The 57671-nt window shown below is 52.4% G+C and carries 47 protein-coding genes and 1 tRNA gene (1 of these 48 running past the window's edge); 24 read left to right on the forward strand and 24 right to left on the reverse strand.

The window, feature by feature from the left end; all coding sequences use genetic code 11:
* Window positions 1–343: 343 nt before the first annotated feature.
* The 3 genes from ACN0YN_RS03165 to ACN0YN_RS03175 form a co-directional block, all read right to left on the reverse strand.
* Window positions 344–1486, reverse strand: coding sequence for a sialidase family protein (locus ACN0YN_RS03165; RefSeq protein WP_417383536.1), 1143 nt, complete (start codon window positions 1484–1486; stop codon window positions 344–346).
* An 85-nt stretch (window positions 1487–1571) separates the two neighbouring features.
* Window positions 1572–1997, reverse strand: a complete 426-nt coding sequence (locus tag ACN0YN_RS03170) for a hypothetical protein (RefSeq protein ID WP_417383537.1) — start codon at window positions 1995–1997, stop codon at window positions 1572–1574.
* A 167-nt stretch (window positions 1998–2164) separates the two neighbouring features.
* Window positions 2165–3070 carry a DUF1559 domain-containing protein gene (locus tag ACN0YN_RS03175; RefSeq protein WP_417383538.1) on the reverse strand — a complete coding sequence of 302 codons (906 nt, stop codon included), beginning with the start codon at window positions 3068–3070 and terminating at the stop codon, window positions 2165–2167.
* Window positions 3071–3276: 206 nt separating this feature from the next.
* On the opposite strand from ACN0YN_RS03175, the gene ACN0YN_RS03180 reads away from it, so the two are divergent.
* A complete protein-coding gene (locus ACN0YN_RS03180; protein WP_417383539.1) occupies window positions 3277–3981 on the forward strand; it encodes a GntR family transcriptional regulator in 705 nt (234 codons plus the stop codon).
* Window positions 3982–4061: 80 nt separating this feature from the next.
* Here the strand turns inward: ACN0YN_RS03180 and ACN0YN_RS03185 are convergent, their stop codons facing one another.
* Both ACN0YN_RS03185 and ACN0YN_RS03190 read right to left on the reverse strand, forming a co-directional pair.
* On the reverse strand, window positions 4062–4475 hold the full coding sequence (locus ACN0YN_RS03185) for a hypothetical protein (protein WP_417383540.1): 414 nt from the start codon (window positions 4473–4475) through the stop codon (window positions 4062–4064).
* 257 nt (window positions 4476–4732) lie between these two features.
* Window positions 4733–5686 (reverse strand): DUF1559 domain-containing protein, encoded by a 954-nt coding sequence (locus ACN0YN_RS03190; RefSeq protein WP_417383541.1) that lies wholly within the window; start codon window positions 5684–5686, stop codon window positions 4733–4735.
* Window positions 5687–6127: 441 nt separating this feature from the next.
* Here ACN0YN_RS03190 and ACN0YN_RS03195 point away from each other — a divergent pair, with 441 nt between their 5' ends.
* The gene (locus tag ACN0YN_RS03195; protein ID WP_417383542.1) at window positions 6128–6436 is read left to right on the forward strand and encodes a cyclic-phosphate processing receiver domain-containing protein; all 309 of its coding nucleotides are present in this window, start codon (window positions 6128–6130) and stop codon (window positions 6434–6436) included.
* A 121-nt stretch (window positions 6437–6557) separates the two neighbouring features.
* Here the strand turns inward: ACN0YN_RS03195 and ACN0YN_RS03200 are convergent, their stop codons facing one another.
* From ACN0YN_RS03200 to ACN0YN_RS03225, 6 genes are all read right to left on the reverse strand, one after another.
* Window positions 6558–7037: a VOC family protein gene (locus ACN0YN_RS03200; RefSeq protein ID WP_417383543.1), complete on the reverse strand. Its 480-nt coding sequence runs from the start codon at window positions 7035–7037 to the stop codon at window positions 6558–6560.
* Window positions 7038–7128: 91 nt separating this feature from the next.
* Window positions 7129–7461, reverse strand: coding sequence for a helix-turn-helix domain-containing protein (locus tag ACN0YN_RS03205; RefSeq protein ID WP_417383544.1), 333 nt, complete (start codon window positions 7459–7461; stop codon window positions 7129–7131).
* Window positions 7462–7575: 114 nt separating this feature from the next.
* Entirely contained in the window at window positions 7576–7992 is a 417-nt protein-coding gene (locus ACN0YN_RS03210) for a DUF6597 domain-containing transcriptional factor (protein WP_417383545.1), read from the reverse strand.
* 750 nt (window positions 7993–8742) lie between these two features.
* Window positions 8743–9690, reverse strand: a complete 948-nt coding sequence (locus tag ACN0YN_RS03215; RefSeq protein ID WP_417383546.1) for a DUF1559 domain-containing protein — start codon at window positions 9688–9690, stop codon at window positions 8743–8745.
* A gap of 608 nt (window positions 9691–10298) precedes the next feature.
* Complete coding sequence (locus ACN0YN_RS03220) at window positions 10299–12884, reverse strand: DUF4132 domain-containing protein (protein ID WP_417383547.1); 2586 nt, start codon at window positions 12882–12884, stop codon at window positions 10299–10301.
* A gap of 63 nt (window positions 12885–12947) precedes the next feature.
* Window positions 12948–13346 (reverse strand): hypothetical protein, encoded by a 399-nt coding sequence (locus ACN0YN_RS03225; RefSeq protein WP_417383548.1) that lies wholly within the window; start codon window positions 13344–13346, stop codon window positions 12948–12950.
* A 316-nt stretch (window positions 13347–13662) separates the two neighbouring features.
* Between ACN0YN_RS03225 and ACN0YN_RS03230 the strand changes: the two genes are divergently transcribed.
* The 10 genes from ACN0YN_RS03230 (at window position 13663) to ACN0YN_RS03275 (ending at window position 26400) form a co-directional block, all read left to right on the forward strand.
* Complete coding sequence (locus ACN0YN_RS03230; RefSeq protein WP_417383549.1) at window positions 13663–14229, forward strand: ECF-type sigma factor; 567 nt, start codon at window positions 13663–13665, stop codon at window positions 14227–14229.
* A gap of 117 nt (window positions 14230–14346) precedes the next feature.
* On the forward strand, window positions 14347–15219 hold the full coding sequence (locus tag ACN0YN_RS03235; RefSeq protein WP_417383550.1) for a hypothetical protein: 873 nt from the start codon (window positions 14347–14349) through the stop codon (window positions 15217–15219).
* A gap of 196 nt (window positions 15220–15415) precedes the next feature.
* Entirely contained in the window at window positions 15416–18547 is a 3132-nt protein-coding gene (locus ACN0YN_RS03240; RefSeq protein WP_417383551.1) for a protein kinase domain-containing protein, read from the forward strand.
* A gap of 292 nt (window positions 18548–18839) precedes the next feature.
* Window positions 18840–19229 carry a phage holin family protein gene (locus ACN0YN_RS03245; protein ID WP_417383552.1) on the forward strand — a complete coding sequence of 130 codons (390 nt, stop codon included), beginning with the start codon at window positions 18840–18842 and terminating at the stop codon, window positions 19227–19229.
* Between the two features lie 247 nt (window positions 19230–19476).
* Entirely contained in the window at window positions 19477–20097 is a 621-nt protein-coding gene (locus ACN0YN_RS03250) for a hypothetical protein (protein WP_417383553.1), read from the forward strand.
* Window positions 20098–20231: 134 nt separating this feature from the next.
* Entirely contained in the window at window positions 20232–21155 is a 924-nt protein-coding gene (locus ACN0YN_RS03255) for a hypothetical protein (RefSeq protein ID WP_417383554.1), read from the forward strand.
* A 75-nt stretch (window positions 21156–21230) separates the two neighbouring features.
* Window positions 21231–22154, forward strand: coding sequence for a hypothetical protein (locus ACN0YN_RS03260; protein ID WP_417383555.1), 924 nt, complete (start codon window positions 21231–21233; stop codon window positions 22152–22154).
* Window positions 22155–22225: 71 nt separating this feature from the next.
* Window positions 22226–22843 (forward strand): hypothetical protein, encoded by a 618-nt coding sequence (locus tag ACN0YN_RS03265; RefSeq protein ID WP_417383556.1) that lies wholly within the window; start codon window positions 22226–22228, stop codon window positions 22841–22843.
* 1101 nt (window positions 22844–23944) lie between these two features.
* Window positions 23945–24244 (forward strand): hypothetical protein, encoded by a 300-nt coding sequence (locus ACN0YN_RS03270; protein ID WP_417383557.1) that lies wholly within the window; start codon window positions 23945–23947, stop codon window positions 24242–24244.
* 761 nt (window positions 24245–25005) lie between these two features.
* On the forward strand, window positions 25006–26400 hold the full coding sequence (locus tag ACN0YN_RS03275) for an ATP-binding protein (protein WP_417383558.1): 1395 nt from the start codon (window positions 25006–25008) through the stop codon (window positions 26398–26400).
* A 157-nt stretch (window positions 26401–26557) separates the two neighbouring features.
* Here ACN0YN_RS03275 and ACN0YN_RS03280 read toward each other — a convergent pair whose 3' ends face one another.
* The 7 genes from ACN0YN_RS03280 to glyA form a co-directional block, all read right to left on the reverse strand.
* The gene (locus ACN0YN_RS03280; protein ID WP_417383559.1) at window positions 26558–26734 is read right to left on the reverse strand and encodes a type II toxin-antitoxin system PemK/MazF family toxin; all 177 of its coding nucleotides are present in this window, start codon (window positions 26732–26734) and stop codon (window positions 26558–26560) included.
* Between the two features lie 62 nt (window positions 26735–26796).
* Complete coding sequence (locus ACN0YN_RS03285) at window positions 26797–27306, reverse strand: hypothetical protein (protein ID WP_417383560.1); 510 nt, start codon at window positions 27304–27306, stop codon at window positions 26797–26799.
* The gene (locus ACN0YN_RS03290) at window positions 27303–27653 is read right to left on the reverse strand and encodes a hypothetical protein (RefSeq protein ID WP_417383561.1); all 351 of its coding nucleotides are present in this window, start codon (window positions 27651–27653) and stop codon (window positions 27303–27305) included. The genes ACN0YN_RS03285 and ACN0YN_RS03290 overlap by 4 nt, the downstream gene beginning before the upstream one ends.
* A complete protein-coding gene (locus ACN0YN_RS03295; protein WP_417383562.1) occupies window positions 27643–27915 on the reverse strand; it encodes a hypothetical protein in 273 nt (90 codons plus the stop codon). The genes ACN0YN_RS03290 and ACN0YN_RS03295 overlap by 11 nt, the downstream gene beginning before the upstream one ends.
* A gap of 142 nt (window positions 27916–28057) precedes the next feature.
* Complete coding sequence (locus tag ACN0YN_RS03300; protein ID WP_417383563.1) at window positions 28058–28441, reverse strand: hypothetical protein; 384 nt, start codon at window positions 28439–28441, stop codon at window positions 28058–28060.
* Between the two features lie 421 nt (window positions 28442–28862).
* The gene (hisD, locus tag ACN0YN_RS03305; protein ID WP_417383564.1) at window positions 28863–30239 is read right to left on the reverse strand and encodes a histidinol dehydrogenase; all 1377 of its coding nucleotides are present in this window, start codon (window positions 30237–30239) and stop codon (window positions 28863–28865) included.
* A gap of 18 nt (window positions 30240–30257) precedes the next feature.
* A complete protein-coding gene (gene glyA, locus ACN0YN_RS03310) occupies window positions 30258–31499 on the reverse strand; it encodes a serine hydroxymethyltransferase (RefSeq protein ID WP_417383565.1) in 1242 nt (413 codons plus the stop codon).
* Between the two features lie 273 nt (window positions 31500–31772).
* Between glyA and ACN0YN_RS03315 the strand changes: the two genes are divergently transcribed.
* The 5 genes from ACN0YN_RS03315 (at window position 31773) to ACN0YN_RS03335 (ending at window position 38258) form a co-directional block, all read left to right on the forward strand.
* Complete coding sequence (locus ACN0YN_RS03315; protein WP_417383566.1) at window positions 31773–33038, forward strand: tetratricopeptide repeat protein; 1266 nt, start codon at window positions 31773–31775, stop codon at window positions 33036–33038.
* Between the two features lie 227 nt (window positions 33039–33265).
* Complete coding sequence (gene dgoD / locus ACN0YN_RS03320) at window positions 33266–34444, forward strand: galactonate dehydratase (protein ID WP_417383567.1); 1179 nt, start codon at window positions 33266–33268, stop codon at window positions 34442–34444.
* Window positions 34445–34505: 61 nt separating this feature from the next.
* Complete coding sequence (locus ACN0YN_RS03325; protein ID WP_417383568.1) at window positions 34506–35906, forward strand: alkaline ceramidase; 1401 nt, start codon at window positions 34506–34508, stop codon at window positions 35904–35906.
* 42 nt (window positions 35907–35948) lie between these two features.
* Window positions 35949–36863 carry a dihydrodipicolinate synthase family protein gene (locus ACN0YN_RS03330; RefSeq protein ID WP_417383569.1) on the forward strand — a complete coding sequence of 305 codons (915 nt, stop codon included), beginning with the start codon at window positions 35949–35951 and terminating at the stop codon, window positions 36861–36863.
* Window positions 36864–36890: 27 nt separating this feature from the next.
* Window positions 36891–38258 carry an MFS transporter gene (locus ACN0YN_RS03335; protein WP_417383570.1) on the forward strand — a complete coding sequence of 456 codons (1368 nt, stop codon included), beginning with the start codon at window positions 36891–36893 and terminating at the stop codon, window positions 38256–38258.
* Between the two features lie 64 nt (window positions 38259–38322).
* On the opposite strand, the gene ACN0YN_RS03340 is transcribed toward ACN0YN_RS03335, so the two are convergent.
* Complete coding sequence (locus ACN0YN_RS03340; protein WP_417383571.1) at window positions 38323–38490, reverse strand: hypothetical protein; 168 nt, start codon at window positions 38488–38490, stop codon at window positions 38323–38325.
* A 38-nt stretch (window positions 38491–38528) separates the two neighbouring features.
* On the reverse strand, window positions 38529–39293 hold the full coding sequence (locus ACN0YN_RS03345; RefSeq protein WP_417383572.1) for a PIG-L deacetylase family protein: 765 nt from the start codon (window positions 39291–39293) through the stop codon (window positions 38529–38531).
* 224 nt (window positions 39294–39517) lie between these two features.
* Between ACN0YN_RS03345 and nagB the strand changes: the two genes are divergently transcribed.
* Together nagB and ACN0YN_RS03355 are read left to right on the forward strand one after the other, a co-directional pair.
* Window positions 39518–41416 carry a glucosamine-6-phosphate deaminase gene (nagB, locus tag ACN0YN_RS03350; RefSeq protein ID WP_417383573.1) on the forward strand — a complete coding sequence of 633 codons (1899 nt, stop codon included), beginning with the start codon at window positions 39518–39520 and terminating at the stop codon, window positions 41414–41416.
* A gap of 337 nt (window positions 41417–41753) precedes the next feature.
* A complete protein-coding gene (locus ACN0YN_RS03355; protein ID WP_417383574.1) occupies window positions 41754–43121 on the forward strand; it encodes a TlpA disulfide reductase family protein in 1368 nt (455 codons plus the stop codon).
* A 74-nt stretch (window positions 43122–43195) separates the two neighbouring features.
* Here ACN0YN_RS03355 and ACN0YN_RS03360 read toward each other — a convergent pair whose 3' ends face one another.
* The 3 genes from ACN0YN_RS03360 to ACN0YN_RS03370 form a co-directional block, all read right to left on the reverse strand.
* On the reverse strand, window positions 43196–45439 hold the full coding sequence (locus ACN0YN_RS03360; RefSeq protein ID WP_417383575.1) for a HEAT repeat domain-containing protein: 2244 nt from the start codon (window positions 45437–45439) through the stop codon (window positions 43196–43198).
* A 419-nt stretch (window positions 45440–45858) separates the two neighbouring features.
* Entirely contained in the window at window positions 45859–47130 is a 1272-nt protein-coding gene (gene lysA / locus ACN0YN_RS03365; RefSeq protein WP_417383576.1) for a diaminopimelate decarboxylase, read from the reverse strand.
* Between the two features lie 103 nt (window positions 47131–47233).
* Window positions 47234–48247, reverse strand: a complete 1014-nt coding sequence (locus tag ACN0YN_RS03370) for an aspartate-semialdehyde dehydrogenase (protein ID WP_417383577.1) — start codon at window positions 48245–48247, stop codon at window positions 47234–47236.
* A gap of 480 nt (window positions 48248–48727) precedes the next feature.
* Between ACN0YN_RS03370 and purD the strand changes: the two genes are divergently transcribed.
* The 5 genes from purD to ACN0YN_RS03395 all read left to right on the forward strand — a co-directional run bounded on the left by purD (window position 48728) and on the right by ACN0YN_RS03395 (window position 54306).
* Window positions 48728–49999 carry a phosphoribosylamine--glycine ligase gene (purD, locus tag ACN0YN_RS03375; protein ID WP_417383578.1) on the forward strand — a complete coding sequence of 424 codons (1272 nt, stop codon included), beginning with the start codon at window positions 48728–48730 and terminating at the stop codon, window positions 49997–49999.
* Window positions 50000–50044: 45 nt separating this feature from the next.
* Window positions 50045–50806 (forward strand): 2-phosphosulfolactate phosphatase, encoded by a 762-nt coding sequence (locus ACN0YN_RS03380; RefSeq protein WP_417383579.1) that lies wholly within the window; start codon window positions 50045–50047, stop codon window positions 50804–50806.
* 81 nt (window positions 50807–50887) lie between these two features.
* Entirely contained in the window at window positions 50888–52555 is a 1668-nt protein-coding gene (locus ACN0YN_RS03385; protein WP_417383580.1) for a glycine--tRNA ligase, read from the forward strand.
* A 63-nt stretch (window positions 52556–52618) separates the two neighbouring features.
* Window positions 52619–54157, forward strand: a complete 1539-nt coding sequence (locus ACN0YN_RS03390) for an FAD-dependent oxidoreductase (RefSeq protein WP_417383581.1) — start codon at window positions 52619–52621, stop codon at window positions 54155–54157.
* Window positions 54158–54235: 78 nt separating this feature from the next.
* Window positions 54236–54306 (forward strand) — tRNA-Gly (locus tag ACN0YN_RS03395).
* A 58-nt stretch (window positions 54307–54364) separates the two neighbouring features.
* On the opposite strand, the gene ACN0YN_RS03400 is transcribed toward ACN0YN_RS03395, so the two are convergent.
* On the reverse strand, window positions 54365–57671 hold the 3' portion of the coding sequence (locus ACN0YN_RS03400) for a PQQ-binding-like beta-propeller repeat protein (protein WP_417383582.1). 1370 nt of this gene lie beyond the right edge of the window; the window shows 3307 of its 4677 coding nt (coding positions 1371–4677); its start codon lies beyond the right edge, outside the window — the gene reads right to left on this strand; its stop codon occupies window positions 54365–54367.

Here is a 57671-nt window from a genome sequence, read left to right on the forward strand (position 1 = left end):
ACAAGGTTCAATAAACTATGTTTACCACGCGTTAAAGAATACCACCACCGGCTCGACCTTCTTTCATAGTTTCACCCTTAACGCTTTTTCGTGAAGTTTCGTGGTAGTTAATAAAACGTTTCTATCAGTCCCGTACACGGTGTAAAGCTGGATTGAAACTCTCCTGGCGGGGGGATATGTGAATCTGCACCCTACTTTGCTTGAGTTAGTTCCGTTACCCTGAATTGAAAACTTCCCTGTCAGTTTCCTGTTGTCTGCGACAACCCCGAATTGCATTCGGGGCTACCCAGGATGTTTTTTGATGCCTTAACTTTCTTTTGTGTGTAGCAGGACTGAAGACGCGCTATTTGTCTCCGGGTTTCGGTAGCTCATCGAGTTTAAACCGCACGGCGACGACCGAGTTTTTGTCTTTGTTGTCGCGGTATTTGACGTAGGTTGTCGCGACGATGGTACCATCCGGGAGCAGTTCTACGCCGGGATAACCACAGTCTCCCGTACGTCCGTGATGATGCAGCAGCTTGACCCGGTACTTGCCGTCACGACCGTTGACGATGTCGTCGTATGTGCCGACCCAGGCGACGAAGTGACCGCGACTGGAACTGCCGGGTGCCTGATCGCGGAAGCAGACCACCAGTTGTCCGTCCTTGGTGAAAACCTGTTTGTGACGGTCGCCGGTCAAGCCCCAGGGAGTATCGACCGGTTTGGTCCAGGTGGCGCCTTCGTCGTTGCTGAACATCATCAGGCTGCGGCCTTTGTGAGTATTTTCACGCAGCAGACAGCAGAGCTGATTGCCGTCCGGGCTGCGGAAGACACAGGGTTCACAGGGATTTTTGCCTGCGACTTCGGCGACTACTTTGGGTTCCGACCAGTGGAAGCCGCCATCATTGGAAATGGTCTGCAGCACGACCAGCGGGGCGCGGTCTTTACCGTCAGGACCTTTATGATAGAGACCCAGGTAACGCCCGTCTTTGAGGCGGACCATACTGCTGAAGGTCATCACACAGGGGAACCCGAGCGGAGGCATTTCTTTCCAGGTGGCGCCGTTGTCTTCACTCATGATGCTGGGCATCCCGGGGCCGCCACGCTTACCAAGTGCCGCGGAGAAGACCCACAAACGGGCTTTTCCTTGCGGATCGATCATGCGATAGATGCTGGGGCAGTTCTGATGCGTCGCGTAACCGGCGGGTAACCGTTCATCAATGCGGGACCAGGTTTTGCCACCATCAACACTTTTGGCCATGGGGCCGGCTGAACCGCCGTGATTGATGCACCAGACCGCCAGGATCGTTTTCTGATCGGGCAGCAGTAACGTCGTGGGATGTCCCTGATAGACTTGAGGCGTACCCGCGGCGATCACGGTCTGCTGGTTCGTCTGTCCGGAGATATCAACCAGGGGGAGTTTGTCATCGGCATAAACGGGGGCCTGAACGGTGAGTGAAATCGTCGTCAGCAGTAAGACGACCAGGCAGGAAGAGAGCGCTTTCATGAATCTTCTTTCTCAGTATTTTCAGGTAGGAAAAATCTGTGTGATGGAAATAGTATTCGTTTGCTTGTGGAACATCTTTAATATATCAGGACTTCAGATCAAAGTCCTTTGTGACCGGTTCAGAACTGGATTCTATCTCGACCGTCAGTTCCGTTTTATCATTAAAACGCGCGGGTAAATATTGAGTTGTCGGAATTTCTTCGGGACCGCCATCCGCTACGATTTTGACATCTTCTTTGGGGCGGTCTGCGGTGATTTTTACCTGGCAGGCACCGATGGGCACGCCTCCCTTGTTTTCAACCCGATATTGTCCCTCTTTAATAATTGCTCCGGCCTGGGGCGCTTCTCTGCCGGCTGCGGGGATGAACCAGATTTCACCCTGTGAAACCGGTTTTCCATCGAAGGTCACATTCCCGGTGACGATGACGCGTTCGGGGCCCGGCTCGCTTGAACTGCAACCGGAGAAAGTCAGTCCGAGAACTACGCTGGAGAGGAGTAAGAGCGATTTCATAAGTCGTCACTTTCGTGTGAAACTGAGTTTGCAGGGAAGCCTGATGCACCGTGTGCGGAATAGCTGCAGGTGATGAATTGAGTCAACCTGTGCCTGGGGAGCGTCCCCCCGATCACAGCAATCGAAGGGAGCACTCAGCAGGCAAGCAGATCGAACAAATATTTCTGTCAGGGGAAGTTGGTGACTTCACGTCCTGCACGCGTGGTTAATGATTTCAGGACACCCGCGTCGATGTTCTCCGAAAGGAAGTGGACGCTGCCATCACCCATCAGAAAGTGACAACCTCCTGTGTGCCAGCTGGAGGCTTCCTGGGAAGCGAGGGTCCAGGATCCTTTACCGGGAGTGGTGTGTGGTCCGTTGATGCCGCCTGCAGTATCAATGTGGTTAACAACGCTCCAGTAATTGCAGTCAAATGAAGCTGGTAATCCACCGGCGACTTCCGCGACGAAGAGTGTATTGCTGGAGCCGTCGATGACATCGCGCATCCGGGTGTTGGAATTGTTATACAGCATGCCGTCTCCGTCTGTGCGCCCCCAGTTCGTAGCGCATTCCCAGGTTCTGGAGTCGGCAACCCCGGCCATGTTGGAACGTCCCAGATCGTCTTTATTTCCAGGGCCGCCATTGTTGATTCCGCCGGTACGGTTGCAGCGAGGTTCCGACTGGGGATCGGAAGGACAGAGGAAGACATTGATGGTGGCACCGACGGCCTGAATATGATTGGAAGGGGCGACATTATAGTTGGTGCTGAAATCAATTTTCTGATAGACCGCGTTGGATTCCAGGAAAGGCAGAATCATCGCGCCCCAGCTGTAACGGTAGACGGCGTTCTGTGACCAGACCGCGCCGGAGCAGCCCCGCCCTGAATCACGGTGATCCGATAGCGGGAAGATGGAGTGAGTTTCATGATAGTTATGCAGTGCCAGGCCAACCTGCTTGAAATTATTTTTGCAGGTGGAGCGGCGGGCCGCTTCTCGAGCCTGCTGGACGGCGGGCAGGAGGATCGCGATCAGAATGGCAATGATGGCGATTACGACCAGAAGTTCAATCAGTGTAAATCCGCGCTTGATTTTCATGATTCTCTCCAGATGAGTCAGGGAAATGAAGTAAATGGAAAAATCGTATGTCTCTCCCAGGGTTCAGAACTGTTACGAATGGAAGTCGGTTCTGAGAAAAAAGGAGCCCTGCTTTGAAAGCAGTTGACATGGTGTAATAACGTGTTATAACATGATGTTACATATTCTCAGCGAAGGAGAATGGTTTGTCAACCGGAAAATGAAAAATGTATGAAGTCACGCAGAATCTGGCCGATCGGGCTTATCGTTATATCAAGCAGGAAATGCAGCAGGGATCACTGGTTCCCGGCTCTCAGCTGGTGAATCGCAAGCTGGCTGCAGAGATTGGAGTGAGCGTCATTCCGGTCCGGGAAGCGATTCACCGCCTGGTTTCAGAAGGACTGGTCGAGCATGTCCCGGGGGCAGGCGCATTTGTGCGGAACCCGAATCGTGAGGATCTGGAAGAACTGTATATGCTGCGGGATGCTCTGGAGAGTTGTGCGGCTGCCGAAGCCTCGCGGTATATTACCCCGCATCAGCTGGATGATCTCCATGCGATGCTGGACGAGTTCGATGAAATTCGGGATCTGATCCGCGAGCGAAGTGATGGCCACGCCACTCCGGCCCAGTTCAATCGCTGGCTGGATCTGGAAGAAGCTTTTCATGAGACAGTGATTGACGCTTCGCGAAATCGTCTGATAGCGAAAGTGATCCGCGAACATCGCGCCGTCACGACGGTATTTGAATCACAGCGAAACAGTTCGAAAATTCTGACGGTTGACTTGGCAGAGAAAACCTGTAACAGCAAAAAAGAGCTGTTGCAGGCGCTGCATGATGGGAACGGTCCCCTGGCCCGCGAAGTGATGAGTGCCCAGATTCAGCGCGGCTGCCGCGACGTACTGGCATTTCTGAGGCAGGAACGCCGTTCCTGAACAGGAGCCCTGCTCTCACCTGCGGGAGGACACACAGGTCCACCCCGCAGTGAAGTGAGAACGGAACCGCTGGTCCGCGATTATTTCTTCTTCAAATCGAAGTTGAACGTGTTTTCGCCTGGTTGCACGTCGGCTTCCAGTGTCGTCTTGTTATTGTACTGATCTGGGATTTCTTTTTCGTCAGTCGTCGCTGTAACGACTGCGTCATCCCCTTCCTGTTCCATTTCATCTTCTTCGTTGGAATTGCTGATCATCACAGTGTTGTGCCCCAGCTTGCAGCCGGGGGTATTGCGAATGTAGATCAATTCGTAGTTACCAGCGACATCAGTTTTCCCGGTGGCAGGACGACCGCTGTCTGGAGAAAATGTGACGGAAACTCCGGCCAGGGGGCTGCCGTCCATCGTCACGGTCCCTTTGACCAGACCCAGTTCCGGCTGATCGCTCACCCCACCTCCACAACCGGTCAGGCTGATGCTGAGTGACAGCAGAGTCATTATTACTAGCGATTCTGTTTTCAATTTCATTGTTCTACTCACTCTCTGTTTGAAGTATCAGATTGACGCCGCTCTCGGTTCAAATGATATTCTGCAGTCGGGGACTGTAGACGGGACGAACAGTTTTCTAAAAACAGTTCATCATCCTGTTCATCAGTTTTATTCGAGAACGCCATGTTTCGAATCAACACGATTATGATTCGAATTCAGAAGAACTGCGTCGCGGTGTGGAGCGACGCAGTTCATATCGCTTTTTTTTAGAAATCAGCGCCTAAGGTTTCCCGTTTGGCCCTGGTGCTCAGTGCACGATACACACTCATGTCGATGTTCTCAGAGAGAAATTTCACTCTGCCGTCACCAAACACGAAGTGGGCACCACCGGTGTGATAGCTTCCCGCTGCTTCTTCGCCGTAGGAATTGATCGGATCATTGCTTTCTGCAGCAATCAGGTATTCCGTCATTTCAGTGGGAGGATTGCTGTCTGCTCCGTTGGAGAAACAGTGCTTGCGGTCACTGCCGCCACCACCCAGCATGTCGGCATCTCCACCTGAGTCAATCACTTCACTGACGAAGATGGTATTTGAGAGGCCATCGGTTACATCGCGGAAGGCGACACTACTGCTGATGTAGAAGACGCCGTCACCGCCCATGCAGCCACCTTTGGCAGCCATGCCGGCGGCATCGGTGATGGAGCCACTGTAGCAGTCATCTCCCGAGCTGCCGATCAGCGTGCCCATGTTGCCGTTATAGTTAGAAGGAGAGTAACCATTCTTCTGAACTCCCTGGGTCACGTCAGGCTGTGAAGGACACCAGAAGACGGAGAGGACAGTCTGTCCGGCCAGTTGTTGTTTCGGATCATTCACGCCGCCTGATTCAGCTCCCATTCCGCTGGAGGTGGGGCCCTGAATGGCATCGTACAGGTTGGCCTGATCGAGGTAAGGCAGCAGACTGGCGTGCCAGGTCCAGCCATGACCATTGTAAGTGGTACCGGATGCATTGAGCAGCACGATACTCCCCGGAGGCAGCGCGCCGTAGGCTTCATGATAATTGTGGCACGCCAGGCCGATCTGCTTAATGTTGTTTTTGCATGTGTTGCGACGTGCAGCTTCGCGCGCCTGTTGGACGGCTGGCAGCAGCAGGGCAATCAGGATCGCAATAATCGCGATGACTACCAGTAACTCAATCAAAGTGAACCCTCTTCGATTTTTCATAAAAACCTCTTCTTAAAAAATTGTTTTGCAGGAACGTGAACTAGAAAAAATAAAGACATTTCCTGTTAGTAGAATTCTTCTGTTAACAACAGAAATCAGATACGAATCAACTGGGAGAATGATCTTTGAGAATGCTTTCGAATATCGAAGAATCAGAATTCTCGTTCGACATGTTTGGCGGGATTCTAAACCTGGTATGTGAAAATATTGTGAAGAATGCGTGAGCTTAGAGAGAGTTAAGCCAATGCTTATGGGATGTATTTCAGTTAAGAATCAGTGAATAATTTTGGCGATTGGCTTCATAGTCATGACATTGATTTTGTTTTTCGCGAACTATTCGCCAGGCCGATGTGTCACAGTTATGAAAAGCACTGCAATTCAGGGATCTGCAGAAATTTTGCGGTATTCATGAGTTCTTAACGCGAAATACAAGGAAAGATCATGAAAGTCTATCTGGACGACGAACGAACGGCACCACCCGGCTGGCAACAGGTACGCTGGCCGGAAGAAGCGATCCAATTATTAAAGACCGGTCTGGTGGAAGAGATCAGTCTCGACCACGACCTGGGCGATGATGCGCGTGGCACGGGATACGATGTGCTGCTCTGGATTGAAGAGGCGGTCGTCACTCGAGACTTTGATCCTCCCGTCATTCAGGTGCACACGGCAAACCCTCCGGCGCGCAATCGCATGGTCGCTGCTGTTCGAACGATTCAGAGACTGACAGAGTGTTACTGCGGTGCAGACTGAAATGATTTTAAAACGCGGGGCTCCCCGTGGCTGCCGGTAAAATCTGATGCTTTGATTTTATCCCGGGATGCCCCTGCTGTTTTTTCTTGTCAGAGTTGATTGAGCATTCTGTTGAATGGAATCAGCACTCCTGATCACCTTCCTCAAACATGGCGTTGAAGCGGCGCTGCATTTCTGCTGGTGTAACCTTTTCGATTTCCGAACCAAGCAGCCATTCATGACCAAACGGATCGAGAACCTTTGCTGCGCGCTCTCCATAAAACTGGTCAGTGGGTTTCTGGATCAGGGTGGCGCCGGCATCCACTGCCTGCTCTGTCAGCAAGTCGACGTCCTGCACATGGAGATGGATCGCAGAACCGGTCGGTGTGGATTCGGCGGGAGCATGAATTCCGTATTCCGGATATTCGTCTGAAACCATGATCGTTGTGGCACCGAATTTGAGTTCCGCGTGCCCGATCCGTCCGCCAGGTTCTGTCAGACGAAAATCTTCGACTGCCCCGAACGCCCGCTTGTAGAACTCGATGGCGGCACCGGCGTCCCGGGTCCGCAGGTAGGGAAAGACTTCATGGATCTGGTTTGACTCGGGATTACTGCTGGTCATGGTTTCAATTCCTGAATCTGGTCGGGGGATGAATTTGGATATCAACCAGTCTACTCGGAAGTGAGCGGCCTGTATTGGAAAAAATTATTACTCAGCCCGGCAGCATGTGATTTTTCCGATCGGGGGCAACTGGTCTGTATTCCGGCGGAGTGACGCCAGTGAACTCTCGAAAATCATGTATCAGGTGGGACTGATCGTAATAGCCGTTCTCCAGTGCCACGTTGGCCCAGGAAAGCTGTTTGCCGCTGACGATCTGATCCAGAACGGACTGAAACCGCTGAATGCGAAAATACAGTTTGGGGGTGAGTCCGACGGCATTCTGGAACTGACGAATGAAACGCTGGTGACTGAATCCCAGTGATTCGCTGACGGTTTTGACGCTGGTCGAACCGGATTCACGAAACCGTTCGGCGGCATAGAGCATTGCCTGGTAAGTCGGATCGGGTTCCGTCAGTCGATTGAGGAGGACCTGTTCCAGAAGGTCAAACCTGTCAGCCGCTGATGCTGCCTGGATGAGCTGTTCCTGTACCTGAAACGCCTATGGGCCCCAGAGTTCTTCCAGGCTGAGATGCAGGTTCATGAGTTCGCTGACGGGGACTCCCAGAAAAGCAGCAGCGCCGCCGGGGTGAAAGTGGACCCGGATTGTGGGAGCGGGTCGGGAAGTATCGAGGGTAAAGGGGCGTGAATAAGCGCCTGAGACAATCGATCCCGAACAGGAAGGGAGGGCGTTGTCCGCAGGGTCAAAAATCGGAACGGGGCGATTGTTCTGCAGTTTAAAGATGAGGTCCACGCTTCCGGTGGGGAGAATCTGCTCCTGCTGCCAGTCCTTGTTAGACTCTCCTTCGGAATGCCAGAGGCATTTGACAAAGCGGTTCAAGGGGCTGGTGAATTGCGTTCGTGTTTCCAGCATGGGACTGGTCTCACTGGGAGTCTGGCCTGGAGAGCTGACAGTCACGGGGCTGTCCTGCCAGACTGTATCCTACAGGGAAACGGGAGCTGGTTCTACCTGGAAGTGTGACTCAGGTTCAGAGCTACCTGTCAAACTCAGTTGGGAGGGAGTGTTGAAGAACCTGCTCTACCAAAAAAATTTCCCCCCATTCCTGCGTTCAGAGAACTGCAAAAACGGGGGGCTGAAAGTCTGCTTGGAGTCAGACAGCAAGATTATTTCTTCTTGCTGGTTTTACCCTTGGCAGTTTTGGTTGTTGTCTCGACAGTTTTGCCAGTTTGCTTTTTGGCACCTTGCCCAATCTTAGAAGTAGATTTGGCCATCACTCGTTCTCCAAATAAAAGGAGGTTTAGAAACAGATATGAACTAAGATATTCATATCGACGCGTAAGTTACCAATCTTTGCAGAATTTGAAATATCAGAGTTCACATTTTTTAAATTTTTGCAAAGAATTTTTTTGACAGGCATTTTCATGGCGCGCTTTGCAGGCATTGCTATCGCGACGAACTGTCGCTGCCGATCTGGATGAGTGCTACTCTCCCCTGCTCTCGTCCTGCTTTTGCGGATTGAAAAACAGGCGGCCGTGACACGCGTACGAGCTTAGAAAAACTGTCCGAACTGTCGCGTGAAACCAGGTGTGGCTTTCGTCCTCTGAAAATAAAAAACGGGCGGATCTGTATGTCCGCCCGTCTGGTCTGAATGCCCGGAGTGGGACTGGCTGCTGTTTGCCCCGGACTCCTGTTTTTATGGTTTTTCAGTTAGAAATCAGCACCTAACGTTTCCCGCTTGGCTCTGGTGCTGATGGCCCGGTAGAGGGTCATGTCCATGTTCTCGGAGAGGAAGCGAACGCGACCATCGCCGAATACGAAGTGGGCACCGCCGGTGTGGTAGCTGCCGGCTGCCTCTTCCGCGTAGCCGTTGATCGGGTCGTTGCTTTCAGCGGCGATCAGGTACTCACTCATTTCCGTAGGCGGGTTGCTGTCTGCGCCGCCGGAGAAACAGTGCTTGCGGTCACTGCCGCCACCACCCAGCATGTCGGAATCTCCACCCGAGTCGATCACTTCACTGACGAAGATGGTGTTGGACAGACCATCGGTGACATCGCGGAATGCGACGGCACTGCTGATGTAGAAAATGCCGTCGGCGTTCATACAGCCTCCCGGGGCTGTCATGCCCGCTGGATCGGTTACGGAACCGCCGTAGCAGTTATCTCCCGAGTAACCGATGAGCGTACCCATGTTGCCGTTGTAGTTCGAAGGCGAATAGCCCCCTTTCTGGACGCCTTGGGTTACGTCGGGTTGTGAGGGACACCAGAAGACAGAGAGCACGGTCTGGCCAGCCAGCTGCTGTTTGGCACTGGTAGTTCCTCCGGACTCAGCCCCCAGGCCGCTGGAATCGGGGCCTTGAATCTGGTCGTACATATTGGCCTGATCGAGATAAGGCAGAATGGGGGCATGCCAGGTCCAGCCATGACCGTAATATTTAGTGCCGTTAAAGTAAACGATGCTGCCCGATGGCAGGCATTTGAAACTGGAGTGGTAGTTGTGGAGTGCCAGTCCAATCTGCTTCAGGTTGTTTTTACAGCTGTTGCGTCGGGCGGCTTCCCGGGCCTGCTGGACTGCCGGCAGCAGCAGTGCAATCAGGATTGCGATAATCGCGATGACTACCAATAGCTCAATTAATGTGAACGCTCTTCGGTTCTTCATTCGTCTCCCCCCTTGGAAAAATTAATATGCAGGAACATGCAGTAAAAGAAAAATTGGTTGAGATGGAATCGCTCTGACTTCTAGCCAGACAGGTGTTATTGATTAATGGAAGTGTCATCTTTGATGAGCACTCCCTGTGAAAAATGATTGATGAGAAGAGCTCTCTGCTGACGGGTATGGGGGGAGTCTACAGCGGGATTGTGAAGAAATCGTGAAGAGGATGTGATGTTATCAAGGGTAAGTGCACTCTGATGTAACTATTTATTATTAAGAGTTTATGAAGAATTCGAGCATCACTTTGAGATATCATTTCCCGGGGCTGATTTCAGGGAGTCAAATCTCTGGGGAGACGAGCTTTGGCGTTACGGACGCCGCAAAAATCAGATGTTTGTGGTGCCTGAAATGCATTCACAGTATCTTAATGGAAAACACAGGAAACGTTCACAAAACGTGGTTTTGACAGCTCAAAACGGACTGATGACCAGAGAACCGAAGCGAAAAAAATATGAATATTTTGTGAATCGAAAAGATAAAACGAACATTTTATTCTTTGCAGGGGTTCTACCCGGCTCCAGAGACGATCAATTGAGGTTCAGTTTGTCCTGCGTTCAGCCTCTGGCTTTGATCTGACTGATAATTGTCGGGTCGGTGATTTTCGTGTCGTCTGCCAGCAGAAAGGCTTTACTGAGGATAATCGACAGCATATTGTCTCCCTCAAAGGGGAGGAACAGGTTGTTTGCTGTTTTGCCGGCCATCGACTGATTGGGGATGATGCAGAGATAGGCGTCGTGAGGCGACATCAGGATGTTACCGCTCCCCAGGTGAATCTTGTAGGTGTGCAGCGTTCCCTGGACGAGCAGAAATTTATCTTCAAATGAGCACTGGCTGGCGATTTTGAGTCGCGGGACGAGCCGTTGCAGGATCTCTTTGCGGGTCTGGGCGGTTTCAGTCAGTTCGCCGAATGAGTAGCTCTGCCAGTAATCGATGTAACGCCCTTCCGGCCCGCCATCAGACCAGGTGGGATCGTTGGCGACCGAGGCAACGCCGACAAACAGGTCGACATCGCGCATCAACTCGCTGAAGACCAGTGGCGGAATCACTTCCAGATTGAGCGGGTTGTCGCTCCCCTCTTCTCCCCAGGTGCCATAGCCGCCTCCGCCGGCATGCGCGATACGCGGGGCTGCTTTCAGGGGATAAAAGCGAACCTGATCCGTAGCGAGATAGAGAAACGTTCCCGCATCATTGGTGTCGACTCCATAGTTATCGCCGATTCCTTCCACCCAGAATTCAGCCCGCAGGTTCCATTTGGGGAGCAGTTTCCTGGCCGGGGGATAGAAATCATCGACCATCAGCCGCAACTGGTTTTTCCAGCCCCGTGCACCGCAGAGGGCGTTGAACTGATGCTGTTTGATGATGTGGGCCGCATACCGGTTGGAATAGACGCCAGTGTTCCGTTCCGCATCGGTCAGCAGGTAGACTTCCCGGTGTGCCTGTTTGAAGGGCTGCTGAATTTTGTGTTCTTCCAGCCAGTCGCGCCAGCCCATCACCTCTTCGACCGGTTTTTCAATCGGATGCCAGAGTTCGACGGTTGTGCTGGCATTCAGATTCTCGATCGGCTCATTGTTCCGGTCGACGAGCTGACTATCCAGCCAGATGCCGTCGATGACGTCATCTCCTGTTTTAAAACACCAGATGATCCGTCGGGCCAGTGTGCCGACCAGGGGATGATCGAGATAGCGTTCCTGCCAGATTGCGAGGGGCCAGACTTTCTGTTCCAGGAACAGGTTGTCGATCCGTTCGCGTTGAGCGGGAAGCATCTTCTGAATGTCCTTGGCACCCGCTTTGAGATCTTTCAGCTCCTCGGAGAAGTCTTTTTTGACCGCCGCCGGGACCGACTTCTGCGGCTTACCGTCCGCTTTGAGCCACACCAGCTGAGTCGTGGTGGTGCCGGTGATGGTCAACTGGGCGGTGAAGTCGCCTAATGGCTCTTCGAGCTTACCGACCTCCGTCAGCCCGTAAGCGGGAACGCCCATTTCTTCGATCTCTTCCCGGGGAACCTGCATCCGTTCGGCGGTTTCATTGAGTGCTTTTTCAATTCCCTTCTGGGCGGTGCCGAATTTGATTCTGACTTTGAGATAAGCCAGCTGCCCGAGCGCCGTCTCATTGGTAATCTGTCCCAGAGCCCAGACACAGGCGTTACCCACTTTGATCGCGCGAGGGCCGACGCCGGGCACTTTTTTGTAAGTGGAAATTGCCAGAGCAGCCAGTGCGCGAGCCAGTCTGGCATCATCAATCAGGCTGCAGCACCAGGCCAGGCCTTTGAGGGTATCAGTATGCAGGTCGATGAGCATCATATTCGGGTCGGGTCCCCAGCGGCGTGGATTCAAAGGCTGTGTGCGGGGCTTATCAACCAGGGGGAACCATTCCAGCAGAGTTTGGGTGAATGGTTCTTCGCCGATCTCGGCAACCAGGGGTGTGGCTGTCTTCACCCATTTAGCGGAGGGCTTGCCTGCCGAAGCGGTCTGGCAGTGAGCGAGTAAGGCCCCCCACGCATTTTGCAGAGGGCCGGGCATCGCTGCACTGTCGGCCAGGGCTTTGTCCGACCAGGCTTCCCCCGCTTTAAGCGGAAAACGGGTATGATTATTACTGAGTGTCTGGAGAATTCTGATGAGCGGGAAGATTTCCTCGTCCTTTAATTTGAGCAGGGCATCTGCCAGACCGGACAGTGATTGTTTGAGCTGGTAGTCTGGCTGTTCTTCAGACTTCTCCAGATAACCTTTGACGCGATTGATGAATGCTTTTATGTGGGGATGAGTCCACTGATCGTAGCCCCTGGTGCAGGCACAGCAATCTGCCAGCCAGGCATATTCCGGCATCGTAAAGGGGAGATTGCGACTGATCAGCCGGGCTGCAACGTGGACAGGCACCTTGGAATACTCAGGTCTCTGCTCTGGCAGTGAATCATAAATTTGCTGGAAGTTCTCGGGCCAGATGTTGTTGTAACGGTCGTCGTAGCCCAGATACCGCAGACCGAACGCCAGAAAGATAAAATCACGCTGGACGGCTTTCTGTTCTGCCATGATCTCTTCCACGCAGGGGAGACTGGCAATTTCTGAGAAGTCGCAGACAGTATAATTTTCTGTGGCGATCAGTAACTTTCGGTAGAGTTCGTCAGCGCGGGAAGAGTATTGCATGGGCGTACTGTCAATTCCGGGGTGAGGGGCAGCGGTTGAACGGTCGGTCGAGCAAGCGTAGGATCAGCCACCCACGAGCAGTGTCAGCTTCAGGAATGAGACTTCAGATTGCGGCGTGATCGTGATCTCTTCGTCCAGTGATTCCGCCTGTCGCTCGTTCACCAGAATCAGGATCTGATTCCGTTCGAAGGCTTCCACGGCTTTAGCGAACTGCTCGTGCCAGTCGATCTCGCGACTTTTTTTCAGCTTGAAGCCGTTGAGACTTTCTTCGGTATCGGTGGGCTGGATCAGCCCCCGGAAATGTTCGGTCCGCTTTGCGTTAAAGTCTTTGACTTCCTGGTAGACCCGGCTGCGAATCAACTCGCGGACGGTGATCGTTTCCGTCAGAAATTCGAGTGTGATTTCGCCGATGATTTTCCCGGTCATGCTTTCGTCGCGAATGGTCAGAGTGGTCGCTGACATGAAGGATCCCTTCTGAAAGACTTGCTGAGAATGTGACTGCTCTACTGTGCGATTGTACTCTGGTCGGATTTCGGATGCCAGTGTTGTCTTTGAGGGAAACGTTCGATTCATTCGATCTTCATTTTCTATCGCGAACGGAACGAACAACAGGGAGCAGTTAAATGGAAGTGCTGAGAAGGAATTGTTATTTGTCTGCGATGTTTCGTCTGAAGTTTTCCGTCAGCTCATTATTACATATGACATGTCATGGAAAACTGATAGGATAGTCATTCAGAGACGAGATGCAGCAACAAACCGCTTTGAAGAGTACTCACCGATGTCCGACTTCATCAATATGACCCAGGCAGCGCAGTCGGGAGACTGGGCGATGGCCGAACAATTACTGCCTCAGGTTTATGATGAATTGCGGAAACTGGCAGTTGGCTATTTAGCAAAAGAGCAGTCGGCCCACGCGAGGCAGGCGACTTCCCTGGTTCATGAGGCGTATCTGCGACTGGTGAGGAACGACGGCGAATGGAACGGCGAAGGTCATTTCTTTGGAGCAGCTGCGATTGCCATTCGACGTATCCTGGTGGAAAACGCACGGAGTCGACGCAGTCTCAAACGGGGCGGAAATGCCGTTCACCAGGAACTGGACGAAGCTGCCATCGCTACAACAGCGGAACCGGTAGAAGATCTGATCGCGCTGGATGAGGCACTCAATCGCCTCTCCGCCGTCAATTCACAGGCCACAGAGCTGGTTCAACTTCTTTATTTTTCAGGGCTTACGTTGAGTCAATCTGCGGAGGTGATGGGCATGTCACCCCGTTCTGCCGACCGCCTGTGGGCGTACGCGAAAGCCTGGCTCCGTCGCGAGATGCGAACGGATTTGGAAAATTCCTGAAATTTCTGGCGTCCTCAACTGCGACTTGACGCACTGGTAGGTAACGAGGAACAGAGGGGCCTGTCCGCAGCCTTTTTGTTCGGATTACCAGATTCCCCTGCTGCGTGAGGTTAAATCGTGTCTTTTCATTCCAGAAGCATATTCTCTCTGTTCTTTGTTTTTCTGATTCCCTGTACTGTACATGCTGGTGATATTAATGGACGCGTTCCCTTTCACCGTCTGACGCAGGAGAGTTGGTTAGGGGGGGCGAACATCGGACGAGCTGCCGAAATCGACAAACCGCTGGAGTTATTCGAGGAACCGACGCCACCGCCACAACGGGATAATGACCCTGATGAGAACCTGAATCGAGTGCTGATGATCCTGGCGAAGGCAGACGCGGATCGGGGGAAAAACGGAAAGAGCGATCTGGAAGTGGCCCAGGAAGAATTTGAGGAGCGGGTCAAGGCGGCGATGAAGTCGCTTGAGGAACTGTTCGAGAAGGAGAAAGCCATCGCGATCAAGCGCGGCAACACACATGCTGCCGATTTGATCGATCGACAGTGGAAACGGTTCAAAGAAAAACGAATCCTGCCTTCCGTGATTCGGACCACGCACTTTGAAAAAGAGATGGTCGTGGCGGTGACGGCCATTCAGAAAGCTTACCAGAGTGAAATCGCAGACTGCAGGCGCGATGGAAACCAGGCCAAAGCATCCCTACTGGAAACGAAAGCCTACAATCAGATCTCGCCTTATGTGTTTGACGGGCGTCGCAGTTATATCCGCGAAGGGGGGGCCGTGTATGCCATTCAGCCGGACCACAGCTGGCTGGAAGTGAAAAATAAAGGCAAGAGCCACGTTTATTTTTATGAGGCGGCCCGCAAATCGGATTATATCGAACTGAAAAGCCGGACCACAGACATCCGCGTTCGTCTCTACCATGACCGGGTCTCACTGAAAGACGGTTATTACCCCTGGCGTCACTTTAAAAATGGTCGCTGGGCCCAGTGAGACTCAGAGGCCAGCTCCCGATGAACGCTCTGTTTTTCGCTATCGATACTCTTTTTTCCACAGGTTCCCCTTTCCATAATAGAGACATTCATCGAGTGGAATGATGCTCGACAGATGATTGCCCATACAGACAGGCAATTCACTCCTGAGGAAATCCTGAACAGGACCGGGGTGAATGTTTATAGAAATATCAATTATGACTGAACAGGAAATCTTTAACGAAGCGCTGGAGATCGACGACGTGCAGAGTCGGTCCGCGTTTCTCGATCAGGTGTGCGGCGACGACCAGTTGCTGCGGAAACAGGTTGACGCTTTACTGGAAGAGTATGCACGCTCGGGGGAATTCCTGGGAGTTCCCGCAGTAGAACAGATCAGACGCGCCAGTGATGTGACGCGGGATCACCCGGATGAGAGTGGGCACGAAGATCACCTGGACCTGAGTTTCCTGGAACCGCCGACGGTGGAAGGTTCGCTGGGCAGTCTGTGTCACTACGACATTCAGGAACTGATCGGTCGTGGCGGGTGTGGGATCGTGTTCAAGGCCTTTGATCAGCGACTGCACCGGATTGTGGCCATCAAAGTCATGACGCCCGCAATGGCGGTCACTTCCCCGGCCCGTAAACGATTCCTGCGCGAAGCCCGGGCGACCGCGGCGATTCGTCATGAAAATGTCGTCAGTATCTATGCAGTCGAAGAGGCCCCCCTTCCCTTTCTGGTCATGGAATACATCGATGGGAAAACATTGCAGCAACTGATCGACGAGACTGGTCCGCTCGAACTCACCACCATCTGTCGACTGGGGCGGATGATCGCCAACGGGCTCGAAGCCGCCCATCTGCAGGGGCTGATCCATCGTGATATCAAGCCGGCCAACATTCTGATTGAGTCGGGTACAGGCCAGGTCAAACTCACCGATTTCGGTCTGGCCCGCGCAGCAGATGACGCCAGTCGGTCGCAGAGCGGTATCATCGCCGGGACCCCGCTGTATATGTCGCCAGAGCAGGTGCAGGGATTCAAGCTCGATCAGCGAAGCGACCTGTTCAGCCTGGGGAGCGTGCTGTATGTGATGTGTACCGGACGGCCCCCTTTTCGGGCGCCATCAACACTGGCCGTGCTCAAACGGGTCGTCGATGAACAGCCCCGCGAAATACAGGAAGTCATCACGGAAATACCCGACTGGCTGGTGGCTCTCATTCATAAACTGCATGAGAAGGAACCGGAAAATCGTTTCGCTTCGGCACAGGAGGTCGCAGATCTGTTAGCGGACGCTCCCGAACAGGCGGTACAGAAACATAAATCGTCAGAAGCGACGTCCAGCGACTCCGGGGAAAAACGACGCGGTCTGTTACCCTGGATGAAGGCAGCGGCAATTCTGATTGTTCTGCTTTCAAGTTTTGGCTTCACCGAAGCGACCGGCATTACCAATTTGCGGGGGACCGTGATCCGCCTGTTCTCACCTGAGGGAACGCTGGTGATCGAAGTGAACGATCCCGGCGTCAGTGTCTCAATTGACGGGCAGGAACTGGTGATTACCGGAGCCGGCGTCAAAGAGCTTCGCTTGAAACCGGGACAATATCAGCTGCAGGCCAGCAAAGATGGTAAAGTTCTGCAGCAGGAACTGGTCATCATTACCCGGGACGGACGGCAAGTCGTTCAGGTCAGTCGGGAAACGGCGCCGGTTGCATCGAAGCCGACGGAAACGGTAAAGCAAATCACCGCAGCAGATTCCAAATCCACGGACCCCGACCGACTCGCTGCGGAATATGTACTCTCAATGGGTGGGAAAGTCTGGATCAACAAAGACTCGGCGTTTACAGACGGGAACGGGATTCAGTCGCTGGCGAAGTTACCGGTAGAACCATTTCGTTTGACTCATGCTGAATTGATCAGTAACGCACGCGTGACCGATGCCGGGCTGGAGGCATTTCGCGGAACGAAGCACCTGCGTGGTATCTATCTGACGAATTCGACGAAGGTGGGCGATGCGGGGGTCGCGAATCTTAAAGAGAACTCTCACCTGCACGAGATTCATTTATGGGGCACGAAAGTTTCGGGGACGGGATTGAAGGCGTTTACGAACTGCAGTGAGGTCATCGATTTTTACATCGGTTTTACCCGTGTGACGAATGCCGACATGCCCTTCTTTCGCAACTTTGCCGGCTGGAAGACACTACGGTGCATTATGGTTTCCGGACTGAATATTTCGGATTCAGGATTCGCCAGTCTGGTGGGTGCCCCCGGATTGGGGCAGATTCATCTTGAAGGTTCCAAGATCACGGATGCCGGTTTGCTCGAGTTGGCGAAGTGTCCCAAACTGGGGCTGATCTGGGCCTTTGACACGCAGCTCACCCCCGCGGGGATCGAACGTTTTATGCAGGCGCGGAACGGTAAATGCGGCATTCGCTGGGAAAAACCGGGCATGCCGCCTGAGAGTGAGGGGGCGGTTGTTTCGAAGGAACCTGCTGCAGCCGAAGTCGATGCCGACTTTTCACGCGTCTGGCGTCTCACCACCATGCAGCCTCGCGATGTCAGTTATGGGTGGCAACCCGGTCCAAGGCACATTTTTGTCGCGCCGCAGTTCGAACGCTGTCACGAATACCTGGTTGTGAATCAGCTCAGTTCGATCACCTGGAAAGTCCCTGAGGGCACGCGCAGCTTCACGGCGACCGGTTTATACAATTTCGGCTGTTATGTCAGCTTCAACATTGCCTTTGATGGGAAACCTGTTTTCAGCAGTGGAGTGACCCGCCTGGAAAAAATCGCGTTGAACATTCCCGCGGAGTGTCGCAGCATCACACTTTCTGTCGGACGCGTGACGGAGAACAGCGAATTTGCCGCCGGCTGTCCGGTGTACTGGCTGAAGCCCCGCATGTATAACGAGCCGTTGACGACTGCCAACACCGCGCCCGAGACGAAAACGTTTACGAAGCTCACCGCGCTCAAGCCGATCGAGGGGGAAGCGAAAATTTCGCACGACGGTTCTTACCAGACGAATCCGGACGAACTCACGGTTGAGCCCCCTGGCTTCGACATGCTGCCATACTGCTCCGACCTGCTGTGGGCGCACGCTCCTTCGAGGCAGGTATTCGACATCCCAGAGGGGGCACAACGGTTTCGCGCGGTGGGAGCAGCGTACCGAAGCCGCTCGGTCCGGTTCGCGTTGAAAATCGACGGTCAGGAAGTTTACCGCAGCCCGATTGCAGGCATCGTGTCGATCGATGTGCCACTCCCCGCGGGAGCAAAGCAGATCGTCCTCCTGACGGACACCTGCGGCGATGATCGAAACGACTGGGCCGACTGGTGCTACCCGCGATTTGTGGGACTGTAATCGGCTCTATTGGTAATTGGCGTGCTTTAACTCATCTGATTATGGTGTGATTTCAGGTTAACCACTGGTATTCGATGAAAAACCGAACTTCACGTTGACAGTTGAAATCTTCAAGTCAATAATCAGGGAATCACCTCTGAACAAAATATGAGCTACTGAATTTCTGCAAACAGCAGGTTCAGGTTGTCTGTCGCCGCGGAGGGCTTGTGAGTCAGGAAGGAACCCCTCTGGCCTGTCGTTTTCTTTGTCGTTTCAGATTTCTCCATCGATTTCGTCGCGAAAGGAAAATGCTATGGTTCGTATGCTGGCTTCCACTGTGTTGTATGTGCTCGGAAATGCGATCGGAATCGTTGTGGCTGCCAAGGTCTTGCCTGGCTTTTCCATCAATTTCTGGTCGATCTTCATGGTCGCGGCGATCTTCACGTTGATCGTAGTCGTGATCACGCCTCTGCTCATTAAGATCTCGCTCAAAAACGTGCCCCAGATGAGTGGCGGCGTGGCGCTGGTGGCAATCCTTGTCGGTCTGATCGGAACGAGCATGTTCTCGGACGGACTTCAGATCACCGGCCTCACCACCTGGATCCTGGCACCGTTGATCATCTGGATCATTGCTTTGATCGCAGGCCTGGTGCTGCCTCTGTTTCTATTCAAGAAAACCCTGGAAAAGGTGAAGGAGTCCTGAACGACAGCAGCACGAAGTTACTCGAAAGTTTCTGACCGGAGATTACAAACCCTGGGTGGTCCTGGATGTAATCCGGGACGAGCGGAGCGAGCAGGAGGTCTTAGCTGCCGGTGACGAACGTTGTGGGGAGAGAGCAATCTGCCTGCGGAAGCAAGTCAGGTCAGTTGTTTCTTTGTTGATCGATTCCCCTGCGACCTCCTGTTGTCTGCGACAACCTCGAATTCCATTCGAGGCCACCCGGAGAGAATTGACCGGTTCTCTTTTTTCTACTACGAAAGTCACGAAAAACACGAAACCTGTCAGCAGTGAAATGGATGTGCTGCTGATGTATCGCCATTTATCTGCGAGACTGATTGGAAACAGCCATGCTCATCGTCTAAACTGGAAGTTGCCTCGCCAGTCGCTCAATTTGAAGCTGCTTTCATTCAGGGAGTTCATTGTGGAAGTCCGACATAAAGGAGAGCTCTATGCCATCGGCAGTGTGATTCTGCTGTTAATCCTCTGGCTGCTGGTGTGGTCTTACTGGACGCGCCACCTGACGATTACCTTTCTGGATTCCGGCAAACCGATTGAAGACTTGACGATGGAAGTGATCATCGCGAATGCCCATGAATTGAACGGAAAAATTTTCCGCACGAATGCCGACGGGCAGATCATCCTCTCGCGGCCTTCGGTCAACTGCAGTGCCGTCGTTATTTTGCGGTGTCCGAATGGAAGAAGAGTGAATACATCGCTCCCCATCAAACGGGTCTCCTGGACCAGTTTCGAGTTCGGGCCGACTTACGACAAAGACATGATGTTTACCACCAGTTTTCCGGGCCGCACTGTGACACAACGCAGTTTCCCCGACCCGCCGAGTAGCGAATAAGATTCTTTCGCCTAAACAGAAGCTGATCAACTATACGGGTGTTGCATGCGGGGTCAGGCAGCGGTTAAGATGTTGAAATAGTGCTCACACATAATAGAGAAGACCTGATCGAGAGAGAGACGAGGACCGACCCGATGACCGGCAAAATTTCCAAAGTAAAACAGACCTGTATTCTCTTGGGAATCCTGCTCGTCTGTGGAACGGCAACTGTGCAGGCGGCGGAACCGGTCTGTGTCTGGGAAGTGGTCAGCACATATCGCAAGCATCTGGACGACGGGCGGCTCACACTGCTGTCGGACGGTAAGACGGACACGGGGCTCCCCTGGACTCTCACAGGAGATACTGTCGATTTCGGGAAGGAAGGCAGCGCGAAACCACTACCTGGTGGGACGTATTATAAAGGGAACTGGATCGGAGGCTGGCAGCTGCACGGTCGTGTCTTAATGAATAATGCCACCATCAAGTCGGAAATCGTCACTCCCGAAACGATGCCCGATACTGCCGGGGAAAGCATGATTGGCACGAAGCCGGCGCCAGGTCTGCAGGATTCGATCGTCGATGTCTGGGAGTTCGTCGCCGTCCTGCCGGGCACCAACAGTTTCATCAGGCTGACCTGTGACTTCACGCCAAACAAACTGGTCCTGGACGGCGATCGTAAGATTGGGACGTACGAATTTCAGAAATCGGCCGTGGTGGTCAATTTCCTTGATCCTCAGTTCGGTCGCGTTGTGTTTGTTGAGAAGCCGGACAATGTACTTTCGGGAAAAGGAAAAGCAGTAAACCGCAAACGCTGGAATCTGCAGTTTACCCGCGTGCAGAGACAGACCGTCTACCAGACAGCCGAGAATAAAGAGTTTGTGCTCTACACCAACAACCGCGTGAATTCGCCACGTTACACGCCGGACTTCTGGTCGACGTTTTACTGGTATCCCATCATTGAAAAAGGGAAACGGGTTATTTATTTCCGAAGCCGCGAAGCAAAAATGACTGCGGGCGGACGGGCGTTGGAATGGTATGACCAGAAGATGGTCTTTGTCGCAGGTGTCCCACCCCGGTAAGAAAACGGAGACGCGCATCTCCGGATTGATATTCCAAACTCATAACCTGCATCAGACTGAAAGAGAACTGAATCGATGACCGGCAAGATTTCCAAAGCAACACAGACCTGTATCCTCTTGGGAATCCTGCTCGTCTGTGTAACGGCAACTGCCGAGGCAGCGGAACCGATCTGTGTCTGGGAAGTGGTGACCACGTATCGCAAGCATCTGGATGACGGGCGACTCACGTTGATGTCAGACGGGAAAACCGATAAAGGACTCCCCTGGACTCTGATCCGCGATACCGTTGACTTCGGCCAGGAAGGAAAAGCAGAACCGCGTGCAGGCGGGGCGTTTTATAAAGGGAACTGGGTAGGCGGCTGGAACATTGATGCGCGTGTCATCATGAATAACGCGACCATCAATTCGGAATATGCTGCTCCCGAAACCATGCCTAAGGAAGCCGGGCAAAGCATGATCGGAACCAAGCCCTCCCCTGGCCTGCAGGATTCGATCGTCGATGTCTGGGAGTTCGTGGCGGTTCTGCCGGGCACCAACAGCTTCATCAGGCTGACCTGTGACTTCACGCCGAACGGGCTGGTGATGGACGGCGATCGGAAGCTCGGAACATACGAATTTCAGAAAGCGGCGGTGGCGGTCAACTTCATCGACCCGCAGTTTGGTCGCGTCGTGTTTGCAGAGAAGCCGGACAATGTGCTTTCGGGCAAAGGGCAAGCGGTGAACCGCAAACGCTGGGAACTGCAGTTTACCCGCGTCCAGCGAATGGCCATCTATCGATCCAAAGATAATAAAGATCTGGTGCTCTACACGAATAATCGTGCGCATGCGCCCCGTTACACGCCGGATTATAAGACGACCTTTAACTGGTATTTCACACAAGTCGGGAGACAGAAGAAACTGATGATCCGCGGTCTGGAAGCAGTACAGGCAGCCGGCGGTCGCAAGATCAGCTGGTACGACGAAGATCTGGTCCTCGTCGCAGGCGTCCCGCTAAGGTAGTAACTCAATGGTTTTACACGCGGGGAGGGGACTTTAATCTGTTCTCTTTTTTCTACCACGAAAAGTACGAAATGACACGAAATATTCTGACCTGTGAGGTCACAATCCATCAGTTGAGACGTTCGATTAATTTCAAAGTCTCTGTTGGAATGCTCTTGCTCTTCCTGATTCTAAACATGGAATCCTATGCGGGTGATTCTGCCTCATACACACAATGCACTTTAGTCAGGGAAAGCGAAAAGCTTGACAGCACGGCTGCACTGCCGAAAATGGTGCGGTTCACAAACGATAAAAACCTGCCTTATGTTCTGCCTGCCACCATCAGTTCGAATTGTTATGAGTTCTATCGTCCTGATGGAACGCTGGTGACTCCCCGCGAACGGTTATTGTCGGTCAATCTTACCCCGCCAGACACGACTGATTTTCGAGTGATATCCAAGACACAGAAAAGTATTGATGTTCGAATCGATCAAGATTGCCAGGTGACAAGCAGCAGGCAAGGCGTAATCGTGAAAAGCATACTCTATGAGTGGCAGTTAGAATCAGGTGATTACATCATGGTTGTCAGGTGGGATCGTCTTTCCACCGTGTATCTGGAGGGACGCCTCGAACGATCGGAAAAAGCATTTGGAGAGGAAGCACATCTCATCAATCTTCTCTCGACACCAATCCTGGTTCACGTCCCTTAGAATTCGTTGATCTGTGTGTTCACAAACCAGGGGTGGTCCTGGATGCAATCTGGGACGAGCGAAGCAAGCAGGAAGTCTCAGCTGCCGGTGACGAACGTTGTGGGGAGAGAGCAATCTGCCGGGTGGCACTGTCGGCTTGTCCGACAGTGAAAGAGGGTAAATGATTTTCTACCACGAAAAGCACGAAATGTCACGAAAGTTTCTGAGCCGGTGAGATCAGAAACCCGGGGTGGTCCCGGATGTAATCCGGGACGAGCGAAGCGAGCAGGAAGTCTCAGCTGCCGGTGACGAACGTTGTGGTGAGAGAGCAATCTGCCTGCAGAAGCAAGTCAGGTCAGCCGTTTCTCAGTTGATCGATTTCCCTGCAACCTCCTGTTGCCTGCGGCAACCTCGAATTACATTCGAGGCCACCCGGAGAAAATTGACAGGTTCTTTTTTTTCTACCACGAAAAGTACGAAACGACACGAACGTTTCTAACGGGTGAGATCACAAACCAGGGGGTGGTCCCGGATGCAATCCGGGACGAGCGGAGCGAGCAGGAAGTCTCAGCTGCCGGTGATGAACGTTTTTGGGAGAGGGCAATCAGTCTGCGGAAGCAAGTCAGGTCAGTCGTTTCTTAGTGGATCGATTCCCCTGCGACCTCCTGTTGCCTGCGGCAACCTCGAACTACATTCGAAGCCACCCGAAGAAAATTGTCAGGTTCTCTTTTTTCTACCACGAAAAGTACGAAACGACACGAAAATTTCTGGTCGGAGAGATCACAAACCCGCGGGTGGTCCCGGATGCTATCCGGGACGAGCGGAGCGAGCAGGAGGTCTCAGCTGCCGGTGATGAACGTTTGGGGAAGGGAGCAATCTCCCTGCACAAGCAAGTCAGGTCAGTCGTTTCTCAGTTGATCGATTCCTCTGCGACCTCCTGTTGCCTGCGGCAACCTCGAATTACATTCGAGGCCACCCGTTGAGAATCTGGAGGGTGCCATGGCCGACTTGATCGGCCGTGAAACCGAGTTTTTATAAATGGGTGTTATTTTGTTGACCTTGGGGGTCGGAGTGTCATAATGGCTGTTTGTGCGGGCTTAAACTGATTCAAAGATTCACTTCGTGAAAGATTGCTTCATTCAGAACGCATGGCAGCCTGTCTGTTCGCCACCCTCTCCCCTTCTCTGGCATCGCGCACAGACAGACATCAAACGCAGGCTGGTATGTCACGACAACTCTGATTTGAAAGCAGGTGAAATGATGGATCTGATTGACCGGATGAAAGACATCGCCTCCCGGATTCCCAAACAGATGTACGATCTCTTCAAGTACTCAGACCGGTTGAAGGCTGTGATTGGGGAGTATGAGGGTGGAAAGGTTGATTCTGAAGTAGCTGGTAGGGAGATTGTGGATAATTGTTGAGTTAATCAATTTGATAGAAATTCGAATATAGGGAACATTTAATTTCCAGGGAAGCAGAAGGGATGTTTTAAATGGGATCCATTGGTAGCACTGTCGTTTCGGTATTTGTGGGCTTATTACTTTTCGGAGTAATCTCCTGGGCTGTCAGGGAGCCAGGGCGTCAACTGAGGAACAAGTTTATTAATCTCGGAGACCTTCGAGGAATGACAAAATCAGAGATTGTTAGTTTTGTCGGACCTCCTCAAAGTATTTCAGCGATAGATGAATCCACTACATTATTGCAATGGATGGCAACAGGATATCTGATTGCTCTGGTATTCGAGGGAGATGTCTGCAAAGGAGTGAATCAGGAAATCGCATCCTAGTCGGCGACTGTTTTCCGTAGTGTGAGTACTGACATGAAAAACTGCGAAAGTTGATGATTGATTTAATACGTCACAGTAAATACCTGGGACTGGTGACAAATAAAACCGAAGAGAAAATCGCGATTGCTAACGTGGACGATATCTTTAAATACTCGGACCGGTTGAAGGCTGTGATTGGGGAGTATGAGGGTGGGAGGAAGAAGTAGTTGAGGGGTGAATAGAAAACAGACCATTGGAGAAAAATAGTGTTGGCTAATTTTTACCGAAAATCCTAAATGTTTTGTGAGTTATAAAACATCTTTTCATCGATTGAACATAATAGATTTAACGAATTTGAAACTTGTTTATTGAATTTGATTTCTATAGAGCAAATTTATTAAGTGAATGGAGTGTTTGATGCAAGTTAATAAAATAGATAATGATGACGTGAAAGCTCTACTTAATTTGTCAGAGGATCATTTTAACGATGTAAAAAGTAAGAGAATTCAACCTGCAAAACTTCAGCAAACTTTCGTTGCTTTTGCAAACTCAGATGGGGGCGAGTTGTATGTAGGAGTTGAAGATAAGAAAGAAACTGGAGAACGTATTATTGGGTTTGAAAATCAAGAAGAAGCAAATCAAATCATTTCCACTCTGTTAGAAGAAACGAACCCGGCAGTTGAAAACTTATTTATTGAATTCCTTGAGACTGAGAAAAATGGATTGATATTGCATTTTGGAATTCCAAAGAGCCCTAAAGTGCACTATACCGCTTCGGGTGATTGTTATATTAGAGTTAATGCTGAAAAGAGAAAGATTAAGGGAGAAAGAGTTACTCAATTGGGCTATTCGAAAGGAGCAGAGCCTTTCGAAAGAAAACCAATTGATGATGTTGATGCAGAAGAGATTGCAGAAAGCACCATTTTGAAAGATTATATGGATAGAGTTTGTTCTAAGTTAGAACCTGTGAAGTTCCTAAAGAAACAACGTCTATTGAGTAAGAAAGTAAGCATAATGTATCCTAATGTAGGATGCGTTCTTTTGTTTGATGAAGATCCCCAAGCAACTTTATATACAAGATGCGCTGTGAAAGTATATAGATTGAGAACTACTGAAAGGGACTATAAAAGAGAACAATTAGAGGAGATGCCTGTTACGATTAATGGAACTGTTGAAGCGGTGATTTATAAAACAATCGAACAAGTGGCAAGTTACATTAAGGGGGCTCCATTTAACGATGGTGGAAAACTAGTTAAACTTGAATATCCTTCAGAAGCATTAAAAGAAATATTAGTGAATGCTGTTATCCACCGAGATTATAGTCTTAATGATGATATTCATGTTCGAATATTTGATAATCGAGTCGAGATCGAGAGCCCTGGTAGATTACCTGGTTATATGAACGTTGAAAATTTATATGACGAGCGTTTCTCTAGAAATCCCAATATTGTGAGAATGCTTCATAATCTTCCAGATCCGGTAAATCATGATATCGGGGAGGGATTGGATACCGCAAAAAATGAGTTGAAAAAAGCAGGGCTTATTGCACCAGCATTTGAAGAAAAAGAGAATTCTTTTTTGGTTACCATAAAACATCAAAAAATAGCCTCAATAGAAGATGTTGTCCTTAACTATCTTCAGGAAAACCCAAAATCAGAGATTACTAATAAGTTGGTAAGACAACTGAGTGGTGAAGACGACATGCAAAAAGTAAAGAAGGCATTGCAGAGGCTTCGAAGTGAGGGTTCTATCAAATTAAAAGATGAGGAAGCGAAAGCATTCGATTACAAATACATAAAAGGGGATGGTTGATAAACTGGGATGTATATTGGATGAATAAGCCTCACTGAATTGGGGGGGCAAGGTCATAATCACACGAAGCTAAAGTCCGCGGTAGTTATTCCAGTCGGGCGCGGAATTGCTGGCGGGTGCTGGAATCTACGCTGGGTAAGATGATGTCAATTGCACTCTACATATCGAGAGCGTTTTTCAGAGCCTGTTCCACTTGTTGCATCAGATCGGCTGAGAGGCTTCCAATCACTCTCTGAATATCTGACTGTGAAATGGTGTGGAGACGATTGCAACGGACCAGCGAATCGGTGAGTAGCCCGGATGCACTGCCTGCAGGAGTCGCCAGCTGAATCAAGACGTTGTTACTTCTGGATCGCTGGCGGGTGTTTGGATTTCACCCATGACTTCTTTTAGAACTCAGGTGTCAGCATATTCTGGGAAACGGTTAACAGCAATTTGAATGATTCTCATCAAGTCGCGTCCTTGACCTGTAGTCAAAGATTCCCAAACTGAAAAATCATGATTTACTGGAGCTGAACTGGGAGTAGCGTGAGGCCATGGATACTCTGTATTTGGTCCATTGTTAGCAAGCGCTGGAGCAATCCGCTCCAGGTCATATGCAATTGGTAATACAGATCGCAACCAACTTTGGAATTGATTATAATTTGTAAAAGTAAAAAGAGTCGCAATTCGTTCTCGATCAGTCTGACGGATTTGCCCTAAGAATCTGAGAAAATGAACAAATCCAGCATGACTTCTTGGAGGAGGGGAACCAGACCTCCAGAGATATGCCTTTGCTATTTTTTCCGTCACCATCTGAAGATAATGGAGGGTGTGGCATTGAGCGATACCAGCGCTTTTTAAGAGGATAAAGGCCTCATGATCAGATTTTGCCTGATGCCACCAATGTTCCTGATAACTGTTCATTGGGGAAGGGTTTCAAGCTGGTCATTTGGGAATGCTATCATCTCGTCAAGAGACCAGCCGTCTGGTAGTGACAAAGTTGCAGATTGAATCTGTTGCCATTGATCAGGAGTCACATCAAGAACAATGAGTTTGTGAGCATTATCAGTTCCCATATCGATACCAAAATCAATAGGTTCCAACGAATCCTCAGTTCGATCTCCTATCAAAGTATTAATCTCAATGAAGCGGATTTCGCGCTCATCTGCATTTGTTGGTAAATAGAAGATCTTTTCAATTGCAGAGTCAGTGTTAAGATGTTGTTCTGCATACCAGCTTGCCCAAGAGTCTCTATTAAAATTATCTGGCATTATTCTTACTTCCATTTATTGATGTGTCATAGTCGTTATAAATATCCATAGCTGGATCGTTCCAGTCACTGGATTCATAGGAACGGGCGAGCAGCCGGCGGAGGTCTTCTTCGGTTAATTCATCGGAACCTGCTGTTCTGAGCACACCACATATCCTGGCATAAATGTCCTTACGTACCAGGACACATTCTGTCCCTTCGACATCCACGGGGATTTCTTCTCCACGAGAAATCGCCTCAGATTGTTCTTTTGTCAGTTTCATGAAACCCTCCAGAGAAATTATTGCAGACCAACGGCGGCGTGGCAATCTTTTTTATCAACATTCACCTCCCCTTTCCCGTGCCGATTCTTATCATTTCTTTCTGTTACTCTGCTGGTCTGCTTTGTAGGACTGGTGGGGTTGGTTATCTGTAGAGGCCCAGGAGTTTGTCCAGGCGTTCGCGGGCGTGGAGTTGTTCGCGGGTGCCTGTATTGGGGTTCGCGATGATGCTCTGGTAGAAGTTCACTGATTCGGCAAAGAGTTGTTCGGCCTGTTTTGCTTCCAGCAAAATCAGCAGTTCGAGGCTGGCGGCGGTTTGTTGCTGGCTGTCGCGGCTTGCGATTTCCTGGCGGGCCTTTTGGATGTAACGTTCGATGGAGCGGGGCTTGAGGCCGGTTTCGGCGGCGAACTCGGTTTTGATGTGGCAGACGCGCGTGTTTAACTCCAGCTTGAGCATGATCATATTGATCAGATGAGTCTGTTGTTCGACGCTCAGCCGCTGGCGGGTTTTAAGAAGGGAGTCGGTCATGAGTTTTATTCCTGTCTGTGAGTTCCGGTCTGGTGATCGTGTGCCGTGCCTGCCCGTGTGTGTCAAGGATCTTCGCGAAGGGCGCGCCCGGGTCAAGGGGCATCTGAATAAAACGAGTGGTCGATACCGGTTGATACCGGGGCGATCTACCGCGACAGCCGGGCGGTTCCGAGGCGACGACTTGCGAAGTGCGGCGACCCGCAGGCATACAGCGCGAACTACTGACTTTTGTGTCGGTAAAATTCGTCGAGATTCACTATCGATTCCAGTGCAGACCGGGAACCGGTGTCGCGTGTTTCAGTGCTCTGTAAACTGGGCACGCGCGCGACCCGAAACAGCGCTTATCTCGATTGGCGCGGCGCAGTCAAGTTCAGTTTATGCAGCGGGAGTGCAGAAATGTGACGCGACTGCTGCCGGACGTTCAGTCTTCCAGACGGATCGTCACGCTGGCGGCGTGGGCGGTGAGGCCTTCTTTGCCTGCGAGCAGCGTGATGCCGGGGGCGTCTCCCTTCAAGCCTTCCTGGTTGTAGTAGATTACCGAGGAGCGTTTGAGGAAGTCGATCGAACACAGACCGTTGGCGAAGCGGGCCGTCCCGCCGGTGGGAAGCACGTGAGACGGGCCGGCGTAGTAGTCACCCGTGGCGACCGGGGTGTAGTGGCCCATGAAGATCGCACCGGCGTTCTGGATTTTGGAGAGCTGCTGATCGGGGGCGGCGGTCGAAATGTGCAGGTGCTCGGGGGCCAGCAGGTCGGTATAGCGGGCGGCTTCGTCTTCGTCGCGGGCGAGGATCAACGCGCCGTAGTCGAGCAGACTCTGGCGGGCGAGGTCGCCGCGAGGGAGTTCGTTGAGCTGGTTGATCAGCGCGGTGCGGACGGCTTCGATCAGTGGCGCGTGCCATGTGATGAGGACGCCGGACCCGGGGCTGTGTTCGGCCTGCGAGATCAGATCGCTGGCGATGAACTCGGGATTCGCGGTTTCGTCGGCGAGCACGATGACTTCACTGGGGCCGGCGATGCTGTCGATGTCGACTTCGCCGAAGACGTGACGTTTGGCGAGGGCCACGAACAGGTTGCCGGGACCGACGATTTTGTCGACGCGTTCCATGCCTTCCACGCCGTACGCGAGGGCGGCTACTGCCTGGGCGCCGCCGACACGGTAGATTTCGGTGATGCCCAGTTCCTGACAGGCGGCGAGGATGTCGGTGTTATACCCGCCAAAATCGGTGGGGGGCACGACGACGACGATCTCTTTGACGCCTGCAGTCTGTGCGGGGACCGCGGTCATCAGCAGGGTCGAGGGATACGCGGCGGCGCCGCCGGGAATGCAGACCCCGACCCGTTTGAGGGGGAGGTAGCGCTGGCGGAGTTCAACGCGGGACTCCCCTGCTTCGCGGAGGACTTTGACGTCGTCCGGCAGCAGAGCCGACTGGAACTCGATAATGTTCTCACGAATGCGACGCAGCGTGGCGAGGTACTCGGGGTCGGCCTTCGCATGGGCTTCTTTGAGTTCCTCGGGCGAGACGCGCATGGTCTCGGGGGTGAGCTGCTTGCGATCGAGCTTTTCCGAATAATCGAGGAGTGCAGCGAGGCCTTTGTCGCGGACATCGTTACAGATCCGTTCGACGACCTCCTGCGGAGAGAGAGGTGCGCCGAACAGTTCGATGGTGCGTTGACGGCCGGCTTCCGAGACGACGTTGCCGCGGGGGCTGAGCTTCTCGCGGAGTTCGCTGAAGAGCGCGGTGGCATCGTCGCGGGTGCAGTCGATGGTCGTGATATCAAGATCGCTGTGCTGTGTCATGAGTCGGAGTTCTGTCTGTTACGCGATGCCGGGCACGGGGAAGCTCTGTGCGAATTCCTCGATTTCCCCTTTGACGGTGGCGATGTTCGCTTCGTCTTCGGGAGCACCGAGGACTTTGAGAATCCAGGCACCGACTTTTTTCATCTCGTCTTCTTTCATGCCGCGTGTCGTGAGGGCGGCGGTGCCGATGCGGATCCCGCTGGGGTCGAGCGGCTTGCGCTGATCGTAGGGGATCATGTTTTTGTTGACGGTGATGCCGGCCTTGTCGAGGGCTTCTTCCGCGATTTTACCGGAGAGGTCGATGGCAGTGACGTCGCAGAGCATCAGGTGGTTATCGGTTCCGCCAGACGCGAGCTTGATGCCGCCTGCCATCAGGGTTTCGGCGAGGGCTTTCGCGTTGGCAACGATCTGCCGGGCGTAGGCTTTGAAGTCGTCGGTGGCAGCTTCTTTGAAGCAGACGGCTTTACCGGCGATGACGTGTTCCAGCGGTCCCCCCTGGATGCCGGGGAAGACTTCGCGGTTGAGGTCTTTGGCGTATTTCTTCTTCATGAGGACGAAGCCGGACCGGGGACCACGCAGCGTTTTGTGGGTGGTGGAAGTGACGAAGTCGGCGACTTCGACGGGGTTGTTGTGCACGCCACCAGCGACGAGCCCGGAATAGTGAGCCATGTCGACCATCAGAACCGCACCGACTTCGGCGGCGATTTCTGCGAATTTGGGGTGATCGATTTCGCGGGGGTACGCGGAGGCACCGGCGATGATCATTTTCGGTTTGTGTTCGCGGGCGAGTTTGGCGACCTGATCGTAGTCGATCTGGTGATTGTCTTCACGGACGCCGTAAGGAACGGGATTGTAGAGGGTGCCCGAGAAGTTCAATTTCATGCCGTGGGTGAGGTGACCGCCGTGGGCGAGGTCCATTGCCAGGAAGGTGTCGCCTGGTTTGAGGACGGTGAAGTAGACGGACATGTTGGCCTGCGAACCGGAGTGCGGCTGGACGTTGGCGTACTCGGCTCCGAAGAGGCTGCAGGCACGATCGCGGGCGAGGTCTTCGATGAGGTCGACGTTTTCGCATCCGCCGTAGTAACGACGTCCGGGGAGTCCTTCGGCGTATTTGTTCGTGAGGATCGAGCCGGCCGCTTCCATAATGGCGGCGCTGGTGTAGTTTTCAGAGGCGATCAGTTCCAGACCGTTCTTCTGACGTTGGGCTTCAGCCTGAATATGGTTCCAGATTTCGGGATCACACGACTCGAGCACGGACATTCCAATCAACTCCCATGGATATATTGGTCAAATTTGGGGGTACAAACGGTACCTTCAGCAGGAAAAAACTTATTTTGCTCCCTTATAATGAAGGAGTGCTCTGAAAGCTACCCAACGGATTCCCGTATCATTATCCTCGAAGAAAGTTTACCGCTGTTTCGCGGCCAGTTTACCGACTGTTTACGGCTCTGGGGGTATGATATTTTTGCGACTGGCATTTGATAACCCCCTTTTTACTCGATATTTCTGAAATAATGTATTATTACATGACCTATGGCCGAGACTGACGAAGAACAACCTGATCAACTGCTTCAAGGCTCCCCTGCTCTGCAGGGAGAACGCGTGGTGTTTACGGGCACCCTCGCTTCGATGACACATCAGAAAGCGGGCGAGTTCGTCGAGCAGCATGGCGGGCAGGCGTCTCAGCATGTGAGCCGCCAGACGACACTGCTGGTGGTGGGCGAAGAGGGCTGGCCGCTGGAGTCGGACGGTTCGCCTTCGGTGAATCTGACACATGCCCAGGAGCTGATTGCTGAGGGAGTTGCGATTCAGATCATCAAAGAATCGGACTGGCTGGCGTTGATTGAACTCCGCGAGCCGGGCGTGAATGTGGATCAGCTTTATACGCCGGCAATGCTGACGCAGATGCTGGATGTGCCCGTGGGGACGATTCGCCGCTGGGAACGCCAGGGACTGATTAAGCCGGTGCGGAAGATCTACCGTCTGCCTTACTTTTCCTTTCAGGAAGTGGCGAGCGTAAGGCGGCTGTCGCAGCTGCTGGAATCGGGAGTCAATCCGCGGGAGCTGGAAAACAGTCTGCAGCACCTGGGGAAATTCTTCAACGAGATCGACGCCCCGCTCTCTCAATTAACTTTGCTGGCACAGGATGCACAGCTGCTGCTGAAAGATGAGCGGGGTCTGATTGATCCGCGGCACGGTCAGCGGGTGTTCGACTTTGGAACCGAAGAGACCGAAGTGCCTGAGCTGGCGGATGAAGAATCGTTCGAAGGGACGATTGAATTCACAGAACATCTGAAGTCGGCAGAACCGGTGGACCGGAGCGCGGACGAATGGTTCGACGAAGGTTGCCAGCTGCTGGATGCCGGCGAAGCGAAGCCGGCGATCGAAGCGTTTCGACTGGCGCTGCTGGGGCAACCCGATATGCCCGAAGCGCATCTGCATCTGGCGGAAGCGCTGTACCTGGACGGGAAAACCGAAGGGGCGCTGGAACGCTATTACGCGGCGGTGGAATGGGATCACGATTACATCGAAGCGTGGACGCAGCTGGGTTGCCTGCATAATGAGCTGGGGGATGCGGAAGCAGCGCTGCACGCGTTTGAGATCGCATTACAGGTTCACCCCGATTACCCGGATGCGCATCTGCATAAAGCGGAAGTGCTGCATCAGCTGAACCGGGTTGAAGAAGCGGTGCCCCACTGGAAGATCTACCTGGACTTCGATGAGATGGGCCCGTGGGCGGAACTCGCCCGACAGCGACTGCAGGAATACGACGACGGGGAAGATCTGCAGTTCCCGTAACGGTTGAACGGCAGAGTGAGCAGCCGGATTGGGCGGCAGTGAATGTCTGACACTGGTTCGTTCAGAGAAAAAGTCTGTACGTCTGATATTCCTCTATTGCCGGCTGCTCCGCTCCTTATAATTGTTACTCAGTTCTTTCGCAAAATTGCTTGCTTCCAAAATGCTTTCGGGTTATGTTGTTATTTTGACGCCAAAATAAAACCCTGGAAGACTGGAACCAATTCCCGATGAAAATAGAACGCATCGAAACTCTGGTGTGTTATGCCCGGATGCGAAACTGGGTGTTTGTCAAAGTAATCACCGATCAGCCGGGCCTGTATGGCTGGGGAGAAGCGACGCTCGAGTGGCACACGCGCGGAATTGTGGGGACGATTGAAGATCTGTCTCAGCTGTTGATTGGCGAAGATCCGCGGCGGGTGGAATATCTGTGGCAGATGATGTGGCGTCAGCATTTCTGGCATGGGAGCGGCGTGACGCGATCGACGGCGATTGCGGGAATTGACCTGGCGCTGTGGGACATTCTGGGGAAAGTTCACGGGGTGCCCTGCCATCAACTGTGGGGCGGACCGGTTCGCGATTACATCCGGTTGTACTGTCATCTGGGTGGCGGAAACATGGAGTCGTTCTACCAGACTTCGACCGACAACGCGGCTCAGTTTGCGACGCTGGCGCAGGAAGCGGTCGCCGACGGGTTCTCGGCATTCAAATCGATGGCGGTTCCGCCGACGATGCCCATTGAAGGGTTGAAACCGATCAAAGCGGCAGAAGACTGTGTGGCGGCGATGAGAGATGCGGTTGGCGATGATGTGGATATCATGGTGGACTGTCATGCCCGCCCTTCACCGGCAATGGGTCTGCAATTCGCGAAAGCACTCGATCCATATGGTCTGTATTTCTTCGAAGAGCCCTGCTGGCCGGAATCGCTGGAGAGTCTGGCGACGATCAACGCGGCAGTGACGACGCCGATTGCCACGGGTGAGCGGCTGACACATCTGGCGGCGTTTCGCGATCTGTTTGAAAAACGGGGCTGTGAAATCTGTCAGATGGACCTGACGCATTGCGGCGGTTTCACGGAAGCACGCCGAATCGCTGCACTGGCAGACGCGCACCGGATTTCGCTGGCGCCGCATAATCCGCAGGGGCCTGTGAGTACGGCGGCATCGCTGGAGTTTGGATTCTCGCAGCCCAGCTATATCATTTGTGAATCGGTTCACGACGATGTACCCTGGAGACAGGATGTGGTGGAAGAAGGTTTTGTGATTGATCCCAAAACGCGGACGGTCAAGCCGAACCAGAAGCCCGGGCTGGGGATTTCGATCAACGAAGCCGAGGTTAAGAAACATCCGTTTCAACAGGAAACCGTGCAGCGCGTCTTCTATCAGGATGGTGCCGTCGGGGACTGGTAAGGCGCGGCTCACGCCTGACTCTCTCAACTCTTCAATTATCATTCGATGAACGGAACGACTCATGAGTGAATCAACTCTTCAGGCGAAGACACAGTCTGCCTTTCGGGGGCGGATTGGTGTGGCGACGGTTGATATCACGCCACCCACTGGAATTTACGCCCGCAACTGGGGGGCCGCCAAGCATGATGTGGCAGACTGGATTCACCGCCGTCTGACGCTGAATGCACTGGTTTTGAGTGAGACGAATTCCAAAGAGCCGCTGGTCTTTCTGGATGCCGATCTGGGCTGGTGGCGTTCGCTGCCGACCTTTCGCCGGTTCCAGTCAAGACTGCTGGAAGAACTGGGACTGGATGAAGCTTCGCTGATCTTCGGAGTCAGTCATACGCATGCTTCGCCGCCATTGACTGACCCCGACCCGGATCTGCCCGCGAGTGAGATGCTGGCGGAGTACCTGGAGACCGTTTATCTGGCCGCAGTCAAGGCGACGCGGGCAGCGATGAAGAATGCGACGGAAGCGGTACTGGAATGGAAGACCGGGCGTTGCGGACTGGCCTCGATGCGGGACCTGCCGGACCCTGATCCTGAGGCAGAGCGGATCATCTGTGGCTGGAATCCGAATGAGCCGGCCGACGATACGCTGGTTGTGGGGCGGATCACGGATCTGGAGGGAACGTTGCAGGCGGTGATTGTGAATTACGCCTGTCATCCGACGACGCTGGCCTGGGAAAATACGGCGATCTCACCCGACTATCCCGGCGCGATGCGGGACACGATCAGGGAGACATTGGAAGTACCTGCTCTGTTTATGCAGGGGGCTTCGGGAGAGCTTTCGCCCCGCTATCAGTATGTGGGTAACGTTGCGGTGGCGGATCGACATGGGCGACAACTGGCGTATGCCGTGCTGGCGACGCTGGAAGATATGGAGCCGCCGGGAACGTGTCTGAAATATTCGGGAGTGATGGAATCCGGAGCGCCGCTGGCGGTGTGGAAGCATGTGATTGACAAGCCGGGGCTGAAGCTGAAGGCATTGAAGTCGATCGTGGAAATCCCATTGAAAGACTGGCCGACCGCGGAAGAACTGGAAGCGCAGCGGCAGGCGTGTACCGACCGGGCGCTGGAAGAACGGTTGAGGCGACGGCGGAATATTCGTCGCGGGATCGGCGACGGCAAGACGCTGGAGTTACCGATCTGGGTGTGGCAGATAGGAGAGACGATTCTGATCGGCAGTCCGACGGAAGCGTATTCGATTCTGCAGCGGGAACTGCGGCGACGCTATCCTGAGCGGACGATTGCCTGCCTGAATCTGATCAATGGGACAACAGGATATCTGGCGCCGGCGGAGTTGTATGATCTGGATCTGTATCAGGTGTGGCAGACACCATTTGAGCGAGGCGGTCTGGAACTGGTGATCGAAACGATGGCGGATGCGATTGGCAAGATCATCGAAACGGAAGTGGATTGAGTTCGCGAAGACTTATCAAAATTGAGACGGGAAGAAAGATAGATGGCGGCATTGATTCAGGGGGTCTTACCGGTTTTGCATACTCCTCTCTGTGAGGATGAGACGATTGACCGGGATGCATTCGCGCGGGAAATTGACTGGTGTTTTGAGCTGGGCGCGGATGGCGTGTGCGGCGCGATGGTTTCAGAAGTGCTGCGACTGACATATGAGGAACGACTGCGGCTGACACAACTGATGGTGGAACTGACGGCGGGCCGAGGGATGGTGATTGCCAGTGTCGGTGCAGAGAGTACGCGGCAGGCAGTGGCTTATGCGAATCAGGCTGAAGAGGTTGGCTGCTCTGCGATCATGGCGATTCCCCCGGTGACGACTGCCCTGCCCGACGCGGCGCTGTGGGATTATTTTTCCACACTGGCAAATCAGTGTAAACTGCCGCTGGTGGTGCAGGATGCTTCGTCTTATGTCGGTCGCGCGATTTCGATTGAGTTTTATCGACGACTGCTGGATGAGTTCGGTCCGGAAAAGATTCTGTTCAAACCGGAAGCCTCGCCAATTGGACCCAATCTGTCTGCGCTGCGGGATGCGACGGGGGGACGGGCACGCATTTTTGATGGTTCGGGGGGCATTCTGCTGGTAGACGCCTATCGACGTGGAATCACTGGGACGATGCCGGGCGTGGATCTGCTGGATGGCATCATGGCGTTGTGGAAGGCGCTGCAGGCCGGAGATGATGCTGCCATCTATCGAATTTATTTTCCAATCTGTGCGATTGTGGCGCTGCAGTTACAGGCGGGGCTGGACGGTTTTCTGGCGATTGAAAAGTATCTGCTGGTCAAGCGGGGGATATTTAGTTCGGACCAGCGCTGTGAGCCAAACGCCTGGAGTCTGGATGAAGAGACCCGTGCGGAAGTGGATCGGCTGTTTGAACTGCTGATGAAATCAATAACAGAAGAATAAGACTACCAGCCGAGAGGGACGATCTTAGTGACCGATCAGGACGAGCTGAAAACTGCTTCCCAAGGCCCCGCTACACGGGCACGCTTTCTGGTACTGACTTTGTTGTGCCTGGTGGCTGCGGTGGCTTACATCAGTCGGAATGCGATCTCGGTACCTGCCGGACTGATTCAAAAAGAACTGGGAATCGACTCCCTCCAGATGGGCTGGGTGATGAGCGCCTTTTTCTGGAGCTATGCCCTGGCACAGATTCCGAGCGGCTGGCTGGCGCATGTGTGGGGGACGCGACGTTCGCTGACCGCGTTTGCTATCCTGTGGTCGATTGCGACGGCGCTGACGGGCATGGTGACCGGGTTCTGGATGCTGATTGGGGTGCGTCTGATTTTTGGAATCTCGCAGGCGGGAATCTTTCCCTGTTGTGCGAGTACGATTTCCAAGTGGCTGCCCCATGCGCGGCGGGGAATTGCCAGTGGTCTGTTGGGAAGTTTCATGTCGATCGGCAGTGCCTTCGGTGCGTTCAGCATCGGTGTGTTGCTGGCGGGGATTCATACTGAAAGCATCAATCTGCCGGGAATCGGCTGGCGGGCGATTATGTATCTGTGCGCGGTCCCAGGCGTGGTGTGGGCGATTGTCTTCTATTACTGGTTCCGCGACCGACCCGAAAAACATCGTGGTGTGAATGCGGCAGAACTGCAGATCATTCGAGGTGATGAGGTTGAAACGCCAGAAGAACAACCAAAGGACGAGAGGAAGAATGAACATGGCGAGCCGACTCCCTGGGGGCAGATCCTGACGAGTTTCTCGATGTGGATGATTTGCGGTCAGCAGTTCTTTCGGGCTGCGGGGAATATTTTTTACATGACCTGGTTTCCGGTTTACCTGCAGAAGGCGCGGGGTATCAGCCTGGCTTCTTCCGGGCTCCTGACGAGTCTTCCGCTGTTGACGTTTGTGATTGGAAATTTCCTGGGAGGTGTGGTGGTGGACTGGGTGTTGCAGCGCACCGGCAGCCGCCGCTGGAGCCGACAGGGAGTTGCGATTGTGGCGATGCTGGGCTGCGGACTATGTACGCTGTGTGCCTACTTTGTGCAGGAAATGACGCTGGCGATGACACTGATTTCGGTCAGCATGTTTTTTGCCGGTTTGGGAGGTGCCTGCGGTTATACGGTGACGATTGACAAAGGGGGCCAGCATGTGGCGCCGATTTTCGGGATGATGAATATGATGGGAAACCTGGGAGCGGCCCTGCTCCCGGTGATTGTGGGGGTGATGTTCAAAGCCGGTCTGTATGGACTGGTCCTGATTCTGATGGCGGGGATTTATGTGAGTGCCGCGTTATGCTGGATGCTGCTCAACCCGAACGGGACCGTATTTGACGAAACGCGTTCAGGGCGGGCCTAAAAAAACTCTGACCAACGTAAGCCGGTCAGAGTGGAATTGTTTCTGTTGATTCAGCCAATGGAATTTAATTCAGACTCCAGAAAATGATGTAGGTTCCGACAATCACGGTGTAGCTGAAGGTACAGACCATTAAAACGGTGAGAAATTTTCCCGCGCTGGCGTCTTCGGTGGCCATCGTTTCGATTTCTGCTTCCGAGTAAGGGAGTTCCTGGCTGGGCTGTGGTTCATTCATGTGGTCGGCTCTGTTTCGGACTGTCTGGAGTGATAGGTTTATTTTTCAAGCAGTTGCAGTAACAGGTTACTGGAAGGATACGGGTGACCGCAATGCTGAACGAAGGCTTCGCCGTAGGCGGCGCCAATTTTTTCACCGCGGGCTGCTGACCAGCGTTCGGTTCCGTCCAGATATTCATCGAGTCCGTGCTGTTTGCGGAGCCAGGCCCGCTGGCTTTCATGACAGGCCAGCATCTTGATTTTCAGATCGAAGGTATCTGAGATATCAATGATGAACTGCGGCTCGATCGGGTTCCCGAAGTAATCGCAGCCTTCAATGGGATCGACATAATAGAGATGCGGGATCTTTTCCGTGGGAGGAGCCGGCTGAAACTGATGAGTGGTGTAATTGGGAGCGGAGGCACCAAAGCAGGCATCGCGGACCAGGCGGCTGGTCATTTCGTGGTCGCTCATATAGTCAACAGGAGGAGCGGTGATAACGATGTCCGGGCGGGCTTTGCGGACGGCTTCGGTGACCCGCTGACGGGAATCCTGATCGATCACGATGGACAGATCGCGGAATTCGAGGCACATGTAATCGGCTCCCAGCATATCGGCTGCTTTTTGGGCTTCGGCGCGGCGAACATTGGCGATTTCCACCGGTCCCATTTCCGCACTGCCGCAGTCGCCGGCAGTCATCGTGGCAATCGTAATGTGGCATCCCAGCTCTTTGAGTCGGGCTAAAGTGCCCGCGCACTGGATTTCAATATCGTCAGGATGGGCGTGAATCGCGAGAATTCGCGGAGATTCGGCCTGATTCGCCATGGAAATTTCTCTCTCTGTACAATTAGGTCAAATTATTGGTAGTGAGCTTGTCGTGAGAATAGTTATAATAAACATTCATAAAAAAAACACGCACACCGGGGCTACTGTTCGCGTGGTTACTTTAAATTCGTGGTTCAGTCCGGTGAAATCGTTAAAAATAGAGATGTGATTCTGCTGGAGAATGATTTCCTCTTCTTTCTTGCTTTACAGGTAAAAATCGTCTGATGGCTATCGATATTTCACGTTCAGTTCACGTTACCCCCAAGTCCAAATTTGTGCGTCATACAAAAGTGCCCACGGTCATTTTCGAGACGTCGACTGAACTGGCTAAATATGTTGCCGGGGTGGTAGCAGATCTGATTCGAAAGAAGAATAACGCCGGCAAATCGGCTATTCTGGGGCTCCCTACCGGTTCGACACCACTGGGCGTGTACCGTGAACTGATTCGCCTGCACAACGAAGAGGGTCTGGACTTTTCCAACGTCATTACATTCAACCTGGATGAATACTGGCCAATGGAGCCGGATTCGATTCACAGTTACCACAAATTCATGCAGGAAAACTTTTTCGATCATGTGAATGTCAAACCAGAGAATATTCATATTCCCCGCGGTGATATCCCGGCAGAAGAAGTGGATCTGTTCTGCGAAGAATATGAACGAGCCATCGAAGAGGTAGGCGGGCTGGATCTGCAACTGTTGGGGATTGGACGTTCAGGGCACATCGGTTTCAACGAACCGGGAAGTGCCCGGAACAGCCTGACGCGACTGGTGAATCTGGACCCCGTCACCCGGCGCGACGCGGCAAGTGGCTTTTTCGGTGAAGACAACGTGCCTCATCACGCCATCACGATGGGAGTCGGCAGTATTCTGTCGGCGAAGAAAATTATCATCATGGCTCTGGGTGAGCATAAAGCGACCGTGGTCAAAAAAGCGGCGGAACTCGAAGTCACCGATGACGTTTCCGCCAGTTTTCTGCAGACGCATACGAATTCTCTGTTCGCGGTAGACAGTGCAGCAGCTGCAGAACTGACGGCGGTCAAGACTCCCTGGATCGTCGGAAACATTGAATGGACGCCCATTCTGGAGAAAAAAGCGGTGATCTGGCTTTCAGGTGAGGTTGGAAAACCTCTGTTGAAACTGGAAGCAGAAGACTTTCTGCATAATCACCTGCATCAGTTGCTGCAAAAATACGGCTCTGTCGCCCAGATTCGTGAAAGTGTTTTTGATTCACTGCTGGAAGGGATCTGTACCAAGCCAGCGGGTATTGAACCTCAGCGTGTGATCGTCTTCAGCCCGCATCCTGATGATGATGTGATCTCGATGGGGGGCACGCTGATTACCCTGGCCGACCAGGGGCACGAAGTCTATATCGCTTATATGACCAGCGGAAATATCGCAGTGTTCGATCACGATGCATTGCGGCATATCGATTTCGTTTGTGAGTTTCACAAGCTGTTTCATGCGGATGATCAGGCAGTACTGGAGAACTTGCAGAATCTGAAAGCAAGCATTGAAAACAAAAAAGCGGGTGATCTTGATACCCCGGAGATGCTGGGGATTAAAGGTTTGATCCGAAAAACAGAAGCGACCGCCGGTGCAGATGTCGCGGGAGTACCAGAGGAACGCCTGCGGTTTCTGGATTTACCGTTCTACCGTACCGGACAGGTTTCCAAGAAGCCGATCGGAGAAGAAGATATCGCCATCGTGGCAGACCTGCTGCGAGAAGTGAATCCGCATCAGATCTATGTTGCCGGCGATCTGTCCGATCCGCATGGAACTCACCGGGTTTGTGCCGAAGCTGTGATCAATGCAGTGAATGTGGTGGCTGATGAAGGAATTACTCCTGAATTCTGGATGTATCGCGGGGCCTGGGAAGAGTATGAACCGCATGAGATTGAACGGGCGGTTCCATTAAGTCCGGAAGTGGTGCTGCGAAAACGGGAAGCCATTTTCAAGCATGAGTCACAGAAGGACAGTGCTTTTTATCCGGGAAGCGATAAACGGGAATTCTGGGTGCGTGCGGAAGATCGAACTCGAAATACAGCCAGAGTTTATAATGAACTGGGGCTGCCCGAATATTTTGCGATTGAAGCTTTCAAACATTATCATGGCGAGCTTTGAACCGATTTTGTGACTGATTTAAAGCGAGTCTCCCCTGCTCTCAGCAGCGAGTGAGGAAAACTGTCGGAAATCGGTCTCTGAATTGTAATTTTTTCCAGCTTCGTCTTGCCTTAAAAGTGCATTTTCGCGTAAAACTCGCGGCATAAAGTGTTATACACAGGAATTTTGCTGAGGGAGTGGCAGAATTCGCTTCAGGGCGTCTTCCGCAGAACTGTAACGGTCACTAATCAGATTGACGCGGGCCAAACGTTACAGTACCCCAATTCGGGAACAGACATTTCGCAACCTCGGTTCTTCAAATAGTGACAGACTCTCAAAGGAAGGAGAGCAATAAACGATGAGGCATCGACATCAAATCCTTTCAATCGCAGCAGGTTTGCTGTTAATCACTCAGTTTGGTTGTGGCGGCGGAGATTCTGCTGCCCCTCAGGCCACTGGAAATCTCACCGACGGAAAACTGGACGGTGCTCCCGCGGATACTCAACTGCAGGCCGTACCTAAGGCTTCGATTACTCAGGTTTCCCAGACGGGTTCTGGTCCTGAGTTAACGCCTAACATGGTGCAGACAGCCAGCCTGGAACGCGAGCAGCGTGATCTGGATGATCTGGATGAGGATGAACCTACCCTGGCAGATGAAAAAGTCGAAATTCAGGAATTGAAGGAAGGGTCTGCCGAATGGAATGTGCGGGAGATTACCCGGCTGAAAGTTCTGGCCATTCCCAAGACGGAGAATGTCGAAGAGCTGAAAGCTGCCCGGTTAGAGCGGAATAAGAAAATCATTCAACTGGCAATGGAAGCGGTCAAACAGACACACGCTGACAAAGAAAAACAGCGGCTGTTTTCAGTCTGTATCAATCATCTGCTCGATGCCCATCTGCAACTGGCATTACAGGGCGATCAGGAAAGTATCGATGCGTTGTACGATCATTCCGAGTCCCTGTTTAAACGCGATCCCAAATCGCAGTCTGCCGCGGATGCTGGCTTCACCGTGGCCAAGTTTGCGAATACCAGTGCACAACGTTTTGCGAAACAGGACCCGCGCTGGATTGAAGAGTTCGTCAAGCAGTCACGCCTGTTTGCATCACGGTTTCCTCAGGAAACGGTACGTGCTCCCCAGCTTTTACAGGCGGCAGCAGAAACCAGCCAGCTTTATGGTTTGAACCAGCAGGCACTGGATTGCTGCCTCGATCTGGAGTCGCGGTTTCCTAAAAGTAATGAGACCGCTCAGGTTCTTGGATTGTCACGCCGGTTGAAGCTGAAAGGGCATCCCCTGCAGCTGGCAGGAGAAACGATCGAAGGTGGTTTTGTTTCGATTGATGATTACAAAGGAAGCGTGGTGCTGGTCGTATTCTGGGCAACGACAGCACGGCCTTTTATCGAACAGCTGCCTGAGATTCAGGCGTTGTCACAAAAGTACCGCAAGTACGGATTTGAAATTGTCGGGGTGAACCTGGATCTGGAAGAACCCGCCATTGATGCGTTTCAGGAAAAGACGCCTTTGGACTGGCGGCAGATCTTTTATTCCGCACGCGATAAGCGAGGCTGGAATAATCCGGCAGCCGTGTATTACGGCGTGAGAACTGTGCCGATGCTGATGCTGGTCGATCATACCGGGGTTACCGAGGTGGTAACTTCGAATGCGAAAGATCTGGAAGAGCCACTGCGGTCGCTCTTGCGAAAGAAGACAGCAGCCAACGCGAAGTAGCTGATTAGACTGCATAATCAACGCTCCGAAGGTTCCTGGGATCCTCGGAGCGTTTTTTATTGAATCCTGCTGTTTTATGGAAGCGGGGTGGCAGGTTTGAATTCCTGCAGGCGTTCGCCAACCACTTTGTTGTCGGGCATCAGGGTTCCCATGACAGACGCTAACGCTGTATTCAGTTTAGGGTCAGTGGCGGCCTGATAGGCTTCCCGGATTGATGCGACTTCTTTCGAATCAACGAGCAGCCCGAATTTCTGGATATGAAAAGCCAGCTGCAGAGCGGCGATCTCTTTGACGTCGTTCTCGATGGTTTTATTAGTCACGATCGTGACCAGATCTGCCTGAGCCGTCCGAGTGGGAATGCCGCCCAGTGTAATCAGGGCATTGGATGCCAGTGATCGATCGGTGACCAGTTGCAGCAAAGGTTTTTCTGCTGGTGTAAGATCATAGAGTCTGTTTCTCTGGCTGGACGCGATGTGTGAGAGCCAGTACAGAGCAGCAGCCCGATACTCTGAACGGAGTTCGCCGGTCAGTTCCGGAGTTTTCAAGCTGTTAAGAAATGGTTTGACCTGATTCCCGATGTCATCTGTATTTTCTGATTCTACGATATACAGCACCAGCGGATAATGTCGCGTGACGTATTCGATTTTATTTTTCAGACGGAGTGGGCCGTAAATGATGATCGGAATATTGGCAGTACGGGAATCAGCCTTGAGATTGGCAATGGTCTGCGAAAGGCCCCAGCGCATGATATTGTATTCCAGGGCAATAAATTCGACATCCATACGCTGGGTGGCTGCTTTGAATCCTGCCATTCCGGTCTGAGTGGGCTCTGTTTCATAACCAAGTTCATGAAACACGCCTGACATTGTCTGACCACGGGGAATGCTGCTGTCGACAACGATGGCCGCCTGTTTTCCTGCTCCTCCCAAGGCCCGTGTCAGGATGGCAACGACGCGCGTTGCTCCCGGAAATGTGCTGGTGGGATCAAGCTGCATAATGGCAGTCGCTGCCGCGAACTGTACCCGGCGGTCGGGATAATTCAAAGCTGCGATCAGCGAGGAGTGCTGATCCAGTTTTTCATACAGCAGGTTACGGGAACCAATCTGTCCCAGCGCTTTTAAGGCAGCCAGTGCACTGGGAGTGTGTCCCTGTTTCATTGCCAGGGCCAGTACCTGGCTGACCGCTTTCGGACCGGAAAGTAACGCGAGATTGAACGCTGTGCCCGGCCCTTCCGGCAGTGGATGATTCCAGCCGACATGATAAGCTTCGAGGGCAAGCACCATTGCCAGATACAGTGTCTGCACATCCTGTTTGTCCGGTGACATCTCTAGTGCTTCTTTGGCCAGACGCTGGCCTTCGATCAGACCGACTTCCTGCGCAGCCAGTTCTTTCTCTACGACTGTCTGTTGGGTTGTGTCCCAGACCCAGATTTTCTGTTTTTCAGTGGAATCAACATGATTTTTGTAAAACTGCAAAGCTGCGTTTTTTAATACCTGCTGTGCTTCGTGCCGGTTGAGCTCAAATACATTTCGGGGGTCTTTACCCAGGATTTTGGAAAGGGCCTGGCGGGCTGCGATCTGTACGCTCTGTTCCTGACTTTGTGAAAAGGCTGGATTCCAGAGGTAGAGAGCAGCAGACGGATCGGCGATGTCTCCCAGAACTTCAGCGGCGATCTTACGGACTCGATTCTCTGGTGCCCGCAAGGCTGCGATCAGCGGTGCGACAACCGGTTTCCCCAGTTGTGATAAAGCGAAGGCGAGTTCATCATTTTTCTCAGGATCTTCGCTGCGATTTAACTGTTTCAGGATGGGGGGCGCCACAATAGATCCGGCAGATTTGAGCTGGATGATTGCAATGTTTCGATCCGTGGGAGTGCCTGAAAGATCGTTGATTAGCTTATCGATACGAGCGGGGTCGGTGGCAAAAGCACGAAAGGCGGCTTCCATCTGATTCAGCAGAGTGATTGATTCCGGCTGTAACGCTTTGTTATTCGCCAGCGAGAGAAATGCAGCGGGACCATGTTCATCGCGGAGTTTCAACAGGGTTTCCTGGTCGAGATTCGCTTTCAGCAGTTCATCCAGGTACGGTTTGGCTGAAGCAGCATGTCCGAGCCCGGTAAGTTGAATGACAGCCTGCAGCATTTGAGCGGGTGTTTCGGGTTTCGACAGCAGGATCTCATCGGGGGAAAGACTGGAAATCGATTCTGACTTTTGAATTTGCGGCGGAATTTCATCCTGTGACCAGACGTGTGAGGACGTACTCAGGGTACAGAGAATGACCAGAGCAAATGCTGCCAGGATCCGATTATAAAAAGACATTCAGTCGACTCCGTGTCGTCATGGTTGTCGGCTATTCATGGGGCTGCCTGCAAACAGACCCGTTTCCGGTGCTGTCAGACTGGCAGATTGAATATCTCTGATGGGAATACACAGTTACAGAAATAATATACTATTCTTAACACCTTACCCAAAACAACATAATTCAATTATTTCGTTTCAAGTCTTCACAGAAATCAGGTGGTATGTATTCAAATAGACATATTCAGTGTAGAAGCTTCTGTATCTAGTATCATCGTTTCTGACGGCGATAACGGTACAATCGAAGAAAGAGGATGCACGTATCTTTGCTGTACCCAATGTATTACAGAGCGCAAGAACCGGATAACTGTTACAACCCTACCCGGAGAAGACTGATCTTCTGAACATTTTCGAGAGTGAGACGGACCGTCTCATTGTACTCAGGTCTGTTCCAGTGCAATCAGTTCTTCGTAGGTTTCCCGTCGACGAATGACCTGGTATTCGCTGCCATCGACCAGAATTTCCGCACTGCGGGGTCGAGCGTTGTAATTGCTGCTCATCACAGAGCCATAAGCCCCTGCGCTGAACATGCAGAGATAGTCACCCCGCTGCATGGGGGGCAGATAGCGGTCTTTCGCGAAATAGTCACAGGATTCACAGACCGGGCCGACGACATCAGCCGGTTCACAGCCTTCAATCTCCCCTTCACAGTCAAACGGCATCGGAACCGCTGGTTTGACAGGCCAGACGCGATGGTATGAGTCATACATCGCAGGCCGAACGAGATCGGTCATGCCACCATCCTGAATGTAGAACAGTTTGCCCCCTTCCCGCTTGGTAAAGACGATCTGGCTGATTAATACACCGGAATTCCCGGCGATGAAGCGACCTGGCTCCAGTGCCAGACGGCAGCCGATTTCTTTAATCGTGGGGACAATCACATCCGCATAAGTTTGAGCGGAGGGGCCTTCGTCGGTTTTATAGCTGATCCCGAAACCGCCTCCCAGATTGAGCCAGTTCGTGTTGTGACCTTTCTCACGCAGCTGGGAGATGACTTCCGCTCCCTTCTTAACTGCCTTGGCATAAGGGTCGGTTGAAAGAATCGGAGAACCCAGGTGCATGTGAATGCCGGTCAGTTCCAGGTGTTCGTCTTTCAGCACTTTGTCGGCCAGTTCGGTGGCCCGTTCGATATCCATGCCGAACTTGTTGCCCTTTTTGCCGGTGGTTGTTTTATGATGTGTTTTGGCGTCGATATCCGGGTTCAGACGCAGAGCGACGCGGCCGACGCAGTTCAGTTCCGCGGCAATGCGGGCGATTGCATCGAGTTCGGCTTCACTTTCGACGTCGAACATCAGGATATCCGCTTGCAGTGCCTGACGGATTTCTTCATCGGTTTTCCCAACACCGGCAAAGACAACGCGCGAGGTGTCTGCACCAGCCTGCTGGACGCGGAACAGTTCTCCCCCCGAGACGACATCGAAACTGCTGCCGGCGTCGTTCATCGTTTTGAGAATGCTCAGGTTTCCGTTGGCTTTGACGGAATAGCAGATCACCGGATCGACTTCGGCAAACGCGTCCTGAATTTCTTTCAATCGACCCAGAAAGTCTGATTTGGAATAAACCCACAGTGGAGTTCCGAACTCTTCTGCCAGTTGAGCGACGGGGACATTTTCACAAAACAGTTCACCATTCTGGTAATGAAATGCAGACATTGCGTAGCCTTTTCGATGTAATCTTTTGAAAATGACACTGGCGGGACGAACTCTTCAGGCGGGAATCCGCCCGCAGTGACGATAGTGAAGACGCGAAAACAGTTTAGGTGCAGGCTTTATGTTTAGCGAGCAACTCGGCAATCTGAACAGCATTCGTTGCTGCCCCTTTACGGAGGTTATCGCTGACACACCAGAAACTGAGTCCGTTCGGAGAAGAAATATCACGACGGATTCGACCGATATAGACTTCATCGCTGCCATCACAGGTGGAAGGGAGCGGGTACGACAGGTTCTGCAGGTCATCGACGACCGTAATTCCCGGGAAGTCAGAGAATAACTTTCGCGCTTCTTCCGGTGAGATCGGTCGTTCTGTCTCAACCGTGATGGTTTCGCTGTGGCAGTTGGCAACAGGAATCCGCACGCAGGTCGGGTTGATCTGGATCGTTTCATCACCCAGGATTTTGCGGGTTTCGTACACCATTTTCATTTCTTCGCTGGTGTAACCTTCTTCCTTTTCACTGCCGATCTGTGGGATAGCATTGAAGGCGATCGGGTGGGCAAAGACTTTATAATCGTGCTCTTTGCCGTCGAGGTAGGCTCGGGATCCTTCCATCAGATCGCTGGTTCCTGCGACTCCGGCGCCACTGGTTGCCTGGTAGGTACTGACGATCACTCGGCGAACCGGGGAAGCATCGTGCAGTGGTTTCAGAGCCATCACCATCTGTGTCGTGGAACAGTTCGGGCTGGCAATAATGCCTTTGGCTTCGAGGGCGGCTTCCGGGTTGATCTCCGGAATCACGAGCGCCACTTCGGGCTTCATCCGCCAGTAACCGGATTCATCGATAACAATCGCACCCGCTTCTACTGCAGAGGGAAGAAATTCGGCTGCAACATCATCGGGAGTGGAGGCGATGACCAGTTCCACGCCAGCGAAGGAATCTTTTGTCAATTCTTCCAGTGTGTAGGTTTTACCTTGGAATTCCAGTGTTTTGCCTGCGGAGCGCGCTGAGGCCAGAAATCGAAATTGTTTCGCCTGGAAGTTCCGGTCTTCCAGCAGTTTCCGCATGATATGCCCGACGGCACCGGTGGCACCAATAATGGCGACAGTATCAAACACTTTGAATTCTCCAGTAAACAAAAAGGATAAAAGTCTTTTAACAGAATAACTTTAGGTCAATTACTATTACTCAGGTTTACGATAACAGTAATTCAGGTTCTTGCCTCTTTCGAGAAGGTCATTGTCAAAGGTGACAGATCCCGGGAAAAGAGGTTCAGAGCATCACCGGGGATCGAAGAACGATCAAAAACCCGATTGAACGGGACATTATATGGTCTGAAGGTGGATTCGTCCAATGCTGGGCAGGTGTTGTCTGAAGAGTCATGATTTCTGAAGAAACTTAATCCCCCACAGAGCGGGATTTGTTCTGGTATCGAGGTAATTTACGAGCTTTTTAACAGCAAAGTCCAAATTTCGGGAAGCGATGCTACTAGGGGCAAAACAGTGCTGATATACTCCACAGGAGTGAAATCAAGTCAGTGAGAGAGATTGTCTCGCCTGAAATTTTAAGAAGAAGAAAACGAGCAGGTACCGTACACGATGAAAGTTTTAGTGATTGGTCAGGGAGGCCGCGAACACGCGCTGGTCTGGAAACTGGCCCAGTCGGAGAGTGTCAGCCAGGTTTTTTGTGCTCCTGGAAATGCCGGAACCCAGCTGGATGGAACGAATGTCCCCATCAGCGTCAGTGATATTCCCAAGATGGTCGCTTTCGCGAAAGAAGAAGGGATCCAGCTGGCAGTGGTTGGCCCGGAAGTGCCACTGGTCGCCGGGATGTCAGATGCGCTGCGTGCCGCCGGGATTCCTGTGTTTGGTCCGTCGAAGGCGGCCGCTGAACTGGAAGGCAGTAAGTCATTTGCCAAGCAGATGATGTGGAAGGCCAATGTTCCGACAGCCAAGTCTGAAACATTCAATAATTTTGAAGCTGCAGAAGCTTATCTGGAAGATCGCGAAGAACAGCCCCTCGTCATCAAGGCCGATGGTCTGGCTGCCGGTAAGGGAGTTCTGATCTGCGATACCAAACAGGAAGCACTTGACGCCATCAAGTCGCTGATGAAAATTCGCGAGTTTGGTGATGCGGGAAGAACAGTGATCATCGAAGAAAAACTGATCGGTCAGGAAGTCAGTATTCTGGCGATCGTCAGCGGTTCGACGATTGTGCCTCTGGAAACATCTCAGGATCACAAGGCTGCCTACGATGATGACAAAGGACCCAATACCGGCGGAATGGGCGCTTACAGCCCTGCTCCCCTGGTGACACCGGATCTGATGGATGAGATCATCGAGAAGATTCTCGTGCCGATGGTCAACGTCATGAAAATTGAAGACCGTCCGTTTAACGGCATCCTGTATGCCGGACTGATGATTACCAATCAGGGGCCCAAAGTGCTGGAATTCAATGTGCGGTTTGGAGATCCCGAAGCCCAGCCGGTCCTGATGCGGCTCAAAACGGACCTCGCACAACTGCTGCTGGCAGCTGCGGAAGAGCGTCTGGATGAAATTGACGATCTGGAATGGGATGAACGGCCGACGGTTTGCGTGGTGATGGCGTCGGAAGGTTATCCTGATGAGTACGAAAAAGGGAAAGTCATTCGCGGCTTAAATGAAGCGGCTGAATTGCCTGATACCAAAGTCTTTCACGCAGGTACCACGATGAAAGACGATCAGGTTGTGACTGACGGTGGTCGCGTGCTGGGTGTAACGGCGATTGGTGAAAGCATCAGTCAGGCCAAACTGAAAGCGTATCAGGCAGTCAAATGCATCCGCTGGGATGGTGCCTGGTGCCGCAAGGATATTTCAGATAAGGCTCGCTGAGCCCCCGAGTTCCCTTAAGCATTGAAAGAATGTGCTCGATCAGCCATGCCTGATGAAATTCGAACCTGCTTACTGCCTGTGTTTTCACAACCGGAAGACTTTTCGGGGAGCACTGCCGTGATCCTCGATATTCTTCGCGCTTCCTCTACGATTACGACAGCATTGCATTCCGGTGCCGCTGCTGTCATTCCCTGTCAGGAAATTGAGGAAGCCCAGGAGATCGCTGGTAAACTGATTGAAACTTCTGATTCAGGTGTTTTACTTGGCGGAGAACGCATGGGAGTCATGATCGAAGGTTTCGATCTGGATAACTCCCCTGCCCGTTACTCTGCCGATGTGGTCTCAGGAAAACAGATCGTATTTACGACAAGTAATGGAACGCGGGCTTTGAAACGTGCGATTCAGGCAAGTCGGATCCTGATTGGTTCGTTTTTGAATCTGTCTGCAGTCGTGAAAGAATTGAGTCAACGTGCTGGTGTGGTTTACCTGGTCTGCGCGGGAACAGATGGAGCCATTACCGGGGAAGACTGTCTGTGTGCAGGCGCGATCGCTGCTGGATTACAGGAAATTGCCGGCGGGAATCTGACTTTGGATGATGCAAGCAGAATGGTCGTCGACTATTATCAAACGCAGGTCAGCGGTCCGGGGGGATTGCTGACTGCGATGCGTGCCAGTCAGGGGGGGCGAAATCTGATTCAACGTGGCTTTGAAGAGGATATTCGACTATGCTCCGAATGTGATCGTTACTCGGCACTGCCTGAGTACTGTCACGAATCGGGAAAAATCATGTTATCTTCAGCAGGTTGAATCGCTGCTGTCTTAAATAAGTAATCATAAATTCGTTTTACGAGAGTGTCTTACTGAAGACAAAAGGGAAAGACCAGAACAATGAAAAAAGAGATGGAGAAAATCGTAGCGTTGTGTAAACGGCGCGGGTTTATTTTTCAGTCGTCTGAAATTTACGGCGGTCTGCAGGGGTTCTGGGATTATGGTCCGCTGGGAGTGGAGCTCAAACGGAATGTGAGAGAAGCCTGGTGGTCTGACATGATTACCACCCACAACGAACTGGTTGCGCCGGAAGGGGCACCGAAGCCGTTCTCCATGACCGGTGTGGAAACCACGATCATCATGCATCCCAGCGTCTGGAAAAGCTCCGGACACTTTGACCTGTTTCATGACTTTATGGTCGATTCCAAGGAGTCCAAAGCCCGGTTTCGTGTCGACCATGTGTCGGTGGCCGTTGCTTATGCTGCGGATCAGACTCCGGTTGCCTGTGAAACCTATATGGCTGATATCGGCGAAGAAGGACTATCGAAAACCAAACGCAAACGCCTGGAAAAAGCGATTGCCGAATATGAAAAAGAACAAGGTCTGGACGCCAGTGAAACGCCACAGATTACCGTCTGTAATCTGATGGAATATCGGAAAAAAATGGCAGACGCGAATATTCCCATGACCGGAAAGCTGGAAGCACGCTGTCCTGAAACTGGGGGCGAACTGACCGAGCCTCGCGAATTCAACCTGATGTTCAAAACAATCATCGGTGCGCTCTCAGGTGAAGAAGGAACCGCGTTCCTGCGACCGGAAACTGCTCAGGGGATGTTTGTGAACTTCAAAAATGTGGTCGACAGTGGGCGCGTGAAAGTGCCTTTCGGGATCGCACAGATCGGTAAAAGTTTCCGAAATGAAATTACGCCCCGGAACTACATCTTCCGTTCGCGCGAGTTCGAGCAGATGGAAATGGAATTCTTCTGTCATCCGGATGAATCGTTTGAGTGGTACCAATACTGGCGGGATCGTCGCTACGCCTGGTACATCAAGCATGGGATTGCAGAAGACAATCTGATTCTGCGCGATCATACTAAGGAAGAACTGGCACACTATTCTGTCGGGACAGCTGACGTTGAGTATGCCTTCCCGTTCATGGAAGAGAATGAATATGGAGAACTGGAAGGAATTGCTCACCGTGGTGACTTCGACCTGCGTTCGCATATGGAAGGTAAGCTGGTCCGTGAAGGTGATCAACTGGTCGTCGAGAAGAACGAGCATGGTCAGCCTAAGTACAAAGGGAGTGGCAAGGATCTGACCTACTTTGATGATCAGACTCGCGAACGGTTCATTCCGCATGTGATTGAACCGGCTGCCGGTGCCGACCGGGCAACGCTGGCGTTTCTGTGTGAAGCCTATTACGAAGATGAACAACCGGATGAAAAAGGTGAAATGCAGACGCGAACGGTGATGCGGTTCCATCCGCGACTGGCTCCTGTCAAAGTGGCCGTATTTCCGCTGATCAAAAAAGCGGGCATGCCCGAAGTCGCTTCGTCCATTTACCAGCGTCTGAAATCAGCCGGAATTCAAGCGGTTTACGATCAACAGGGAGCCATCGGACGCCGATATCGTCGTCAGGACGAGATTGGAACTCCTTTCTGCTTGACAGTGGATGGGGATACAGAACAGGATAACTGTGTGACACTGCGTGATCGTGATACACTGGAACAGGTGAGGATTCCGATCGACGATGTCGTTACAGAGATCCATAAACGAATTTATGGCTGAATGAATCTGCCCGGATCGAAAATGTTTCCTGCAAATTGAATATTGAATGAAGAGGAGTCTGTTATGGCCAACGAAAATATGGACCGCCGTGTGTTCGGCAAATATCTCGCTGGCAGTACAGCTGCTTTTCTGGCCGGTGCGAATGCGGCTTCTGCAAAAGAACCGGTGGTCGATGGCGTGACGCGTCCGTCAAATACGCTGCTGCTTGACGGTGGTGGTCAGTCAGTCTGGAATTCAACGGCACGGCACGTTCGTACCAGCGGCTGGGTTTCTCCGGACGGCAAAGTCTTTCACGAAGCAGCCCGGAATATTCCGATTGTCGAGGAAGATGAAGTCATCGTCTGTGGTGGTGGTCCTGCCGGGGTTGCTGCGGCTCTGGCTTCTGCCCGCAGTGGTGCCAAAACCCGCTTGCTGGAAGTCAATGGCTGTATCGGCGGTGTCTGGACGGCCGGCGCATTAACGCTGATCATTGATGCCCAGAATAAGCCAGGCATCATGCGTGAACTGCTGCAGAAGCTGGAAGAACGGGGAGCCAGCAATACCCTGCAGAATGGTTCGGTCGCTTACGATACGGAAAAAACCAAACTGTTACTGGAAGACCTGCTGCTGGAAGCGGGGGTCAAGATTCAACTGCACACCCGCGTGGTGGGAGCGGTAACAGACATTAATAATCGTCTGTCAGTGGTCGTAACCGAATCTAAGTCAGGGCGGCAGGCCTGGCGCGCCAAGGCCTTCATCGACTGTACCGGCGATGGCGATCTGGCGGCACAGGCAGGCTGCGGTTATGAATTTGGTCAGCCGGGTACCGGGTTGACTCAGCCGATGAGTCTGATGGTTCTGCTGACAGGGGTAACGTTAGATGGGATTGCTCAGTTCGTAAGAGGCGATGCAGAACCTCGGAATCTGGGGAACCCGAAGAAAAACCTGCTGGCAGAATTTCAGCGGGCGGGCATCGACCCTTCTTATGGGGGGCCGACGATATTTCGGGTTCGGGACGGGCTGTTTGCGATGATGGCCAATCATGAATACGGTACACTGGCCATTGATGCCGCTCATGTCACTGATGCGACATTACAGGCGCGGCGCGAAGTACACAAACTGGTCAACAGTCTGAAAAAACTGGGAGATCCCTGGACGAATCTTGAGATTATTGCGACTGCAGAACAGATCGGCACCCGCGAAGGACGCCGGATACTGGGGCGTTATTACGTTTCCAGTGAAGATCTGAAAAACGGCGCGCGGTTCGAAGACGGTATCTGCCACGTACGATTTGGAATTGACGTGCATTCCACCAATCCAGGCAAAACAAAAGCCATCGAAAAGAAACCGTTCAAATCCAAGCCTTATGATATCCCTTTGCGGGCACTGATTGCCCGGGATGTGACCGGCCTGATGATGGCAGGGCGCTGTATCAGTGGCGACTTTATCGCACACAGCAGTTATCGGGTGACCGGAAATGCTGTCGCGATGGGCGAGGCGGCCGGGGTGGCTTCTGCATTGGCGGCAACGACTGAGAAACTGCCTCACGAAGTCCCCTTCCCTGAGGTCGCGAAACAACTGGAACTGATTCGTTCTGGTGAAAACCAGCAGGTGAAAAGTTAATTGAAATTCTGAGCTCACTGTCTGCAGGATTGCTTGACCCGAACCAGTGTGGTGTTTACGCTGTCTCTTCGGAGTTCAGCGGCTGTCGTATAATGGTATTACCCCAGCTTCCCAAGCTGGTGACGAGGGTTCGATTCCCTTCAGCCGCTCTTTCTGTTCAGACTCCCTGCTCTTCGTCACCTGCGATTAATATCTACCTGTTCGGGATCAGAGTGGCTTATCGAAGAGACTCTCCAGGGAATTCGCTTTATCGCTGAAGTCGATTTCAATCGCGCTGTGCATTCCCTGTAAAATGATTTTGTGAAAGCGGGGATCGATCTGCAGTTGCAGGATTGTATCTTTCAGGATGTTGTCTTTAAAGCCGATCGTGTCACCCGTTCTGGCATCAAGAACTTCCAGCAGGAAGGAATAGCTGCGGGTTCGGGATTCTGTCCGGATTTTGCTCATGAAGATCAGGAACGGGAGCTGGTACTGTGAGGTATCGACCCAGGAACGTTTGGGAAGATTGCGGCTCCAGAGAATCTGCCCCGTTTTCCCGTCGATGCTGATTAAATCATTGTCGACATGCACCACATTCAGAAAAGAGTCGCTGACATAAAAATCGTTCTGGGGAGATCGCCTGCGGGGCGTCGTGTAGGAGAAATTGAAGTAGTAGCGTTCCTGATCTTTGAAGCCAATAAATTTATTGAGGCTTTTCAGGTATTCGTCGGGGATGATCGATTCGATGATCGTCTCACCGGTTTCTACATTGAGAATCCGCAGCCGGTTTGGAGGCAGCAGAATGGCAAGCTCTGTCTCAGAGATCTGAGTTGAGAAGCCTGTGTTCGAAACCGGTTCGTCAAGCAGGTGCTGATCAGTCAGAGGGTCCCAGAGGCGAACACGTTTTTCTGTGGTCGATGTTGTTTCGTAGAACAGCTTGCGGCCGAAGACATGGCGGGATCGGCTGTTCAAATCCAGCTCGCCTTTTCGAATCAGTTCGCCGGTAATCGTGCTATAGACGTCGTAGTTTGTACGATTAATGTTAAAGGCAACCAGCGCCTGCTGATCACCGATCAGCCCTTTGCTGGAATCACTGAGGAAGCCTGATTTGGAAGGGATATTCCTGCGTTCCCACAAGACTTTCCCGGTGGCTGGATTTAATCCGAACAAGCGGTTATCCCACTGGAAAACACAGACTCGCGGCCCGGAAGGACCAACGTAAAAGAGCGATTGTGAGGTGTTTAAGTCCTCAAATTCCTGTGTCCAGAGTGGCGTCGAAATCTCTTCATCCAGTTGCAGCAGTGAGACTCCATGAATCTTGCGGGTGCTGCCTAGTGGAATGAAATGACCGACACGGGTGTTCTGTGAATGATAAGGGTAGGAAATACGATCTGAAACTTCGATCTTTCCAATCGTCAGTCCAGCGTGCTTGTTGATTACATGCAGTTGTCCGCCGGATTTCAGCAGCAGTTGAGAGATTTCCGGCGGTGGTAGAAACTTCCGCTCATAATTTTTATATGTGTTTCTGGTTTCCGGTGGAGGTGTTCCCAGGTCGCTCTGCCTGATGATCAGGTGTGAGACCTCCCGTTGTAGAGGCTGCATCGCCTGGAAGATGGTCCAGGTCTGTGAGCCTCGATCAAAGCGGTTGACATACTGCTTTCCGGTGATGCCGGTATCGAGGGTGACTTCAGCATATTTCTTATCAAGCTCTTCGAGTAACGCAGCCGCTTCATGAGGCAGACCCGCTGTCTGCCAGAGTTCCAGCAGTTCGTAAGTGGCGTTGGCTGCGATTTGCGCATCGGGATCACTGCGGTTGAGCATCAGCAGAAATTCTGCCTGCTGGATTTGCCCCTGTTCAGTCAGTCGGGCAGCCAGGGTACTGCGGACTTCGACAGCCTGCGACCAGCTGCCGTAGGTGTCGAGAAATGCCTGTAATACAGGGATGGAACCATCTTTCAAAGCGGCCTGCTGATCTTCCGTAATTGTTGCATCCAATGCTTCACGGTCTGCTCGATCTGCTTTCTCAGTCACTTTTTCCATCAGACCGGCGATCAGACTTTTGGTGGTAACCAGGTGATCGGTATCCCCTGCCATTGCCAGCGGATGCTTGACTTCAATTTTCTTAAATTCCTCGGCGACCTCCATCAGAGCCTGATAGTTTTCCTGTTCCAGCAGATACCGTGATTTGCGTGAAAGGTAGCGTCCGCGTTCCTGCGGAGTGGTGGCCAGTCGTTCGAGTTTCGCGAGGATCTGAAATTCGTCCTGAGTCGATTGGTTCAATTCGGCATAGAGCAGTTCCCGCAGGAGGGCCTCAGAACGTGTTTTCACGTTGGCAGTCGTTGAGATTGAGAGGAGTGTCTCCAGCCTGTGTTGTGCGCTGGGTAAATTGCCCAACGCCAGTTCCAGTTCTGCTTTGAGCAGTTGGTCGCTCTGATTTTGGGGAGAGTTCAGACTCTCGCGATCGATGCCTGGTAAACTGGCCAGCAGGGCTTCTGCCTGTGGAAATGCATCGATCTGCCAGAGACCCAAAGAAATCACCTTGCCCTGATGTGCGATGATATTTCCGGGATACCAGTTGTGCTGGAGGGGTTTGTCTTTTGATTGCTGCGAAAGACTCTGATGGGCGTATGCAGCGCCCTGACGCAGTTTCTGTTTAAAATCACGGTTCAGAATCTCTGTGATTTGTGTGGTGTTACTTAAAGTAAATCCGGATTCCTTTCCCGTGGGAACATGGATGCTGAGCACGCTCCCTGTTTTGATAGGCAGCAGGTAGTTTTGCTGTGACAGAAAGCCTTTGCCGGTCACGGGACCTACATGGAGATGCCAGAGTTCTCTTCCATCCTCTATGTGCCGACCACGACAATAGTCCGATCCGACAACCAGCACGGTTTCGTCGACCACTGCGGCGATGTATTCTGCATCTTCGCGATGAACTTCTTCCCAGAGCGGGAGTCCGGTATTTATATCGACACAATGAATATAGGGGGAACCTGTGGGAAGATAAAATACCCGATGCTGATCAATCAGGGGAGCACTCGACAGACCGGGATGGCCAAAGGAGACCGGTCGGTAATACCGTTTCTGTGAAATCCGGCGGTACTGGTCTCCATCACCGTAATAATAGTTCCAGAGAAGATCGCCATTCGTTGCATCAATGGCGACCAGAGTATCCATCTGGGTCGTGCAGATCAGAACCCCCTGGCTGCTGGTCATTGGGCAATGCATATAAGAGCGTGTCCGATCTGTGAAAATCGGCTGATTCACAAAGGCAATCCCCTGTTTCCAGTGAATGGCACCGTTTTGCGGGTTGATGCACAGCACGGAGAGTTGACTGTGGTGTTCGGCGATGGCGTAAATATAATTTCCGACGGGTAATGGTGCGCCCAGGAAGTAGTAGCCTTCAATGCTCCAGGCTGGTTTAGTCTGCGTGGCTGTTGTTTTGTTAGCTGCAGGTGAAGCAGAATGTGATGCATTCTGGCTGGTTGCAGACGGTTTCCCGTTCAAAGGGAGCGCCACCAGCCGGTTCCCCTTCTGG

This window comes from Gimesia sp. (assembly GCF_048260065.1).
Classification (GTDB): domain Bacteria; phylum Planctomycetota; class Planctomycetia; order Planctomycetales; family Planctomycetaceae; genus Gimesia.

Excerpts from the sequence above, each read along its gene's own strand:
- ACN0YN_RS03165 (WP_417383536.1), bottom strand. The coding sequence starts at position 1,486 with ATGAAAGCGCTCTCTTCCTGCCTGGTCGTCTTACTGCTGACGACGATT.
- ACN0YN_RS03170 (WP_417383537.1), bottom strand. The coding sequence starts at position 1,997 with ATGAAATCGCTCTTACTCCTCTCCAGCGTAGTTCTCGGACTGACTTTC.
- ACN0YN_RS03175 (WP_417383538.1), bottom strand. The coding sequence starts at position 3,070 with ATGAAAATCAAGCGCGGATTTACACTGATTGAACTTCTGGTCGTAATC.
- ACN0YN_RS03180 (WP_417383539.1), top strand. The coding sequence starts at position 3,277 with ATGTATGAAGTCACGCAGAATCTGGCCGATCGGGCTTATCGTTATATC.
- ACN0YN_RS03185 (WP_417383540.1), bottom strand. The coding sequence starts at position 4,475 with ATGACTCTGCTGTCACTCAGCATCAGCCTGACCGGTTGTGGAGGTGGG.
- ACN0YN_RS03190 (WP_417383541.1), bottom strand. The coding sequence starts at position 5,686 with ATGAAAAATCGAAGAGGGTTCACTTTGATTGAGTTACTGGTAGTCATC.
- ACN0YN_RS03195 (WP_417383542.1), top strand. The coding sequence starts at position 6,128 with ATGAAAGTCTATCTGGACGACGAACGAACGGCACCACCCGGCTGGCAA.
- ACN0YN_RS03200 (WP_417383543.1), bottom strand. The coding sequence starts at position 7,037 with ATGACCAGCAGTAATCCCGAGTCAAACCAGATCCATGAAGTCTTTCCC.
- ACN0YN_RS03205 (WP_417383544.1), bottom strand. The coding sequence starts at position 7,461 with ATGCTCTATGCCGCCGAACGGTTTCGTGAATCCGGTTCGACCAGCGTC.
- ACN0YN_RS03215 (WP_417383546.1), bottom strand. The coding sequence starts at position 9,690 with ATGAAGAACCGAAGAGCGTTCACATTAATTGAGCTATTGGTAGTCATC.
- ACN0YN_RS03220 (WP_417383547.1), bottom strand. The coding sequence starts at position 12,884 with ATGCAATACTCTTCCCGCGCTGACGAACTCTACCGAAAGTTACTGATC.
- ACN0YN_RS03225 (WP_417383548.1), bottom strand. The coding sequence starts at position 13,346 with ATGTCAGCGACCACTCTGACCATTCGCGACGAAAGCATGACCGGGAAA.
- ACN0YN_RS03230 (WP_417383549.1), top strand. The coding sequence starts at position 13,663 with ATGTCCGACTTCATCAATATGACCCAGGCAGCGCAGTCGGGAGACTGG.
- ACN0YN_RS03240 (WP_417383551.1), top strand. The coding sequence starts at position 15,416 with ATGACTGAACAGGAAATCTTTAACGAAGCGCTGGAGATCGACGACGTG.
- ACN0YN_RS03245 (WP_417383552.1), top strand. The coding sequence starts at position 18,840 with ATGGTTCGTATGCTGGCTTCCACTGTGTTGTATGTGCTCGGAAATGCG.
- ACN0YN_RS03255 (WP_417383554.1), top strand. The coding sequence starts at position 20,232 with ATGACCGGCAAAATTTCCAAAGTAAAACAGACCTGTATTCTCTTGGGA.
- ACN0YN_RS03260 (WP_417383555.1), top strand. The coding sequence starts at position 21,231 with ATGACCGGCAAGATTTCCAAAGCAACACAGACCTGTATCCTCTTGGGA.
- ACN0YN_RS03265 (WP_417383556.1), top strand. The coding sequence starts at position 22,226 with ATGACACGAAATATTCTGACCTGTGAGGTCACAATCCATCAGTTGAGA.
- ACN0YN_RS03275 (WP_417383558.1), top strand. The coding sequence starts at position 25,006 with ATGCAAGTTAATAAAATAGATAATGATGACGTGAAAGCTCTACTTAAT.
- ACN0YN_RS03285 (WP_417383560.1), bottom strand. The coding sequence starts at position 27,306 with ATGAACAGTTATCAGGAACATTGGTGGCATCAGGCAAAATCTGATCAT.
- ACN0YN_RS03290 (WP_417383561.1), bottom strand. The coding sequence starts at position 27,653 with ATGCCAGATAATTTTAATAGAGACTCTTGGGCAAGCTGGTATGCAGAA.
- ACN0YN_RS03295 (WP_417383562.1), bottom strand. The coding sequence starts at position 27,915 with ATGAAACTGACAAAAGAACAATCTGAGGCGATTTCTCGTGGAGAAGAA.
- ACN0YN_RS03300 (WP_417383563.1), bottom strand. The coding sequence starts at position 28,441 with ATGACCGACTCCCTTCTTAAAACCCGCCAGCGGCTGAGCGTCGAACAA.
- hisD (WP_417383564.1), bottom strand. The coding sequence starts at position 30,239 with ATGACACAGCACAGCGATCTTGATATCACGACCATCGACTGCACCCGC.
- glyA (WP_417383565.1), bottom strand. The coding sequence starts at position 31,499 with ATGTCCGTGCTCGAGTCGTGTGATCCCGAAATCTGGAACCATATTCAG.
- ACN0YN_RS03315 (WP_417383566.1), top strand. The coding sequence starts at position 31,773 with ATGGCCGAGACTGACGAAGAACAACCTGATCAACTGCTTCAAGGCTCC.
- dgoD (WP_417383567.1), top strand. The coding sequence starts at position 33,266 with ATGAAAATAGAACGCATCGAAACTCTGGTGTGTTATGCCCGGATGCGA.
- ACN0YN_RS03325 (WP_417383568.1), top strand. The coding sequence starts at position 34,506 with ATGAGTGAATCAACTCTTCAGGCGAAGACACAGTCTGCCTTTCGGGGG.
- ACN0YN_RS03330 (WP_417383569.1), top strand. The coding sequence starts at position 35,949 with ATGGCGGCATTGATTCAGGGGGTCTTACCGGTTTTGCATACTCCTCTC.
- ACN0YN_RS03340 (WP_417383571.1), bottom strand. The coding sequence starts at position 38,490 with ATGAATGAACCACAGCCCAGCCAGGAACTCCCTTACTCGGAAGCAGAA.
- ACN0YN_RS03345 (WP_417383572.1), bottom strand. The coding sequence starts at position 39,293 with ATGGCGAATCAGGCCGAATCTCCGCGAATTCTCGCGATTCACGCCCAT.
- nagB (WP_417383573.1), top strand. The coding sequence starts at position 39,518 with ATGGCTATCGATATTTCACGTTCAGTTCACGTTACCCCCAAGTCCAAA.
- ACN0YN_RS03355 (WP_417383574.1), top strand. The coding sequence starts at position 41,754 with ATGAGGCATCGACATCAAATCCTTTCAATCGCAGCAGGTTTGCTGTTA.
- ACN0YN_RS03360 (WP_417383575.1), bottom strand. The coding sequence starts at position 45,439 with ATGTCTTTTTATAATCGGATCCTGGCAGCATTTGCTCTGGTCATTCTC.
- lysA (WP_417383576.1), bottom strand. The coding sequence starts at position 47,130 with ATGTCTGCATTTCATTACCAGAATGGTGAACTGTTTTGTGAAAATGTC.
- purD (WP_417383578.1), top strand. The coding sequence starts at position 48,728 with ATGAAAGTTTTAGTGATTGGTCAGGGAGGCCGCGAACACGCGCTGGTC.
- ACN0YN_RS03380 (WP_417383579.1), top strand. The coding sequence starts at position 50,045 with ATGCCTGATGAAATTCGAACCTGCTTACTGCCTGTGTTTTCACAACCG.
- ACN0YN_RS03385 (WP_417383580.1), top strand. The coding sequence starts at position 50,888 with ATGAAAAAAGAGATGGAGAAAATCGTAGCGTTGTGTAAACGGCGCGGG.
- ACN0YN_RS03390 (WP_417383581.1), top strand. The coding sequence starts at position 52,619 with ATGGCCAACGAAAATATGGACCGCCGTGTGTTCGGCAAATATCTCGCT.